The sequence below is a fragment of the Vogesella amnigena genome (assembly GCF_042648905.1).
Classification (GTDB): domain Bacteria; phylum Pseudomonadota; class Gammaproteobacteria; order Burkholderiales; family Chromobacteriaceae; genus Vogesella; species Vogesella amnigena.
Genome location: NZ_JBHRYH010000042.1, coordinates 1 through 53,423 on the forward strand (window position 1 = coordinate 1; position 53,423 = coordinate 53,423).

Below are 53,423 nucleotides of genomic sequence, written 5' to 3' on the forward strand. Positions count from 1 at the left end.
ACCGATGATCTGTTCTTCTGTGAAACGTTTCTTCATGTCCAATCTCCGTGTCATGGTGGATTGGACTCTAAAGTCACGTGCTACTCAATACCGGGGGGACGTCGGCGGGATAGCAATGGGAACGCCAACGATCGGATCCTGGAATTCTTGCCCAAAGGGACAGGCCTGCCCGTGCTCAGTCAGGAAGAGCTGGATGCCATCTCGCACGGGCTGAACACACCTCCACGTGCAGTGTTGAAATTCAAGATGCAGATTGAGGAGTTTGCCGAACCTCTGGATGCCGTTATTGACTCGCGACAGGCCGAGAAGCATTAACCCTGTTGCACTTGGATATTGTGGCTGCCGTTAAAGGTCGCCAAAACCTAAAGACGGATTGTTTATGTAATAATATTCTATTATTTCGCAAAACGCTTCTGGCTGATTTTTGTTGAGTTTTTTCTTTATTCGCTCGAATTTTTCATGTTGTTCTGTTGGAATTTTTACATTCACGCCTACCAGTTTTACTCCCTGATCTAGCATGGCTTGCTGTTTTTTTGATTTTGAACGCTGTTGAGTATAGGATTTTTTTATTGAGTTTATTAGTTCGATTCTATCTCTGTGATCCTTAATAATTAAATCAAATTCATTGCGAATGGCGATAAAGTTATTGCACTCAGGTAAATTATTTTCTGTTTTATTGTCACGTTGTAGTTTTTTTATTGTGAATTTCTTTTTTAGTGCAAAATCTTCTTTGTACCAATTAAATAGCTCGTCCGGAATGGTGTTTTTGTTCCAGGCTGTTTCTATGTTTTCTAATAATGCTAATTTGTGCTCGTGATACATGGGCAGTGAATCAAAGATGGCAAACAAGATATCTTGTTGTCGTGCGTTTGGTGGGGTTTGTATTTCTTTGTTTTCATGAAGTTTAATTAATTTCTTTTTGATAAATTGATATTTTCTGTTATCTGGTCGATGAAAAATGTGCATTGCATTGAAATCTATCATGCCATTGATTAGGTTATCTAGAGTGCCTCGATCTAGTTTAGCTGCTTTAATTTTTATGGATTGCTTGTCAAATTTGTTATAGTCAATCCCGTCTAATAAATTCCTTCTATTCAATATCATCCACAGTAAATACAAAAATCTATTTTGTGAGAGTTGAAACTCAAGTTTTGCATCAAATCCATTTGGATGTCGCATAGTTTTCCAATGCATTTATGACGTTGGAGATATTATTTTCAAGAAAAATGACATTTGAATTTCCTTAGTCAATGTTTCCTTAGGAAATTTCTAAGTTTTGACTTAATTAATACGTTACTCCATTTCGTGTTCAATGGACAGTGCTGCCTTAAGGATAGTGTCTTCGCTATCCCATTCTTTGGCAGAGTGGCTACAACTCTGGCTGAGCTACGATGACATTCATGATAAGCGTTTGTGGAAGTGGGGGTGCTGACTACGAGATGTGATTTTGGAAGTTTTTACTGTGTAGCCCCATGGTTTGGACTAACTGCAGCATGGTGCAATCATGAAAATCATTCGACTCAAGAACGTAATGGAAACCACAGGCTTGGCACGCTCAACGATCTACAAATACATTTCGCTAGATTTGTTTCCAAAGCCGGTTTCTCTGGGGGGGGCGTAGTGTTGGCTGGTTGGATGCAGAAGTGCAGGCCTGGATTGTCAGTAAGGTATGTGAGCGTGATGGTGTGAGTGAATAATGTAGAGAAGCCATGGCCAATGATGACCATGGCTTTTTATCAGAGTTATACATTGCAATGTTTATTGATGGTGCATGCAGAAATTGACTGTGTACATGGCGTAGACCCGCAGGCTGCAGTTTCGGTATATAGTAGTATTAAGGTTTATTAAGGTTTTGTTAGTTATGGTAATTTATTAACTAACAGAAATAGATTAAATATCAAGAACGAAGATAGAGAAACACGGATAGAGAGAAAGTGGATAGGCACAGCACCGTAAGAGTGCTGGGCATGTTGTCACTAGGAGATAAGAGAGGGCCGCAGAGCCCTCTTAGTATTTTGTACAGGATAAACATGGCAGGGGTTTATCCCCATGCCAATGTTCAAGTAGCAATAGTAAAAAATTACAGCACTGATTGACTTTATGTGTCTCACTAAAAGGTCAATCATGAAACGTCATCCACTTAACTCAAGCCTGCATCTTTACAGAGGTCACGTTTACAACGACAAGCCTATCTTGCATGACAAGGGACCGTTCGTTGAAGAATATCTTGAATCTCTTGAATGGGTAATCGAAGCGGCTCTCAGTGACAATCCTCGCGTCTTTGGTTTTCGCGTAGAACTTCGATTTCCAGATCGTATCAACTTGGATAGCAAAGTGTATACGAGTAAAGCTATCACTCGATTTATCGAGTCACTAAAAGCCAAGCTTGCCCATAACCGGCAGCAAGCGATGCGCACGCGTCGCTACGCACATGACACAGCGGTGCGTTACGTGTGGGCCTGTGAGCAGAACGACTCAGTAAATCCACACTGGCATGTGGCGATCCTGCTCAACTGGGATGCCTACAGGTCATTGGGGCGCTTTGAGCTTGGGCGCGACAACATGTACAACCGCCTGGTATCGGCCTGGGCAAGTGCATTGAAGATGACGGAGCATGAAGCGGTAGGGTTGGTTCACATACCGAACAATCCTGCATACGAGCTGCATCGTGATGATCAGGCATCTATCGATGCCTTCTTCCTGCGCGCTAGCTACCTATGCAAGGCGGATACGAAGCAGTACGGCAATGGTCGACACGGCTTCGGGAGTAGTCGTCGATAGCCAGGAGCTAAGTAGAGGGCCACGGGTACGCCCGTGGTCTTTTTTTGGAGTGTGGTGATAACAGAGGGCAAGGGGGCCTGTCTCAATCAAGATTGTTGGTATCAGGAGGGCATGGAAATGGAGCTGGTCGGGGCTCGTGCCGGGGAGGGGAAGTCAAGGAGCGGGGCGTATTGCCAATTGATCCGCCAGATGGGACAAGAGGATGCACTACTTCAAGTGATTGTTGCCCCCGGTACTCGAGAAATGTCGCCGTTCAGTACTTAGTGCTCATATCTGCTCACGGGGAGTGGGAAAGACCAGCATGGCTGCTTTCTCATCGGGAAGGGACGGCTCCCGAATCTTCGCCGCCTGATGACAGCTTCAAGCTGAATGACAGCTGACGGATCAGTGCGCGGCCCTACAGATTTGGGTGTGCCAGTGGCAATTGAATAGCTGGTCATTGGCATGCCCACCCAAAGTGCAGCGAGCTTCTAGTAAATCTCAGTACGGCCATGTCTATAATCAATCGTGTTACGCCATCGACATGATGAGGACTGACATGACCGCCAATCAGCACTCTACCGATGAAACAATCAGGAAAACGCTGCACTCCGTACGCACCCTGCTTGGCATGGAAGTCGCGTTCATCTCCGAGTTCAAGGACGCTCGTCGGATCTTCCGTTACGTCGACAGTGCTGAGGGCAGCGTCCCCAGCGTATGCGTGGGCCATTCAGATCCGCTGGAGGAAAGCTACTGCCAGCGGGTGGTCGATGGTCGCCTGCCAGAGCTGATTCGGGACGCCCAGCAAGTCCCTGAGGCTTTGACCTTGCCAGCAACGACAGTAGTGCCGGTTGGCGCCCATCTAAGTGTTCCCATCCGATTCAGTGATGGGCATATCTATGGCACGTTTTGCTGCTTCTGTACGTCTCCCGACGCTACCCTGAACGACCGCGACATCCGGACCATACGGCTGTTTGCCGAAGTCACCGGCAAGTTGATGGAACAGCAGATTGAGGAAAGCAGTATCCATCAGGCCATCGTGGACCGTCTTCAAGACGTGCTGGACGCAGAGCGCTTTACCATTGTCTACCAGCCAATCATCCATGTTGCCCAGCACCGAATTGTCGGGTACGAGGCACTAACGCGTTTCTCGGCCGAGCCGATACGCTCGCCCGACCTATGGTTTAACGAAGCCGCCGAAGTTGGCCTTCAGGAGTCGTTGGAGTTGGCCGTAATCCGGAAAGCGCTCCAGGGGTTAATCCATTTCCCGGACGGTACCTGCCTGTCGCTCAATGTCTCCCCCTCGACCCTCCTAAAGGGTTCCCTGGATGCAGTGTTGGCAAGTTTTCCCTTGGAACGTTTGATGCTGGAAGTCACAGAGCATGTTTCCGTCGACGATTATTCCTCGATTTCCGCTGCCCTCAAGCCACTGCGGGAGCGTGGCCTGAAGCTGGCGGTAGATGATGCCGGCGCGGGCTATGCTAGCTTTCGCCATATCCTCAAGTTACAGCCGGATGTAATCAAACTTGATGTCAGTTTGATCCGGAAAATCGACAGTGATACCGGGTGCAGGGCTTTGGCAGCGGCACTCATTCGGTTCGCTGAAGAAACGGGCAGTAAGATTGTTGCCGAAGGGGTCGAAACAGTGGCGGAGCTGCACGCCTTACGCGAATTGAAGGTCGCCAAGGTGCAGGGCTACCTGCTCGGATGCCCGGCCTTGATCGATGCCCTGCCATCCAGACCTGCATGGGGTGCGTAGAGATCCTGCTAGGAGATGGCTATTGGAAAACCGCAGAAGACTGACTGGATGTGAGCTGGGCTTGTCTGAAACTCTGTGCAAGCCGGCTATTTCCTATCCGTCAGTACAACGGCTGCTAAGGCCGAACTGCCGCCGACCAAGCTAGTGCATCGTCAGTTGGTCGGCCAAAGCTGGCGTTCAGCTAGATCGGATGGAGAGGCCGGTATCGGGCTGTCAGCTGCCCTGGTGCCAGGTTAGCCTCGGATGTCCGCTTTCCATTGCTGTCTAGGGCAGCTCCCGATCCAAAGTGGAACTAGTCAGCATTGAAAAGCAGACTGTCAGGAACGTGGAAATGTGCGGCCTGCGCGGCTTTCGTGCAGAACCGCTCGACTGCAGAACTATGTGGCCGAGCGCCATGAATACCCGACGTCCCCCCGCTTTCAGTAGCAGGGGGGCGTCGTACCGCTAACACTTTGACATGGCTTTGTAATGGTCTGGATATCCAGCTTTTTCGAAGATCAATCTCAACCCATCTTTGAATGTCTTGTAGTCAAATTCTTTCATGTCAATAATGTTTTGCCCAAGGGAGTGGGACTCCCTATTTATGTATCGGCAAAATGCTTGGAATTTTGCATCTTGAAGTTCAGGCATTTGAAAGACATTGCTTAGGTCTTTCTTACGTACGAAATTGAAAAAATACTCGATGATGTTTCGCATGCAATTCGCGATAAGCGCTGGAGGTTGGTTGTTGTCGTTGATGACCGACCAATATGCTTGGTAGTCATTCTGTATCTCCTCGTACTTCATTTCTTGAATTTCGCTGCCAGAGGGGCGCTTTATTAACCTGAAAAGTTTTTGAGTTTCCTTTCTACGGTCGTGATTGGTTTCGGTCAGCTCGTAAAAAAAATATAGGCTGTGAGTCAATACAATCACTTGGCAGAATCGATCATCTTTAAAGAACAGCATACGAATCAATCTCCCCACGTTAAAGACGAAAACGTGTGACAAACTAGAAATTGGATCATCAATCACTACGATGCGCTGAGTGTGGGTGTCGTCAATACTTGATTTGCCTTTGCAAAGCTCGCAAAAATACAAAAAACTGATTATCATCTTCTCGCCTTCACTGAGAGAGTGAAAAGCGTCATTATTCGCTCCTGTACGCACTACCCGATAGAGACTGTCTGAGTGTTTTTTTACAATGAAATCGGCTATGCCTAAATCTACAAGGCCTGCATTGATTGAATCTACCGCTTCGTCAATGTTCACCGTTTGCTTCTGTATCTCTGCTATCTGTTCCTTAATTCTTGCAAGATCGGCGTCTGTTTTGTCTATTTCAGCATTCAAGGCCTTAAGCTTCTGATTTGCAGCTTGCTGATCTTTTTCAAACCGAGATACTGTTTGGTCGTATTGCCACCGCATCAGCAGCCAAAACTCTTCTTTTAGATTCTCCAGTGATTCTTCGCGGTTTTGCAATTTTTGATTGTATTCATTTGTTATCTTGTTGATGGCTGCAATTTCTGAATTAAAATCTTCTGCCAAACTGGATGTGTCGGCCAAAGTTACAATAACCTTTGGACTTTTAATTTTTTCACCTATTTTTCCGGAATTGGATTGCATGGTCGTGACGAGTAAATGGTACTTACTCAAAAGTGAGCTCTTATGCTCTTGTGCGAATGGGTGATCTGTAAATGCAGCAACCCCAGGCAAAGACTCAATAGCAAATTGGTACTTCTCCTGCATTGTAGTTAACGCATCCAGTTGCACCTGATAGTTTTCATCGAAATACGATCTAACGCTTTCAACGAATTTTTGGGTGATAGTCGCCTCTTGGCAGAATGGGCATTGTGTCCCAGTCTCACCAACACCATTAGTTAGGAATTCAATACCTTGTTTGACCCAATCTGCATTTCCTATCTGCTCAATCAGTGCCGCAACCTCACTGTCAGCATTGCCAAGTATAGACGTGCTGAAAAGTTTATCAGACTCGATATCATGCGCTTCGAATTTAATATCCGACAATAGATCCTGAGAGTTTGCCTCATCACCTTTGAGTGCATCCACATCATTTCGTATTGCTTGTATGTTTCTTGTCGGCTCGAGGGCTGGTTTTGTAATATTTATCAAATGCTCAAACAGTGTTTCTTTTTTCCCCATTAGACCTTTTAGACAGTACTCAAGGACTCGATCTCCACCTGTGTATGTTTTTTTGATACTCCAGACTTCTTCTGTAGCTTGCTGTTTCTGAGTGATTAATGTCTGGTTTGTTTGTTCTTTTTCGTTGTATTTGCACTGAAGCGTCTGCTCTAGTTGCGTTTGCTTTTTCGTTTCTACTGCAATTCTTTGTTCAGCTTCTGTGTTGTTTTTTGAGAGGCTGAAAATTCCTTTTAAGTTGTCAGTGACAAAAAAATTATCTCTTATGAATTTTTGGTTGTAGACTAAAACTGGTGTAGCTTGGGTTAGTGTCTTACTGCAAGAGCTGAATTCTGGATCATCAGGTGAGTAAAGAAAATTAGATATTGTTGATTTTCCCGCGCCGTTTAGGCCGTAGATCAAATTGATCTTTTTGTCGGTAACAAGGCTCGTCGTGTGCTTGTAGCTGGCGACTTTATCCATGCGTATTTCGGTGATCACTTATCTCAACTCCTTACGCTAAGGCGTATAACTTAAAGTAGATGGCATTAATTCTGTTTAAGCTGCAGTGGCACCATATTTTTTGTGGTGGCATCAACCTGTAAGGTTCACCAATAGAGACATCTAGTAGTCACTAAAAATGGTTGCGTGAATAGATGGCGGCTATATTTGGCAAGTGCAATGACATATGGATTGTACCGGCCGTACTCTCGACTGCCACCCTATGAGCATCTCTTGCCTACGGCTGCTTTGAAGTAATTTACCCGACTTCCACTCTTGGCCGATTGCCCCATTTCAATGGAAATTCCACAAAGCCGACGTTCAGATTGTTACGATAATACCGAACGGCAGCTTTATTGGTGAACACCACAATGAGCACTTCCAGCCACTTGCGGTCGCTCGTGATTGACTCTTTATGCCGGATTCAATGCGTCGCACGGCGCAAGAGCTTCGCGCAGCCTGTCCTTCATTGAATTGTTTATATCGATGAACCACTCGGGTTTGAGTTCCGAAGCTGCCGACATCGCTTTGGCCCATTCCGGCATCACGTGCGAGTTCTGAACCGCGGTGCGAATTTCCGCAATAGCGGCTTGCGGATCAACGGTCGCTTGGAAGACTCCTGCGTTGTTCAATGTGTCAAAGATCACGCCACCGATCACCGATTCACACTTCGTGATGATGTTCAATACGTATTTGTCGAAGGCGTGGAACGTCTTGATATTTGCTGGGTTCGTCGCATTGTTTTGGAAGCTTGGTTCCGCGACGGGCATCAGGAAATCACCGTTCACGTGTGCGGCGGATGTAATGTCGTATCCGCGATGGATGATGGCGTTCCTCAGGTACTTAATGTATTCATAGTTCGACTTGCCATCCTGAAACCCAGGGAAGACGAACCGCGCATACAACTCAGTCTCGAAGGATTTTGGCGGCAGCGGCGTCGGTTCGCGCATTAGCTCAGTTGCCGACAACAGGTTCTGGAAATAGGTGCCGTACTGCACGCGCATATCTGTGAGCGCGATCTCGGTGAGTGGCGTGCGAAACGACAAGGCTGCACGCAGCGCGGTCTTCCGTGCCGTCATGTACCAAGTCAATGCGTGAAGCATATCGCGGGTTTCGGGGCTGAGAGTTGTCATTCGCATTCCAGACGGATGTTCATGCTCGTGCATCTTAGTTGTCAGTTGCTAATCCGTATACACACTCAGCATAGTCGATCGGCATGTAAATCATTCGCGCGCGCCAATCGTCCCGGCCATTGACTGCAATGGGGCGAAAGTGAGCGTTCCCCAAGTCAGAAAGCCGCCCTTCGGCTACGGTGCAAGGAAAATGCCCGGTATGTTGCCCTGAACAGACACTCAGAGCTGATGGGGAGGAAGACAGCTTTGGCCGACCAACTGACGATGCGTCAGCTTGGTCGGCAGCAGTTCGGCCAAAGCGGTCGGTGAGTCCTTCAAAGAAACATGGCGGTTCTGCTTACAGACCAGCCATTGCCATTTTTCTTAGACTAGGGCTGCCTGCAACAGTCGTGGCGATTCACTTATTACAACAGCACAAGATTTTCAAAAATATTATTCCCTCAATTTTCATAGATATGATGAACCTCAAGATAGATGTGCTCCGTGCATTGAATTATTACATATGCATGTTCAAGCCAAGCTTAAACGACTCGCTTGAGCTCGGATTAAATTATTAACCTTGCTGATTATACCTATTTCTAGGTATCTTAATTTTTATGCTCCGATCTCAGCTTGGCTGTTTACGCAAAAATTAGCCACACGTTTCTTGCTTCAGATACGTTTGCTTGTGAGCAGTATCCACCTCAACTGCCACAATCAGTGCCCGTCCAGTTTCAAGAAAATCTTTTATTAATCGAGCAAGACTGTCGCTTTGATTTGAACTAGTACCGATCCAGCCACGATTAACCATTGACGCAAATTCAGTATTTGTCAGATATCGTGGTGAATTTTTAAAGGTGATAAGTCTCCCGCCTTGCTTGCCTTTTGGGCCGCTTTCTCCCAGTAAAAACTTCATGTAATCGTTAGTAATGTACATTCCAGCAATGAGCTTTTCCGTCGCAGCCTGCAAACCTTTGTTTGGAACTAGCTTGTACAGAAATCCGTCATGATTAATTCTAAACCCACCATGGCTTGATGTCTTTGTATTTATTTTTATTTTATCATGAAAATCATCTATACGAGCTACCTCCTTATAAAGCTGTTCATCAGGTCTATAATAAAACCCTTCAGTATCATTTTTTTCTTTCATGAGTTTATACTGAACTAAAACAAAAGAATGAAAGCTTTTGTTGTAATAAATTAGATCAACACCTAGCGTGCGCTCTAAGGGGTTTTTATTGGCGTAGACAACTTCTAGGAATCGACTCCCTTGTTCGAAAACTGAAACTCCCATGCAATGCAACGAGGGTTTTTCATTCTCCCAGTTAAATAGATCATGTTGAATCGCAGACTCTTCTTGGATATAACGATCAGGAATGCCCGATAAAAATGAAATTGAACTATCATTAGGAATGTTTAAATCAGCATCCATGGTATGGTCATCGTAATTGCTTACGTTATCAAGTTTTGGCGCCCATGACTTGAGAACATCCTTTCTAAGCTCGTTATGGCCGCTAAAAATATCAAGAGCAGCACCCAAAGCTTCACGTTCCTGAGCGAGGATCTCAGCAGACTCGCCCCTTAGCCTATATTTTGAAACGACGGTTAAAGATATTAGCCTCTCGATTTCATTGGCCATATTTGGCCGGATTTTCATTAAAGCTTGGATAGTCTCCGACCAAGTTTTTTCTGGCAACCTTCCCCCTCTGCCACTTGAACTCTTCATGAAGTGTAATTTTGTATTTTGAGACAGTAAACCCTCAACTTCATGAAGAGGAACGGAGGACAAGTCAACCAAATCGGAGAACTCAACTCGTGACTTTCCAGTCACCACTCGACTGCCTTTTGTGGCGAGCGCTATAAAGTCAATTGTGTGCCCTGTAAAGGAGAGCAGCACGACTTGAATCTGGTTAATTGCCCAATCATGCACGCTTAATGCATCAGAAAATCGATTATTTATTCGCTCTTCACGCAGCAAATAACTTCTATTATTTTCATCAAAGTGAATAATTAGCCCTGCTGTTTTCATCATTTCTATCCTTCTCGATAACCACTAACCGTCAAGTTAACCGGCACTGCGCGGCTTTATCGTGAAGTGTCCAGTGGTCGAAGCTGTCTTTCATTGGTGTTACTCATAGTGGTTGCCTTACAAATAATTCCAGACATACTCAGCCCGGGCATGAATGCCTTTTGCTGCTAAAAAAGGGGAGCGTCGTTTACTTATTAAAATGGTGCTCAACCTCACCCCCTTTGGTCGCTGCACTGCAATTTATTCGCAAGGTTGCGCAGGTCGACCATCGCTGGCTTACACCTTTTTGCAGGGTTCGGCTCCCTCTCTATCCATTGTGGTCTGTCGGGGGGGGGGGGGGGCAGCCAATAGCCAATACGCACGACTTGCATAGGACCGCGTTTTACTAGAAAATAGAAACATCGCTCGTCATTCGACGACAACTGGGCAACTCCTATACCTTCCCAACCAATGGAAGGTGACGGTCGAGGACCTACCCCCTGGGGCAACCTAGGGGGTGGATAGGTCTTCAAGTGGCAACATCACGCTTTGCCTTTTCGAGCTTGTACGCTCTAGCATCTGCCTCTCGCAGCGGTCGAATTCTTTCAATTGCTTCACACGCATACGGATAGTTTGTTGCTTTGAAGCTTCCATTCTTGCCTTCAATATTTTCCCGAATCTTTGCAGTGATTACTGTATTCAACAGCAGTAACAGTTCCCGATCTTCGGATTGCAGTGCCAATCTACCGTAATAATCAAGCAAGCGCATACATTGATCACATCCCGGTGATTTTATATCCCACTGAGTGATGAGATTGATGCCTTCTAAGAAAAACTGGCGGCCCGCCGTTTTTGATGCATCGGCTTGCTGACTTAAAAAGAAGACTTGTTGCTGCTTTGACTGATGAAAAGTGAAGTAAAGAACAACTGCAAGTGATATTGAGCCGGAAAAAGCGGAAGTATGACCTCCAAAAAAATCTCCCAACTGCCCTAACTCAGAAAGATTGTGATCCGCTGAAAAGCTAATCACGAGATTTTGACACCCAGCAACTATCAGACTTACGATCGGAATGACAGCTAAAATTCCGACCACCATAAGTAGCGCGACCATCCAACGGGGCGTTTCTTTGAGAAAATTGTAATGCATGATCTCTTTTTGCTAATATTTTAAATAAGGATGATGAAGAATAAATGGCCTAGACTTTTTTTCCCTTACCTAACACCCATTTAACACGAATGCCGGTTTGTGTTTCATCTTCTCGTGCAATTATCCCTTGATCTCGGAGTCTGCTGAAAATACTGGTGATTTGCTCTGCCGAATCCAATGCCAAGAGATCAAGTGCCTGTCTATTTGTGATTTTCCTATGCTGCTTGATGAAGTTAGTAATAATGGTGGCAAATTCACCCTTTGGTTCTCTATGCAGGGTAACACTCAGACTTACACCGTCTTCAATAAATGAAGGATCGATAAAACCAGCTTTGCGCATGCGTTCAACAACTGTATTTATCCCTTCACCCAAGTCTTTATTCGGGGCGTTTGGATATTTCGAAAGTAGCCTAACAAGCTTTGGGTTTCTAGAAAATCGTGCATCAAGGATATTTTTAGTTGTCACGAAGCCAGGGAGTCGACCTGGGCTACGAAATTCAACGCGATTTCTATAAACACTAATCAAGACATTGTCAGAAACAGCATAGTCTCGATGAAGAACTGAATTTACGAGCACCTCATAGAGCGCCTCGTCAGGATAAGTAGGAGCCGAAAGGCCTTCCATCGACCAGCAGATACATCGACTGATAACCTCTTTGAGCGTAATGAAAGCAAGTTCAATTTGTTGTTTCAGTGGCCCTTCTATGGTATGCCGATCATCGGTGAGGTGGTCCCGCTCTATTTCCTCATGGGAAGAGTCGTAACGCACAATCTTGACTGCACACTGTCGTGGTACCACAGCACTAGGGTTCTCAGAGAATAACAGTGCAGAAGCGATGGTCGGCGCATAGCTTTTCGCATCAATTAGTCGCTCTTGCAATGAAAAAGCCAATGGATCTTTATTGGTGACGCTAAGTGAGGAAAGAAAATTTCTTAGAGGAAGCCCGTCGATTATGGGGTCTGGTGCAACGGTTGTGAGGAGGGTGTCTTCTTCGGAAATAATTCCCTTTGCACGCATTAATTCCTGCACTTTTGCGGCGGGGAGTTTTATATTAGATGCACCTCTACGGATAAGCACATCACCGGATGCTGTCTCATGGACTTTTAGGCTTTTTCTAATAACAATTTCTAGCACATAGTCACGTGTCAATGTGCCATCGCGAAAGAGAAATCGGTGACTGAAATCAATGCCAGGATTGAGCCCCGACAGGGACTGAATGAATCCGTTGTATTCTTCGATGGACTTTTTTCCAACCCAACGCTTTAGTGGGACTTCCTCTTTTGCGATGTCTTCAATACCAATAACCAGAGTTCCTCCTTCAGCATTTGCGAATCCCACTGCAGCGTCTTGAACTTGGCTAGGCTTCATTCTGGCTGATTTTCGATCGAAATAGTCGTTCTCCTGTTGTTGGCAGAGGTCGAGAACTTCCTCATCTCCGATCATCACGATCATGCTCATGTATTTCAGCCTTTCATCTCGTACTCCCCTCCAAGCATTACTCGGCATAGGGATTTGGTTGACAGTCGTTGGCTGTTATCGTAGCACAAATGGCATTTGTCATATAAATTCTGCTTATGACATGTCTTTCGACCTGAACTATGGGTTCCAGCACTGGTCACCAGTCTTGCATACGTCGCTTTTCATGCTCCACTCGTAATCGTCAGCGTCATTGCAGGTCAGCTGTTTTGCCAATAAGGGGGACTGTGCTGCGACTCCGTAATGGCTGTTTTATTCGCGATAACGGTCATACGTCTCTCCGTATGCGAATAGCAACTATGGCCGAATTCCTGTCGGTTCACACGAGAGATTCCAGAAAATTACAGCTACATATCACCTCATCGATACAAGCCGAAGTCTGTGATGACGTTCGGCAATCTCGATCTGCCCCGGCTCTGTTCGGGGCATTGTTCATGGAGAAGGGGATATGTCACATCTGATTGAAACCATGGCCTTTGTCGGTGCCACGCCCTGGCATGGGCTGGGCAATCAACTGACCGAGCAACAACCGCTGGACGTGTGGCAACACGAAGCGGGGATGAACTGGACCATTGAGCAGAGCGATGTGCTGTTCAATGTCGCCAGCGACGGGATGCATATCCGGCTGCATAGTGACGCCAAGGTGCTGTATCGCTCCGATACGCTGGCACCCCTCTCGGTGGTCTCGCCACGTTACAAGGTAGTGCAGCCACACGAGGTACTACATTTCTATAACGACCTGGTGCATGCCGGGGGCTTCGAGCTGGAGACGGCCGGCGTATTGAAGGGCGGGCGCAAGCTGTGGGCGCTGGCCCGCACCGGCCAGGAAACCCTGCTCAAGGGTGGCGACCGGGTCAAAGCCTATTTGCTGTTGGCCACCAGCTGCGATGGCACGCTGTGTACCACCGCGCAGTTCACCTCCATCCGTGTGGTATGCAATAACACGCTGCAGCTGGCAGTCGGCGATAGTCGTGGCGCGGTAAAGGTGCCGCATTCGACAGTGTTCGATCCACGGGCAGTGAAAGAGTCGCTGGGTATTGGGCTCTCGGCATGGGATCGCTTCATTGGCGATATCAAGCTGCTCAGTCGCCGGCCGGTGTCGCCGGAAGAGGCACGCCGTTACTTTGCCGAGGTGCTGGAAGAGCCGCTGCAGGAAGAGGGCGACGATGCGGTCACCTCCCGCGCCATGCAGCAGTTGTCAGTGCTGTATGCCGGCGGCGGCATGGGCTCGCTGCTGTCCAGTAGCCGTAACACCGCTTGGGGGCTGGTCAATGCTGTCACCGAGTATGTCGATCATCGGCGTCGTGCCCGTAGCCAGGACTACCGTCTGGATTCCGCCTGGTTTGGCCAAGGCGCGCAGCTGAAAGACAAGGCGCTGCAGCAGGCAATGCTGTTGCTGGCGTGAAGCGCTGTCGGCTTCCGCTATCTGATTTTACTTTCCCACTATGCAAGGCCCGGCCGGGGTTACCCGCCGGGCCTTATGCCGTTCTGGAGGTGTGTGATGCGAGAACGTTACGGCCAGGCGCTGCGCTTGGCATCCACTTTGGAGCTGTCCCGTCAGCAATGGCTGGCAATTCGTGGTCTGGGCATTGGTTCATCCGATGCGGCATCCGCTGTTGGGCTGTCACCGTACAAGAGCGCGCTGACGCTGTGGCTGGAGAAAACCGGTCGCCGCGAGCCGGAAGACCTGTCCGGCAAACAGGCGGTGCTGTGGGGGACGGTGCTGGAACCGGTGCTGGCCAATGTCTACGCCGAACAAACCGGGCGCCGGGTACGCCGCGTCAACGCGGTACTGCAGCATGCCGAGCACCGACACATGCTGGCCAACCTCGATCGCGAAGTGCGCTGCCCGGAATTGGGGCAAGGCATTCTGGAGATCAAGACCGCCAGCTATCACAGTGCGCCGCAGTGGGAAGAGGGTATTCCTGTCGCCTACCAGTGCCAGGTGTTGCACCAATTGGCCGTCACCGGCTTGCAATGGGCCGACGTGGCGGTGCTGATCGGTGGCCAGGACTTCCGTATTTACCGGGTGGAGCGCGACGACGACAAGATCGCCGACCTGATCGCCCGCGAACGCGACTTCTGGGCACTGGTGCGTTTCGACCAACCGCCACCACCGGATGGCTCCGAGGATGCCGGCCAGGCCCTCAACTGGTTGTTCCCGCGCGATAACGGCACCACCCTCGACCTGTCCGATTCCACCGAAGCCAATGGCCTGTTTCACACCCTGTTGGCGCTGCGGCAGCAGCGCGAAGCGCTAGAGCAGCAGGAAGCCCACACCCGGCAACAGCTGCAGACCGTACTCGGCGATGCCACCGGGGCGGTGTTCGCAGCAGGCCGTATCAGCTGGAAGAAACCCAAGGACCGCGAGCAGCCGGATCTGGAACGGCTGACGGCCGACTATCCCGGCTTGCTGCAGCAGTACCGCAAAGCCGTCAGTGGCAGTCGCCGCTTTGTCATTCACACCGAAAGGAAGTCAGCATGATCAAGGGACTCGCCATCACCCCGCCCGTAATAGGGCGCATCAGCATTGGCAAACTGATCCAGAAGGACAACAAGTGGCTGCCGGAGAAAGACGACAGCTTTACCCTCACCACCCAGGTACAGAACCGCGAAGGCTGGTTGCTACACCCCCTGCATCAGCCACTGGCGGATCAAGCTAGCAACGGCAAGATCCGCGCCATTCCGGTACGGCTGCTGTTCAACAGCAGTGAACTCAACCTGCGTGCCGAGTACAGTGCTTTCGACCGCCAGAGCGGGCGACCGCTGTGTGTCGGCAATGGCGAAACCGCCCGCCGGGCCACTAAGGAAGGCCTGGAAGACGTCAGCTGCCCCGGTCCCGACCGCTGCCCGTTTGGCCAGAGTACTGGCTGCAAGCTGTATGGTCGGCTCAACGTCCAGGTGGACGGGCAGCAGGATGCGCTGGGGACGTTCATCTTTCGCACCACCGGCTACAACTCGGTGCGCACGTTGGCGGCACGGCTCAAATACTTCGAGGCAGTCAGTGGCGGCCTGACCCACTACCTGCCGTTGCTGCTACGGCTGCGCGCCAAAACCACCACCCAGTCGTACCGTACCCCGGTGTATTTCGTCGATCTGACGCTGCGCGACGGTGACGACCTGAGCAAGGTGGTGGCGCAAGCTAGGGCCGACGCCGAACAGGCGTTGGAAGCCGGCATTGATACCGCACAACTGGAAACCGCCGCCAAAGCGCTACTCGGCAATGGCCAGTTTGAGGATACGGTAGAGGAGGTGCCGCAATTGCTGGAAGAGTTCTATCCGGAAACGGAGGCAGAAGGCGAAGGCAGCAAACCGCCAACCCCGACTAGAACGACCCGGCTGACGCGGCAGCTGGGCAAGGCCAGCCAGCCACAGGGGGAACGGTGACTGGCCGACTGGACAGGTTGGCCGCAGACCAGAACGGCATCATCTACAACAGTAAGGAATGCGCGGTGTCTCTCTCCTCCACGCAGTGCATTCTTGCTTACTTGCCTGTCTGTACGTCTCGCCCTCACTGTTCCCCTGCGGTGAGGGCATTTTCTTCGGGCGTCAGTCTGGCCTCTCCAAGCGCTGTACCAGCCTTTCCACCACGTCGATCACCAGCACCCGATCGGCATCACCCAGTGCGCCCAGCAAGCGGCTCAGGTGCTGTGCCTGATCCTGTAGCCGCGGGCTGACTTCATTCAGCAGTTCCGTCACTTCGCAGTCGAAGATGGCCGCCAGTTGCACCAGTCGGGCTACGGTCGGCATCACCGTGCCGCGCTCCATGCGCGATACCGCCTCGTTGCCGATGCCCAGTTGCTCGGCCACCTGTTCCTGTGTCAGTTCCCGCGCCAGGCGCAGGCGAGCAATCGCCTTGCCGATCACCTTGGCCAGGGCTTTCTCATCGATCTGTGGCATTACATTCTCCATGTCAACTTAAATGGTGGATGCTCAACCGATTGACATGAAGTGCTTTTAAAGTTGAAACTCATCGAAATTGGTTGTTGTTGATTGGATGAGGACCACGACGGCTACCTGATTTGGCCGTCAATTTTGTGATGCGGGTTTTGCGGCACGCTGCCGCACGACCCATTGAGATAAGGGAGAGCAGTATGAAGAAAGTCGTAATCATGACCGTCTTGGGCCTGGTGCTGGCAGAGACGGCGCAGGCCGCCCCCGGCGTTGGTGCGTGTCTGGCACCGAAGAGCAAGGTGGGCAGTGATGGCCGGTTGCAGTTCCCGAAACCGGTGTACCTGTATGCCACGCCGGATCGCCAGGCGAACAAGCAACTGCTGAAGGTGTTCTCGCCGGTCAGCGTTACCGCGGTGGCGAAAGGGGGCTGGGTGCAGCTGGCGACGGTACCCGATTACAGCCAGGCGGACCCGAATGCCGGCGCCGGCAAGGTCATTGGCTGGGCGCTGACGAGCGACTTCTCCGCCCAGTCGCCACGCAACTGCGCCTGATGCGTTAGCCGCGTGCGATGACGGTCTCGTCGCCGATTCATGTCCTGTTGCCAGGTAGGCGTCGTGAGCCTGTAGTCCTTTCTCGCGGCCAGTAACAACCGGCGGGGCCTGATCGCTCCGCCTTTCATTGTCAGAGGGTTTCATATGCAAGCACGCACTCTTAAGCAGCTGCTGATTTGCTTCACCATCTTCCTGCTGCTCACCGTGATGGCGGTGTTCTCGTCATCGATCTATCTCGGCTTCTTTGGCTATGTCGCCATGCTGATCGTCGGTACCACGACCACCACCATTGGCGTGGTGGTTGGCGATGCCATTCGCCGCTTTGCCATGCCTGACCTGGTGTTGGCCGCCGATGGGGTGGATCTGCTGCGCAAGAAAGTGTTCTGGCTGGTTGGCCCACAAGCCATCGGCTGGTTCGTCGGCTACATCGCCTTCAAGGGCGTGATGGGCAAACTAGGCTTTTACCTCTAAGCCGCTGGGTGGCGTGCATCCAGCAGGGAGCAATACCATGACCAAAACCATGCTGTGGGGGCTGCTGGCTGTGCTGCTAGCTGCCTGCTCAGGGGGTAACGAGTACAGCAGCGAGGCCAAGAATGGCTTCCTGCGCAGCTGCATCGCCCGGAACTCCCCTGTGTTCTGTGAGTGCGGTCTGGGGCAACTGCAGAAGGAATACACCGAACAGGAGTTCGTTGCACAGGAGGAAGCGGCAAAAGCGAATCAACGCTTCTCTGATCGCATGCAGCAGAGCTTTATCCGTATCCGGCAGCAGTGCCCGCAAACCTGACGCCCCACATTCCACCTCACACGCCACCTGTACCCCAGGTGGCGTTTTTTATGCCGGTACGCCGGCGAAAGGAATCCTATGCCATCCGTGAACCAACACGATGTGCCAGCACAACTGCCGGAAGACATCACCGCGCTGCTGGCCAGTGCCGGCATTCGCCTGACCCTGGATGAACTGCAGCAGCTGCGTGACCGCCTGCATGCGGTGGTCAACTATCACGCGACCATCGGCGTCATGGGCAAAACCGGGGCTGGCAAGTCCAGCCTGTGTAATGCGCTGTTTGGCCGAGAGGTGGCCGAAGTCAGCGCAGTGGAGGCCTGTACCCGCAGCCCACAGGAAATCGACTGGTCGATCCAGCACGGCAAAGGTCTGTCTCTGATCGACATGCCCGGCGTCGGCGAGAGCGGCAGTCGCCACGATGAATACAGCGCGCTGTATCGCCGGCTGTTGCCGGAGCTGGATCTGGTGCTGTGGGTGATCAAGGGTGATGACCGGGCACTGAGCATCGACGAACAGTTCTACCAGCAGGTACTGCTGCCGGAACTGTGGGATCGCGCCATTCCGGTGGTACTGGTGGTCAGCCAGGTCGACAAGATCGAACCGTGCCGTGAATGGGACTGGGTGAAGAACCATCCAGGCCCCTGTCAGCGGCAGAACATTGAGGCCAAGGTGGCGCAGGTGTGCCGGGTGTTCAAACTGCCATCCAGCCAGGTCTGTGCCATCGCAGCGGAGGAGGGCTATGGCCTGGTGGCGCTGGTAGAGAAAATCGTCACCATCCTGCCGGCCGAAAAAAAGTGGAGCTTTACCCGTGAAGCCCGCCAGGAGACGGTGTCGGAATGTGCCTGGCGCTCGGCCAGTCAGGGGCTGTGGGACACGCTGACCTCGGCAGTGATGGCCATTGCCCGTGACAGCTGGGCGTTCGTCAGCAGCAAACTGTCCGCCTTGGCGGGCAGGCTGTTTAGCTGGTGGTAGGGCATAAAACATCCCGGTGGTGGTCGGGATGTTTTTTTTGTACCGGGTTGGTGTTTCAGGGGCATCGAATACGTTTGCAGACCAACTCGGTGGCGACCCGTGAGGCCGATGCCTTCGCTTTCCATTTAATATCGGCAGGACAACACAGATAAACTCCAGGCGACAGTTTCGCAGGGTGTGCCTAGTGAAATGTGTGCCGCGCTGGTATGGCGGGAACGATTCCCGTAATATCGGCGCATTAAACTGCCACCTAACTCATTACTGACTCAGCTGAGAGAAAGGTTGGCAATGATGTTGACCATACCAATGAATAAAGGGGGTTATATGGATCTGCAATCACTATCCATGTCGGAGCTGTACGCACTGCGTGACCAAGTGGAAGCCGAGGTAGTACGTAAACAATCGGCCGAAAAAACCGAAGCCCTGAAAAAAGTGCAGGCGCTGATGGCGCAATATGGTCTGAGTGCTGACGACCTGGCTAAAAAGGCCACTACTGTACGTAAGCCGGTAGAAGCCAAATACCAGAACCCGGCAGATCCGTCGCAGACCTGGACCGGTCGTGGCCGCAAGCCGCTGTGGGTACAGGCCTACCTGGATAACGGTGGTGCGCTGGAACAACTGGCTGTGGCCTAATCACCCCGGCACAACATAAAAGCCCTGCAATATTGCAGGGCTTTTTGTTTGGCAGTTGATTAATACCCGACTGACGGAGGATGCCTAGGACAGGCTCGGGAAATAGTGAATGCCCGTGCGTTGCACCAGCTCTGCATAGCTGAGACGTTCAGGCTTTCGCACATTGATATTGGCCGTCCAGTACACCCACGATTTATTCGTGCCCGGATCGAATACCAGCTTGTATAGGGCATCAGGTATCCGCACTTTCCCGGCATAATGGGGCGTAACTTGCGGGTCGTAATACGGCCCGGTAATCACGAACACTTCTCCGCCCGTGCGTAGTACATATTTGCGTGTCGCAGCTTCCACCGCGCGCGCCCAAACGCCACGATTATTCTCCGGCGCCTGCGGCACCATATTGGCCAGACTGAAGCTCTGCGCCATGGCCTCTGGCGTGGTGCGCTGTGCCGCAGCCGCCATATGACCCCGGTCATAACCACTCCCGCGATAGTCTTCCAGGCGCCCTCGCTCAGCACTGGGCAGCCGAGCTTCCTCATAAAAACGGTCGGTCCGCTTCTCATCGGAGGCATCGCTCAAGCTATGTGCTGACAGCTTCTCTGCGGCAAATACCGGACTATGGGTGCTGCTGCTGTGCAGTACGGCGAAGTCATCAAAGCACAACTCTCGCACACCGTCTGCCTGCAGCGGCGCAGGGATTTGTGGTGGTTGCTGCTGGTAGAACAAGCTGGCGCAGTCACGGAAACGGGTGGCAACCGTACCGGATGCCGACGCGGAGGGGGCGGCACTGGCAACGGGGCTGTAATGCTCAATGACGGCGTAGCCAAGGGCAATGACCAAGGGGAGGGTGGAGAGAAGCTTCTTCATGCTGGGTGGGAAAAGGGCAGAGGGGGGCGAATTGTACCGTGTGAATCGGAACCGTCTGCCCTTTCTGGTCAAGTTGCTGGGCGGAGGGCATGCCTTTGTATTAGGCTGCAAGCGTCGCCTCACTCACTGTTGCGGAGTCCCGATGAAAATCACCGTATCCACCGTCGTTGCCGCTCCTGTCGCCGAGGTCTGGCGCGCCTATACCTCCCCGGATGACATCAAAGTCTGGAATACGGCCTCTCCGGATTGGCATACCACTGCCGCGAGTGTTGATCTGCGGGTAGGAGGAAAGTTCACATCACGCATGGAAGCGAAGGATGGCTCTTTCGGGTTTGACTTCGCGGGGGAATACACCCAGGTCGTGCCGGAGACATTGCTTGCCTATCGCTTTGGCGACCGCGAAGCCGTGGTTGAGTTTGTGCCGGGGCCAGACAATGTCACGGTCACGGTCACATTTGACAGTGAAGAAAGCCATTCCGAAGCGCAACAGCGTACGGGTTGGCAAGCGATCCTGGACAACTTTGCCCGCTACGTTGCAGGGGGGGAAGCGCATCGCCCTTAATGTTGCATTGCAATTGTCATCCACAGAAAAAGTGGATAACCCTGTGGATGCTGTGACGTAGGCATGGACTGGTGGGGCGTGATGGGTAGTGCTTAATTCTTAAGCGGTTTTGGTGTCGGGCAGAAACTCGGTCAGAGCGGTCAGTCACAGCCAGACTCTCGATGTCCGCTTCTGTATTGATCGCAGCCGTTAAAGTATCCAAAGAAGCAGGGGCGTATATGGACTCCTCCCGGCTTGCTAGCATTTCACAGTTCAGGTCGTTGAATCGACTGCTCACGTACATCCGGCCTTGAGTTGGGCGTTATCGCCCGGGCCATGATGGACTATTCGCACGTTAGCTCCCAATCGATTCATCGTGCTGTTTGCACTTCGCCCCACCAGGGTTCTGCTAACGCCGGTTCGACCGGTCGGCCATCACTGTGACTTGCTTGGCAATCGTGAAGGTTGGCTTACTCGTTGATCATCCCTTTGCCGGGGCCAGGAAGCACTGGTAGCGTTTAGGCTGTTTTACACCCTTCCAGCCCGTAGGCCGGGTCGTAATCTGCTTTGCGACTGAGGAGCGCCCAAACCAGCCGAGCGGTCTTGTTGGCTAGCGCGACTGCTGCGACATTTTTGTTACGTCGGTTGCACAGATTTTGAATCCAGAGACTCAATCGGTCGGATCGCCCCACCGCAGTTCGCACAACTGCGCGGGCACCGTGAATCAGCAAGGTGCGCAGGTAGGCATCGCCACGCTTGCTGATACCCAGCAGCCTGTCCTTGCCACCGCTGCTGTGCTGAGCCGGCGTCAATCCCAACCAGGCGGCCAGATCGCGTCCTCTCTTGAACTGACCAGCGTTCTGTCCGATGGCCGCCACCAGCGCCGTGGCGGTGATTGGGCCGACACCGCGCAGTTGCTGCAGCTTTCTTGCCAGCGCATTTGTGCTGCCCTGGTGCTGCATGTCCTGATCCAGCCGATCGATCTGTTCATCCAGATACACCAGGTCAGCGCGTAGACCGTCCAGCAGGGTACGGAAGTACACACTCAGTCCGTTTTCGGCATCCTCGAGGATTTCCGGCAGCGCTTTGCGCAGCGCCGGTACGTGCTGTGCCACGACGATGCCGTACTCGCCCAGCAAGCCGCGAATCTGGTTCACCTTGGCGGTACGCTGCCGGATCAACTCGCTACGAATGCGGTGCAACGCCTGCAAGTCCTGCTGTTCTACCGTCTTTACCGGCACGAAGCGCATACTGGGCCGGCCGACTGCTTCACAGATGGCCTCGGCGTCGTTGGCGTCATTCTTGTTACCCTTGACGTAGGGTTTCACGAACTGCGGCGCGATGAGCTTCACTGTATGCCCCATCGCTTGCAGCTTGCGTGCCCAGTGATGGGCGCTGGCGCAGGCCTCCATGCTGATCAGGCAAGGCTCGCGATTGGTAAAGAATTCCAGTAGCTGACGGCGGCGCAACTGACGGCAACAAACCGGCTTTTCCTGAGCATCTACACCATGAACCTGAAATACGGTTTTGGCCAAATCGATGCCGATGCGCATAATCTTCATGGTGGACTCCTCGTTTCTGTTGACTGGTTTGTTGACACTTCCAGTCTGGCACGTTGATGCCGTATCAGGAGGGAGGAGTCCATCCCATTGATTCAGTATGACGGACTCAGGCTGTGGGCGGTAGCAGACCGTGCTCCTGCAGGCAGGCCCTGAGGATGTCAATGAACACCTTGACCTTGCGCGTGCTGCGGCGGTGCGGCAGGTACAGCAGGTACACCCTTGGGCCGAAGGCGCTTTGTAGTTGCCAGTCGCCTGCCATCAGCTCCACCAGCTCGCCGCGCTGCAAATAGGGCGCTGCGCTCCAGCCCGGTACGAACTGCAAACCCCGACCATCCAGCAGGCAGGCCAACAGGAAGTCGTAATTGTCGCTTTCCAGCAGAGCCGGCGGCTGGCGCAGGCGGATGTTTTCGCCGCGATAGCTGATCCACCAGAAGCTGCGACTTGCCAGCGGGTGGCGCAGCAGCAGCCAGTCGTGCTGCGCAAAGTTCTCTGGGGTCACCTCGCCGCCACGGCGTGCTAGGTAGGCCGGGCTGGCGCACAGCAGCAGGCGGTTTTCCAGCAAGGGCTGCACGATCAGGCCGGGGTGTTCGCCGGGGTCGTCGCGCAGCGCCAGGTCGTAGCCGCCATCCAGCAGGTCGTCGAAGTTGTCCGACAGGTCCACCTCCAGCCGCACTTGCGGGTAGGCCTGCATGAAGCGGCTACAGGCGCGGGCAAGGAAGGCCGGGCCGAAGGAGGGTGGCGCGGTGATGCGCAGGCTGCCGCGCAGCGCGTGCTGCAATTGCTCGATTTCCTCGCTGGCCAGCTGCAGCTGCATCAGCGCCTGGCGCGCACTGTCCAGGTAGATGCGGCCAGCCTCGGTCAGCGCCATGCGCCGCGTGGTGCGTTCGAACAGGCGTGCCCCGAGTTGTGTTTCCAGCTGCGCCACGGCCTTGGTTACCGCCGATGGCGTCTTGCCCAGCTGTTCGGCCGCCAGGCTGAAGCTGCCGTGCTCGGCGGCGACCACGAACATGGCCAGCGCACTCATCTTGTCCATATTTGTTCCCAATTGGCACAAATGTTGTGTCAGAAGCGCGAATGATCTTGTGCCGCGCGCTGATTACCATGCCTGAACCTTGTCGTTGCCTCAAGCATTTGTCGTCCCGGAGGCGGCACCAGCTGCATGACATATTTGTGCTTGTCTGGAAATGATGCCGGCGGCCGCGACGCAGTATTCATCACCCTACGGAGACCTCCCGGTGAAAGTTCACACCTTCACAACCAACACCCCGGATGCCTATTTTCGCGGCCACCAGATTGGCAGCCGCTGGCAACAGCAGATCCAGCGCACGGTCGCGCTGTATCTGGATTTCTTCCCGCGGCTGGGTATTGCCGCCGAGCAGGTGCGCAGCGTGGGAGAGGCCAGCCTGGCCGCGCTGGAGCAATGGGCGCCGGAGCTGGCCGAAGAGATCAAGGGCACGGCGGCCGGCTCCGGGCTGCCGCTGTGGCAGCTGGCCAGCCTGAATGCACGCACCGAGGTACTGGCCGCCGCGCCGGCCTCCACCGAGGGCGAGTGCTCCACCACCGTGCATGCCCCGGTCGGCGCCGCCGCGCCGCTGACCCTGCAGACCTGGGACTGGCACGACAGCCTGGTGCCCGACGGGCTGATCATGCAACTGAGTACCCATCGCGGCATGACGGTGAAGCTGTTCACCGAGTTCGGCATGCTGGGCAAGATCGGCGTCAACAGCGCCGGCCTGGGGCTGCATTTCAACATCCTGCATCACGATAGCGACCACGCCGGCGGCGGTGTGCCGGTGCATGCGGTGGCGCGGCGCCTGCTGGAAGAGGCCGGCAGCGTGGAGGAGGCCATCGCCCTGGCGCGCAGCGCCCGGGTGAGCGCCTCCACCGTGCTCACCGTGTTCAGCCGCCACGATGCGGCGCCGGCGCGCGCGGTCAGCATCGAGCTGAGCCCGGAGCGCACCGGCCTGGTGTATCCGGATCGCCATGGCTGGATCCTGCACACCAATCACTTTCTCGAGAATGTACTGAGCCAGGGCGAGCGCACCCCGGACGTATCCACCACCTATGCGCGCTACGCGCATCTGCAGACGGTGAAGCGCGCCATGGTGCAGGCCGATGTTGCCGGCCGTGCCGCCGCCATGTGCGGCAGCGCCGGCCAGGCGGCGCCGATCTGCTTCCACCCGGACATGTCGATGCCGGACACCGAGCGCTGGGAAACCCTGCTCACCATCGGCATCGACACCGAGCACAGCCGGCTGGAGTACGCCGAGGGCAACCCGGCAACGTTGGCTGCAGACGGCTACCGGCTGTTCTGAGCAACCGCCGCAGCACTAGACACACGGCCGCCTGTCAGGAGCGGCCGGCGACAAGATCCCCTCCCGTCATGGTGGCGGGCAGGTGGCATAGCAGCACACAACAGGAGAGAGAAGATGGCAGCAGACAAAGAGGGAGCAGTGGCCGGGCGTGGCGCCTGGCGCACTTTCTGTATTTCCGGCATGGGTACAGCGCTGGAATTTTACGATTTCGTTATCTACGGCTACGCGGCGGCACTGGTATTTCCGCAGCTGTTCTTTCCGGACATGGACCGGCTTACCGCCACGCTGATCGCCTTTGCCGCATTCGGCACCGGCTTTTTCGCGCGACCGGTGGGTGGTGTGGTGTTCGGCCATTTTGGGGACAAGTACGGCCGACAGAAAGTGTTGGTGACCACGCTGCTGCTGATGGGGGCAAGTACCTTCCTGATTGGTTGCCTACCCACCTACGGCAGCATCGGCATTGCCGCGCCGGCCTTGCTGGTGCTGCTACGCCTGGTACAGGGCTTCGCCGCCGGCGGTGAATGGGGCGGGGCGGCGCTGTTCGGCATTGAGCAGGCGCCAGAAGGCCGCCGCGGGCTGTGGGGCAGCTTCACCAGCATGGGTATTGGCATTGGTTTCCTGCTGGGTGCCGGGGTATTCGCCATTCTCAGCGAAGCCACCAATAACCAGCTGGCCGAGTTCGCCTGGCGCATTCCGTTCTGGCTGGGCGGTCTGCTGGTGCTGGTCGGCCTGTATGCTCGACTGCGTAATCTTGGCCAGCATGGTGATGACCATTCCCGGCCGGAGAAACTGCCGCTGCTAGAAGTATTCCGCCACCACCCGCGCGCCCTGCTGCTGAGCACCGGTGTGGCATTCGGCTATATCACCATCGCCTACATCGGCAGCACCTTCTTGCTGTCCTACGCCACCCAGCTGGGTTACAACGATGCCCAAGCGCTGGTGTTCGACCTGATCAACTCCGCCACCATCATTCTGTCGGCGCCCCTGTTCGGCTACCTGTCTGACAAGTACGGGCGCAAGCCGGTGATGATCTTCGGGGCAGTGGCGATGGCGGCGTGGTTCTTTGCCTTCTTCCCGCTGGTGCATCTCAAGCACTGGCCGCTATCGCTGTTCACCTACGGCATGGTGGGCCTGCTGATGGGGGCGACCCAGGGGCCGATTCCCGCCTTTCTCGGTGAGCAGTTCCCGAAGGCGGTACGCTACTCCGGCATCTCCGCCAGCTACCAGATCGGTGCGGCGCTGGGCGGCGGCACGGCTTCCAGCATCGCTACTGCCATCCTGATCTACACCGACAAGAACCCGCTGGGCGTGGCGCTGTACGGCGCGCTGGCGCTGGCGCTGCTGGCCCTCTGCAGCCTGGGACTGCGCGAAACCTCGCGCCTGAGCTTGGCGCAGGTCGATACGCCGGCCGGCAGCAGCGACCGCCAGGCACGCGCCGCCACCGTATAAGCACCGCCGCCGGGGTTGGCCGCAACTCCGGCGCCACATAGGAGAGGAAGATGAAGCACTACGCACGCAAACTGCTGGCTGGCGCGGCCATCGCGCTGCTGGGCCTGCCGGTGCTGGCCGCCAAGCCGGGCACCGGGCTCAATGTGTTCAACTGGGGCGATTTCATCGCCCGGGACACGGTGGCCAATTTTGAAAAATTGTTCACTACACGCGTCGCCTACGACACCTATGACAGCGACGACATTCTGCAGGTCAAGCTACTAGCTGGCCGTTCCGGCTACGACATCGTGGTGCCCAGCTCCGGCTCTCTGGCCAAGCAGATTGAGATCGGCCTGTACCAGAAGCTGGACAAGAAGCAGATTCCCAACCTGGCCAATCTTGACCCGGTGCTGATGAAAATGCTGGAAAGCGCCGACCCTGGCGGGCTGTACGGTGTGCCCTGGGCTTATGCCGCTACCGGCATCGGCTACAACGTGGCGGCGGCGCGCAAGGCGTTCGGCAACGACATCCCCAGGGGCTGGAACCTGATCTTCGATGCGGCCAACCTGGCCAGGATGAAAGCATGCGGTATCACGCTGCTGGACAGCCCGGGCAGCGTGTTCCCGGCGGTGCTGCAGTACCTGGGACGCGACCCGAACAGCAGCTCGCCGGCCGACTACGAGGCGGCGCTGAAAGTGCTGCAGCAGGTACGCCCCTATGTGCGGCAGTTCAGCTCCTCCGGTTATATCAACGACCTGGCCAACGGCAGCAGCTGCCTGGCGCTGGGCTGGTCCGGCGACGTCGGCATTGCCGGCCGCCGCGCCAAGGAAGCCGGGCGGGGATACGAGATCCGCTACCTGAACCCGCAGGAGGGCGGCTTCATGTGGTTCGACGTGATGGTGATTCCCCGTGATGCGCCGCACCCGGAAATGGCGCACAAGTGGATCAACTACATCCTCGACCCCAAGGTCAGCGCCAGGATCACCAGCGAGGTGTACTACCCCACCGCTAACCGTCTGGCGCGCCAGTACCTGCCGGTATCCATCGTCAACGATCCCACGGTGTTCCCACCGTCGCAGGAATTGAAAAAGATGGTGGTGATGAAGCTGGTGCCGCCCGCCATCCAGCGGCTGCAAAGCCGGCTGTGGCAGAAGCTGAAGACCGGACACTGAGCGCAAGCGGCCTGCCTGCGGCCAACCCTGTGCTGGCCGCAGGCACCAACAGGAAACCATGATGGAATTTGCCGATACCCTCTACCTTGATGGCTGCGTCTATACCGCCGATGCCGCCCGCAGCTATGCCCAGGCACTGGCGGTGCGCGACGGCAAGGTGCTGGCCACCGGCAGCAGCGATGCCATGCGGCGTTATTGCGGGCCGGCCACCCGGCTGGTGGACCTGGCCGGGCGCCTGCTGCTGCCGGCCTTCATTGATGCCCATGTCCACCCGATGCAGGGGCAGCAGATACTGGGCGATTTCGACCTGTCGGGACTGGACGAGCCGGCGGCCATCGCCGCGCGCATCCGCGACTGCGCCGCCGCCACCGCGCCCGGCGACTGGGTCTACCTGGGGGGCGCCAACCTGGCGGCCTTCGGCGATTATCCCAGTCGCCAGGTGCTTGATGCCATTCTGCCCGACCGGGCGCTGCTGCTGGCCGGCTACGACGTACACAGCGGCTGCCTGAACAGCGCCGGCCTGCTGCGCGCCGGGCTGAGCGGCGCCAGCCAGGATCCGCCGGGCGGCATCATCGAGCGCAATGCCGCCGGCGAGCCGAACGGCGTGCTGCACGAGGAGGCGCTGTACCAAGTGTTTCGTCTGGTGCCGCAGCTGAGCCCGGCCGGCTACCCGGCGGCGCTGGCCAAGGCGCAGCGCATGGCGCACGGTTACGGCATTGCCGGCTGGTTTGATGCCTGGCTGGACGAGCCGATGATCCAGGCCTACTGGCAGGCGCAGCAGCAGGGCGAGCTGAAGGTGTACATGAGCGCCGGCATGGTGGCGCAGCCGGGGCAGCCTGCCGGCGAGCAGATCGAGCGCTTCCTGGGCTGGCAGCGCCGCTACCAGCGCGACAACCTGCGGCTGCACACGGTGAAGATCTTCATCGACGGCGTGCCGGAATCGAAAACCGCCGCGCTGCTGGCGCCGTACCAGGGCAGCGAAGAACTGGGCATGACGCTGTGGACGCAGGAGCAGCTGGATTACATTGCGCTGCTGGCCGACCGTGCCGGCTTCGACCTGCACTTCCACACCCTGGGCGACCGCGCGGTGCGCATGGCGCTGGATGCGCTGCAGCACGCGCAGCGCCACAACCCTGTACGCGAGCGCCGCGCCCAGCTGGCGCATGTGCAGCTGATCGACCCGGCGGACTACGGCCGCTTCCACCAGCTGGGCGCCATTGCCAGCGTGCAGTGCCTGTGGACCGCCGGCACGCCGGCGCAGCTGCAGCAGTTCGGCGAGCTGTTCGGCGCCGAGCGGCTGGCGCGCAACTACCCGTTCCGCAGCCTGCGCAACGCCGGCGCCATGCTGGCCGGTGGCTCGGACTGGTCGGTAAGCAGCATGAACCCGCTGCAGATCATCGAAACTGGCGTTACCCACCTGCCGCCGGGCGCCAGCGACGGCGAGCCGTGGAACCCGCACGAGCGGCTGGATGTGCAGACTCTGCTGGAAGCTCACACCGTCAACGCCGCCTGGGCGCTGCGCTTTGACGACTGCGCCGGCTCGTTGCAGCCGGGTAAGGATGCTAGTTTCAGTATTCTGGATCGCAACCCGCTGTGCTACCCGGTAAACCGCTTCAGCCAAGCGCGAGTGGTGTTGACCTATTTTCGCGGCGAGGAGGTTTACCGCTGTGCCGACGGGGCGCCAGCCGGGACGGCCGGCTGCCGCGTGACTGAATAATTCGTGTCTGTGTACTCCCGTTCACCCCGGCCTGGCCGGGGTTTTTTTGGCTATGTTCCAAGCACGAGTTAGCCGCCTCTCCCTAGAACTACCTGCAAGCAATGCACTGGCTGAATCTGCCGACGGTGACGACCTAACATTCGCTATTGAACTGCCCCAGAATTTGTGGCTTTTCCGGCTGGCTACTGGACAGCTCAAACCGGAGCCGACAATAAGTCAGTTCACATATTGCTCCAATAGCCCCATCAACCAACTCTGTTTTTGTTGCCGTCGTCAGTACAAGCCAGCCATGCATTTTGTCACAATGTTACAGTCCGATAATTATCGAGTGAGTTAGTAGTTACCGACCTGCTCGCGGGTGGCGCAGACGTCGCCGGACTTTCATCCTACCGTAGCCTGGATCACTCCAGAGCAGCGATAACCGTTGTCTATCAGTATGCCATCCAGAAAACCTGCCTTGCGACCTGTTCGTGCCCTGCGGTATGTGTTCATTCAGGGGCTGGATCACACGCGGCCCCCGGTCAAACAGCCTTCTCATGACACGGTATTGCGTTGGGTCGAACTACTGTGGCGTATCGCGAGCAGCAAGGCCCCCGTTGACAAGGCTGCATACTTGGCAAAGCTGACACCGCCCCCGATTATCACACCGGATGGCCGGCAAACCTTCGAAACTCGTCACTTTTCGCAGCTTATGGTGCTGCTGGCGCAGGAGTTGCCGTTTCCGGCCATAGGTGTGCGCATGGGGGCCATGAGCAAGCTGACCGACTTGGGCACCTTCGGCTATGCATTGCACAGCAGCAGGAGCCTGCGCGAGCTGTTTGCCACCGCGCGCCGCTATCAGCACTTGGCTGGCTATACCGGCTTGCACGTGCAGTACACGGCGGACAAGCTGTTGTTGCAGTTCCCCGCGCAGACGGCCATCGAGCATCGCTGCCTGATTGAAGATTGGATGTTCTCGCTGTGGGCTGGCATTGCCGACCTGCTGCCTTTCATCGACGAGATGCGCCATGCCGAGCTGAGCTTCGTGCACCCGGAGCCGGCCTATGCCGACGAGATGTACCGCTGTTTTCCGGGCAATATCTACTTTGCGGCCAACCATAACTTGCTCACCATTCCGCTGGCCTGGGTGGATGTGCCATTGCTGTCCCACGACGCTGACACGCAGGCGGCAGTGATCCTGGCCTGCGAAAAACAGCTGGCCGCCTGTCGGCGCGATGCACCGGCGCGTGAGCGGCTACTGCACTGGCTGCAAGGCGCCATTGCCGGCGACTCGCCCACGCTGCAGCAGGCTGCACAGGCACTGCACCTAGCCCCCAGTACGTTGCAGGCACATTTGCGCGATGAGCAAACCAGCTTTTCCGCATTGCTGGAGCAGGTGCGCATGGCGTATGCCTGCGAGGAGCTGCGGCAGGGCCTTCTCAGTATCGAGCAGATTGCCGCCCAGCTAGGCTATGCCGAACGAGTGAGCTTCTTTCGCGCTTTCAAACGCTACACCGGCAAGACCCCACGTCAGTTCGCGCGTGAGGCCGGTGCACCGCTGGCGGGTTGAGCCGTCGCCTAGACACAGCCTGGGGCTACACAATCCAGGCGCTCGGATACTTAGGACATGACTGCTGTTTCATATAGTGGAGCCACTCGCCGCCGCCTCTGGCGCGGCAGGACAACCACTAGAAAGACGAGGAGAACATGTCCCAACACCGCTGCATCCACACTAGCCTGCACCCGCTGGCCCTAGCCGTATTCGGCCTGACTGCATGGCAGACCGTCGCCGCAGAGCCGGCCGCCGACACGGTATTTCGGAATGGCTATGTCTACACCGTGGACCGCCACGATTCGGTCCGCCAGGCCGTTGCAGTCAAGGATGGTCGCATCGTATTTGTAGGCTCGAACCAGGAACTGGCCCGCTATATTGGCCCACAAACCCGACAGATCGACCTGCAAGGCCGTATGCTCATGCCCGGCCTGGTGGATGGCCACGTCCACCCGCTTACCGGCGGCGAGGGAATGACCAAGTGTAGCCTGGATTACAAGCCGTTCACGGTGGCGCAGATGCAGGAGAAGATCCGTGGCTGCCTGGCTGACAAGGCAAGAGAGCCCGACAGTGCTTGGCTGGAGGTGGTCAACTGGGACCGACAGGCCACGGTGAAGCTGGACCGCGACCCGGTGAAGGCCGATCTGGATGCATTAAGCCAGCAGCGCCCGATTATCGTTACCTCGATCGACAACCACTCTCGCCTCAACAACAGCAAGGCGCTACAGGTGTCCGGCATCAAGGTGGACACGCCCAACCCGACCGGTGGGGTCATCGGCCACACCACCAATGGCGAGCTGAGCGGCATGCTGGAAGACGGGGCAGTACTGCTCAGTGACAGCAGCAAGCCGCAGCCCAGCAGCAGCGAACAGCTGCATTTTGCCCGGCTGGCGCTGGATAAGTTCAGCCAGGCGGGGGTAACCACGTTCCTATCCGCGCTGAGCGACGAGGCGGAGGTGAAGGTGTTCTCCGAACTGAGGCAGCAGGGAGCCTTGAGCGCGCGGGCACAGTTCGCCATCAAGGTTACACCGGAAGAGGCCGCCCGGCCGGCCGCCGCAGTGGCCGGCGTCAAGGCCATGGCCGACAAATACAATACTGACGTCGGTATCCAGCCGGGCATCCGGGTCAGCAATATCAAGCTATGGATGGACGGCGTGCTACAGGCGCCGGCACAGACCGCGCGCCTGCTGGCCCCCTACCGCGTGGCGCCGGCCAAGGACCGGCATGCAGAATGGTTGCCGGGAAAGCATCTGGGTGAGGGCTACTTCAGCCAGCAGCAGGTGAACGACGTGGTGCTGCAGGCGGCGCAGCAGGGGTTGGACGTACATATGCACGCCATCGGAGACGCCACCGTGCGCCAAGCGCTGAATGCCGTGGCCAACACCCGCAACCAGCCGGGGCTACGGGGCTTCCGCCCTGCCATCGCACACGCTGAGTTGGTGGACCCGGCGGACTACCACCGTTTCCGACAGCTGAACACCACGGCGGTGATGTCGTTCCAGTGGGCACAGCGCGCGCCATACTCGGTGGAGGCAGTGGAAAAGCAGCTGGGCAAAACGCGTTATGCACACATGGAGCCGGAAGGCAGCCTGCGGCAGGCCAATACCCGCATTGCTTACGGCAGCGACTGGCCGGTGGATCCGATGGCCTATTTCTACAACCTGCGCGTGGGGGTGACGCGCAGTGGTGACCCGCAACATCCGGCAGGCTTTGGTCAGGAATATCGCGGCCGTCTTAACCTCGATCCGCTGCTGTCGCGGGCAGATGTGGTACGGGCCATCACCATGAATGCCGCCTATGCGCTGCGCATGGAGCAGCAGGTTGGTTCGATCGAGCCGGGCAAGTACGCCGACCTGATCGTGCTGGACAAGAACTTCATGCGGGCGCCGCTGGCGCAACTCGCCCATACCCGCGTGCTGCTGACCATGGTGGGCGGCAAGGCGGTGTGGAGTGCACCGGACTTCCAGTAAGCGCTCGGCAACATTTATTCGCGTGGTAGTAACCGGTTTGGTCGGTTGGCATTATTAGCCGTGCGGCCAAGTCACTACCTACAGTAAGGATGCAGGAGGCCTCAGGGTTCCTGCATCTTTTACCACGCTCCCGTAGCAGTACTAGGAGCAATCATTAACGAGCGCATCCGGAAATCTGCGTAAACCAGCCGCTACTTAGCAAGCAGTTGAAGGACTCCTTTGGCCGATCAGCAGGCATTTCGGCCTGGCCAGAGAATTCCTTGCTACGAACTCTTGCGGGAAGGTAACGGGGCAGGGGATGCGGCCATCAATTCTGCTGGATAGTTCGTCAGCCAGCCCCTTGCTTGTTCTGGATTTTTGCAGTTAAGCCAAGCCTCGTATTGCTCGCGAGGGATGATAACCAGGCTGCGCTTCTCGTCATCTGGCCTGTGCATCCGCTGCATCAGTGGGTGGTGATCCGCATTAATGGTGATCTGCGTGAAGCTGTAACTCGTGGATCCATCCTGCTCCTGCCAGCCTCGCCACATTCCGGCAACGGCAAAAGGCTCTTCGGACGCAAGCCCAATACGGGTTCGCACGGCCTTTCCCGTTTCGTAGCAGGGTTCATAGAACGCCTGCATCGGGATTAGACACAGCTGCGACTGCTGCCAGGCTCTTTTGTAGGTTGGCAGTTGGCCGATGGTTTCCGCCCTAGCATTCATCGTGGTGAGATGTTTGCCTGCTGGCAGGTGTCTCTTCGGCACAAAACCATAACTTGCCATGAAGGCAAACGGGCCGTCGCCCGTATCGATGATGGCGGGGGCCAGATAGTCCTGCCACGTCTCTGTTTTCCACTCGAATTCAGGCGCTGACACCTTGAAGTGGTCTTCGAGTTGTTGCTGCGTGGGTGGGGTGAAGTTGATACACATGCGGCCAGTATAAGTTGCCCTGGGATTCTTGGTGTTGCGTGTGAATTCGTACATAATCAAATGCAACTGCAGGAGCTCATCATGATTACCGCTTTTTTTCGTCCCGATGCCAGTCCGCCCAGGCTGGCGATTCCCGTGTTTACCTCGCGTGTTCCGGCAGGGTTTCCATCGCCAGCCGATGACTATCTTGAGTCCGTACTGGATTTGAATGCCTTGCTGATTGCCGATCCTCCTGCGACTTTCATGGTGCGGGTGACTGGGGACTCCATGGTCGGTGCAGGTATTGCTAGCGGCGACATCCTGGTGGTGGATCGTGGCCTGACACCGGCTCATGGCGACATCGTGCTGGCGATTGTGGACGGAGACTTTACCGTGAAGCGGCTGCACAAGCGGGGCTCCCGGGTTGCGCTGATCCCCGAGAACGCAGCCTATAACGCTATCGAGTTGCATGATGGCCAGGAGCTACAGATCTGGGGGGTAGTGACTGGCTGTGTGAAGCAGTTCAAGCAGGCGAACCGCTAATGCCACTATTTGCCCTGGTGGATGGCAACAGCTTCTATGCCAGCTGCGAGCGGGCCTTCCGACCTGACCTGATTGGTCGTCCGATTGTCGTCCTCAGCAATAACGATGGCTGTGTTGTTGCACGGTCTGCCGAAGCCAAGGCACTGGGCATCAGGGGCTTCGTGCCGTACTTCGAGATTCGGGAGGTGTGTGAACGCCATGGTGTCGCGGTGTTCTCCAGCAACTATGCGCTGTACGGCGATATGTCCCGGCGCATGATGCAGGTGATTGGTGGTTGGGGTATCGAGCAGGAGGTCTACAGTGTCGATGAGTCCTTCATCACGCTTGATGGCATCCCGAACCTCAAAGACTATGCGACACGGATCCGGGCGGATGTGCTGCAGCGGGTGGGCATTCCGACGTGTGTCGGCATTGGCTCCACCAAAACCCTCGCCAAGCTCGCCAACCATGTCGGCAAGAAATTTCCCAAGGCTGAAGGGGTATTCAGTTGGGACTGGCTGACCCCTGAGTGGCAAGACAAACTTATGGCCCGTATCGAGGTCGGTGATGTCTGGGGAATAGGGCGACGTATCGCAGAAAAGCTGGGGATAATGGGGATCCATACCGCCCTTGATCTACAGCGGACCGATCCCCGCGAGATTAAGCGGCGCTTCAACGTCGTGGTGGAGCGTACCGTCGCAGAGCTCAACGGTATCAGCTGCCTGGCGTTGGAGGACGTGGCGCCAAACAAGCAGCAGATTATTGCCAGCCGCAGCTTTGCGGAGTTGGTAGGGGACGTCGATACGCTGGCTAGTGCCATCAGCCACCACGCTTGCCGCGCTGCAGAGAAACTACGGCAGCAACACAGCGAGGCCCGCATGGTGGGAGTCAGTATCCGTACTAATCCATTCCGGGAGCGGGATACACAGTACACCGGCTGGGTCGTAGTCCCGCTGATTCACCCCTCAGCAGACAGTGCCGTCATTGCCCGCGCAGCCCTGGCCGGGCTGCGTGCTATCTACCGCGAGGGATATGGCTACAAGAAGGCCGGAGTGATCCTCACGGAGATCGGGCCACAGGGGCTGGAGCAGCGTGACTTGTTTGCCCCGTTACCTGACCCGCGACGGGCCAAGGTGATGGCAGTAATGGATCGGGTCAATGCCGAATACGGCAGGGGAGCACTCAGGCTTGCTAGTGAGGGTCTACAGCGAGGCTGGGCAATGCGGCAGGAGCAGCGGTCACCGCGCTGGACGACCCACTGGGATGAAATTCCTTTGATTCGGTAGCTGATTTCGCTACTTACATCGTGTGGGCTCGGGGGATAGAAAGTCAGCCCAAGCCTGCATCTTGGATCTCCGCTCTTCAAGCCGGTTCGGTGATAGGCGGGCTCGACTTGATTTTCGATGGCGTGTGCAAGGGGTCGTTCAGCCAGATCCTTGCGGTAGCATTCTCGCGGGCGCAGTCATGAAAGTTAGAGCGGAAACCTTGTGTGCTTGCCGGTCGCGCCTCTAAGCCGCTTGGCGAAGTGTCGCGACGAAAAAAGGCAGTCAAGAACATAACCGATGAGGCTTTCTTGCTTGGGGCGGAGAAAAACGATTGCGACAAGTTGTCCTAGTGGACTGCCTGTTTGCTGAGTAGAGCCCGATGCTGGGTGCTTGTGTCTTCCTTGCAACGTAATAAAAATGCCCTGCGCTGGCAGGGCATCGAAATAAATTGGGGGTATCAGTGGGGGTATCGATCTAGATTACCCCACTGGTTCCTTAAGGTTGCAACTTGTTAAGTTGCTGATTTATTTAAGAATTTACGCCTGCGGCAACTTCCTTGTACTCCTGGATCTGGTCAAAGTTCATGTAGCGGTAAACTTCGGCGCCTTTCTCGTTGATGATGCCGATGTTGGCCTGGTACTCCTCAACGGTCGGGATCTTGCCCAGCTTGGAGCAGATGGCTGCCAGTTCGGCGGAGCCCAGGAACACATTGGTGTTCTTGCCCAGACGGTTCGGGAAGTTACGGGTCGACGTGGACATCACAGTAGCGCCTTCGCGTACCTGTGCCTGGTTACCCATGCACAGCGAGCAGCCCGGCATTTCGGTGCGGGCGCCGGCCATGCCGAACACGCCGTAGTGGCCTTCGTTGGTCAGCTGTTCGGCATCCATCTTGGTCGGCGGGGCCAGCCACAGTTTCACCGGCAGGTCGCGTTTGCCCTCCAGCAGCTTGGAAGCGGCACGGAAGTGACCGATGTTGGTCATGCAGGAACCGATGAACACTTCGTCGATCTTGGTGCCGGCGACTTCGGACATGAACTTCACATCGTCCGGATCGTTCGGGCAGGCCACGATCGGCTCTTTTACGTCGGCCAGATCGATTTCGATCACGGCGGCGTATTCGGCATCGGCATCCGGCTGCAGCAGTTCGCCGTTGGCGATCCACTCTTCCATCTTCTTGATGCGGCGCTCCAGGGTGCGGGCATCGGCGTAGCCTTCGGCGATCATGACCTTCATCAGGGTGATGTTGGAATTCATGTATTCGACGATAGGGGCCTTGTTCAGGCGCACGGTACAACCGGCGGCGGAACGCTCGGCGGAGGCGTCGGACAGTTCGAATGCCTGTTCTACCTTCAGATCCGGCAGGCCTTCGATTTCCAGTACGCGGCCGGAGAAGATGTTCTTCTTGCCAGCCTTGGCCACGGTCAGCAGACCTTGCTTGATGGCGTACAGCGGAATGGCGTTCACCAGGTCACGCAGGGTTACGCCCGGCTGCAGTTCGCCCTTGAAGCGCACCAGTACCGATTCCGGCATGTCCAGCGGCATCACGCCGGTAGCGGCGGCAAAGGCAACCAAGCCGGAGCCGGCCGGGAAGGAGATGCCGATCGGGAAGCGGGTGTGGGAGTCACCACCGGTACCCACGGTATCCGGCAGCAGCAGGCGGTTCAGCCAGCTGTGGATCACGCCGTCGCCCGGGCGCAGTGCCACGCCGCCACGGGTGGAGATGAAGGCCGGCAGTTCCTTGTGCATCTTCACGTCCACCGGCTTCGGGTAAGCGGCGGTGTGGCAGAAGGACTGCATTACCAGGTCGGCGGAGAAGCCCAGGCAAGCCAGGTCTTTCAGTTCGTCGCGGGTCATCGGGCCGGTGGTGTCCTGGGAGCCGACGGTGGTCATGCGCGGTTCGCAGTAGGTGCCCGGACGCACGCCGTGGCCTTCCGGCAGGCCACAGGCGCGGCCAACCATCTTCTGTGCCAGCGAGAAGCCCTTGCCGGAATCTACCGGAGCCTTCGGCAGACGGAACACTGTGGAGGCGGGCAGGCCCAGCGCTTCACGTGCCTTGGCGGTGAGGCCACGGCCGATGATCAGGTTGATACGGCCGCCGGCGCGCACTTCGTCCAGCAGCACGTCGGATTTCAGGCTGAATTTTTCTACCAGCTGGCCGTCTTTTTCGATCTTGCCTTCGTACGGGTATACGTCGATCACATCGCCCATTTCCAGCTTGGAAACGTCAACTTCGATCGGCAGCGAGCCGGAGTCTTCCTGGGTGTTGAAGAAGATCGGTGCGATCTTGCCGCCCAGGGTCACGCCGCCAAAGCGCTTGTTCGGTACGAACGGAATATCCTGGCCGGTAGCCCATACCACGGAGTTGGTGGCGGATTTACGCGAGGAACCGGTGCCAACCACGTCGCCGACGTAGGCAACCAGGTGGCCTTTTTTCTTCAGGTCTTCGATGAACTGCATCGGGCCGCGCTTGCCGTCTTCTTCCGGCTTGAAGGCTGCATCCGGACGGGTGTTCTTCAGCATGGCCAGGTAGTGCAGCGGGATGTCCGGGCGGCTCCAGGCGTCCGGTGCCGGCGACAGATCGTCGGTGTTGGTTTCGCCCGGTACCTTGAACACGGTCACGGTGATTTTCTGTGCCACTTCCGGGCGGCTGGTGAACCACTCGGCATCGGCCCAGCTCTGCAGCACGGCCTTGGCGTTGGCATTGCCCTTGTCGGCCAGCTCTTTCACGTCGTTGAAGAAGTCGAATACCAGCAGGGTCTTCTTCAGGCCTTCGGCGGCCACGGTGCCGACTTCGGCATCGCCCAGCAGGTCGATCATCGGCTTGACGTTGTAGCCGCCCAGCATGGTGCCCAGCAGTTCGGTAGCCTTGGCGCGGCTGAGCAGCGGCGACTTCACGTCACCTTCGGCCACGGCGGCCAGGAAGGAAGCCTTTACCTTGGCAGCGTCATCCACGCCTGGCGGTACACGGTGGGTGATCAGCTCAACCAGGGTCTCCTCTTCGCCAGCCGGCGGATTCTTCAGGAGTTCAACCAGTTCTTCTACCTGTTTGGCGTTCAGCGGCAGCGGCGGAATGCCCTGTGCGGCGCGTTCGGCGGCGTGTTGGCGGTAAGCTTCTAGCATGGCTCGGGACCTTTGTGCTTGGGTTGTTTGCAACAAGTCTGTCGGCAGCGGGTGTCGGCTGCGACAGCCACCCGGGGAACGGTTGTTCTACCCGGCTGTGACTACACAAAGATTACGCTGATGTATCTATGAGCACAAACGAGTAATCGAAACACTGGCTGTGAGTTAAAATCACATCATGAGCACATATCCCCCCCTGAATGCGCTGCGTATTTTCGAGGCAGCAGCAAGGCTGGAAAGCTTTTCGGCTGCGGCCAACGAGTTGCACGTTACCCACGGTGCTGTGAGCAAGCAGATCAAGCAGCTGGAAGAGTGGTTGAACGTGCCCTTGTTCGAACGCGCGGGCGGCCGCGTCAAGCTTACCGAGACCGGCTGGCGTTATCTGGTGCAGGTGCAGGACGGCCTGGACCTGATCGCCAATGCGACTTCGCAGCTGTTGCAACCCGACCGGCAGCGGCGGCTGGTGATCAATTCCACGCCCACGCTGGCCATGTTCTGGCTGCTGCCACGGCTGGCGGATTTTCGCCGCCTGTTTCCGGATATCGACCTGCATCTGGTGACCTCCGATCGCGATATCAGCCGGCTGGAGTCGCCGTTCGATATTGCCATCCGCCGTGGTCCTGGCGACTGGCCTGGCCATATTGCCAAGCCGTTCCTGAAGGAGTGGGAGCTGCCGCTGTGCAGCCCGGCGCTGCTGGCGGCACACCCGATACACACGGCTGCCGATCTGGCCAGGCATGCGCTGCTGTATGCCGATACCCGCCCCACGGCGTGGCAGCGCTGGTTCACCCTGGCCGGGGTGCCTGACCTGAAACCGGCCAGCCGCCTGCACTTCGAGCGTTTTTCGCTGGCGCTGCAGGCTGCCATCGAAGGTCTGGGGGTGGTGCTGGGGCCGCTGCCGATGGCGCAGCGTGCGCTGGAAGCGGGCCAGCTGGTGGCACCGTTGGCCGCGCCGGTGGTGCCGGTGCGCGATTATTGCTGGGTGGCGCCGCGCGCCGCGCTGGATGATGGTGCCATCAATGCCTTCTGCCAATGGCTGGAGCAACAGGCGGCGGTGGTGTAAAAGCCGCAGTTTCAAGTTACTGCTTTTTAATAAGCCGCAATTTATTGATGGGATGCTGTCGTGGCGCAGCGGCGATTGGCTATGCTGTGAAGCAGGAACCCGCTTTCGGAAAGTCTCGCATGTTCAATCTGCAGCATCTGTCGGTGTGTCTGGTGGAGCCTTCGCGCCCGCAGAGCACAATTATTCATGGCTACCTGCAACAGCTTGGTATCGAAAAAGTCGATGTTGTCGGCGACGGTCAGGAGGCGCTGGCGCGCATGCGCGCGGTGCCGCGGCCGGATATCGTGATCAGTGCCATGTACCTGCCAGACCTTACCGGCACTGACCTGGTGCTGGCGATGCGCAGCGATGACGACCTGCGCGAGATGCCCTTCGTGCTAATTTCCAGCGAAACCCGCCCGCAGCAGCTGGAAGCCATTCGCCAGGCGGGTGCCATGGCCATTCTGCCCAAACCGTTCAACCTGTCGCAGCTGGACCGGGCGCTGTGTTCGTCGCTGGATTACCTGAATGCCGCCGACCTGCGCGCCAGCCTGGAAGACTTTGACCTGGACGCGCGTCAGGTGCTGCTGGTGGATGACAGTGCCACTTCCCGCCACTACCTGCGCTCGGTGCTGGAGCGCATGGGCTTCGAACACATCAGCGAGGCTGGCAACGGTGCCGAGGCGGTGCCGCTGCTGGATGCGCAGCCCTTTGACTTGATCCTTACCGACTACAACATGCCGGAAATGGATGGCAAGGCGCTGATCGAGTACATCCGCAGCCACCCGGTAAACATGTCCACGCCGGTGCTGATGATCTCCGGCGAGCAGGATTTTGCCCGCCTCGCAGCGGTGGAGGAGGCTGGGGTGTCGGCCATCTGCGACAAGCCGTTCGAGATCGACACCCTGCGCCAGCTGATCAGGCAGTTTCTGTAGTACACCTCGAAAAACTCCCGCTTTCGTCGCGATACTGCGTTGCTCGCGAAAAATGTCTCCTTACATATCAAACATATGCTGCGTCGACATTTTTCGTTCGCGCCTTGTCTCGCTTAGAAATCAGGTTTTTTCGAGGCGCCCTGTAGTCGCTGCGCGCGGCGCTACCCACACCAGCTTTTCCGCCTGCGCCTGTTTGCCGGCCTGGCTGCGCCAGTAGCCGGCGCGCACGCTTTGCGGCCAACTGGCCGGCAGGCCGGGCATGCTTGCCAGCAGTAGTTCCTGGTTGCCACTTTTCAGCAATTCCGCGCGTTGTTTCTGCCGGCTTTTGGCGTCGCCTTGCAGGGCGAGTTGCTGGGCGGCGGATAGCGGTAGCATCCAGCTGTCGGTCAGTTGCAGTCGTGGCTGGGTGAGCATGGCCAGCATGCCGAACGCTGTCTGCAGCCAGGGGCGCCAGCTGGCTAGTGCGGGAGTGTCCGGCACCTGTACCGAGTCGGGGTAGTGGATGCCAAGGGTCAGCGCGGCTTCCAGCCGATGCTGCCAGGGCTGCTGGCTTGGGGCGAAATCCGGTTGCAGCAGCAGCATGTCCAGTCGGCGCTGGCTGGCATCATGACTGACGAAGGCGGCGCTGTAGGCGCCATCGTGTTGCAGGGACAGCATGAAGGTACCGCCGGGCAGGCTGGGGGCGGCTGGCATGGTGGCCGGGGCACGGGTATGGCCCAGTGCCTGTTGCAGATTGCTGTCCAGCGCATAGATGCGCCGCCCGTCGCGACAGAACTGACCGTACGCCTCGGCCAGCACGAATTCGGTTTCCCGCTGGGTATCGTTGAGCGGATGCAGGCGCGCGGCTTGCTCAAGCTCCTGCTGCACGATGGCGGCAGCGGCATCGCAACCCTGCTGCGGGTTGGCTGCCTGCAGGAAGGCCTGCGCAATGCGCTTGGCCCAGGGGCGGGTGGCTTGGTAGCGAAGGTTGTGAAAGTCCATGGCGATGGTGGGTGGCGAACGTAAAGGGGCGCGATTGTAGCGCATCGCGTTGCTGCTCGGAATTGTCATTGATATGGCATGAAATTGTGAGTAATCTAGCTGCACGTCGAGATTTAGCTATCTCTGCGCGGATGTGATCAGCGGTACCACCGTGCCGTTATCAGTCCTTCCCTTGTTGCAATACCTTAACGGGCTGGCCATATGGCCGGCCCGCTTTTTTTGCGTTGCCGCATTTTGCGCTAGCATGCAGGGCATTGATCGAGGGCGTTGGCCGCAAGGGGGAGAGATGCGGGTCGGATTCATTGGCTTGGGCCTGATGGGGGGGGCGATGTGCCGGCGCCTGCTGGCGCACGGGGTGGCACTAACGGTATGGAACCGCACGCCTGGCAAGACCGAGGCATTGCAGCAGCTTGGTGCGCAGCGCGCTGCCAGCGTGGCGGCACTGGTGCAGGCTAGCGACGTGCTGATGCTGTGCGTGTCGGATACCGCCGCCGTGCGCGAGCTGGTTTTTGCTGGCGATGGCATTGCCATGCACGGCCGTCCAGGACAGCTGTTGCTGGATTTTTCCAGTATCGCTCCGGCGGCTACGCGCGAAATGGCGGCGGCACTGCAGCAGCAATGCGGCATGCGCTGGGTGGATGCGCCGGTGTCCGGTGGTGTGCGCGGCGCCGAGAGCGGACAGCTGGTGATCATGGCAGGCGGCGAGGTGGCGGATGTCGATACGCTGCGTCCGCTGCTGGCGCCGTTGTCGCAGCGGGTAACGCATATGGGGCCGGTAGGGGCCGGGCAGGTGACCAAGGTGTGCAATCAGCTGATCGTCGCCAGCAATGCCATGCTGATTGCCGAGACGGTGCGGCTGGCCGAGCAGGCTGGCGTGGATGCCGCGCTGCTGGCGCCGGCACTGGCCGGCGGCTTTGCCGATTCGCTGCCGCTGCAGATTCTGGCACCGCGCATGGCAGCGCGGCAGTTCGAGCCGCTGCAGTGGAAAGTCGGCACCTTGTTGAAGGATCTTGGCAATGCGTTGACGCTGGGGCAGGAGACCGGCAGCCCGTTGCCGCTGGCAGGCCTTGCTCAGCAGCTGATGCAGCAGCATGCCGCGCTGGACGGCAATGCACAGCGTGATCTCGCCAGCGTCATCGAACACTACAGCGGGAGCGGGCAATGAGGTTTGCGGCCAACCTGAGCATGCTGTTTACCGAGCTGCCACTGCCGCAGCGCTTTGCCGCGACCGCACAGGCCGGCTTTGCCGCGGTGGAGATCCAGTTTCCGTACGACGTAGCGGCGGCAGAACTGGCGGCGGCGGCCACCGCTGCCGGAGTGGAAGTCATCCTGATCAATGTGCCTGCCGGTGACCTGATGCAGGGCGGAGCGGGGTTGGCCGCACAGCCGCGGCTGCAGGCGGAGTTTGCCGCCGCGCTGCCGCAGGCGCTGGCCTATGCCCAGGCACTGGGTGTGCGCATGGTGAATGTGCTGCCCGGCAGGCTGGCGGAGGGTGTCAGCCGTCAGCAGGCACTGGCCACGCTGGCGGCCAACCTCGATGCTGCGGCGGACTTTTTCCGGCCGCATGGCATCCGTGTAGTGTGCGAGGCAATCAATGATATCGATATGCCAGGCTTTCTGCTACGCACCGCCGACGAGCTGGCCGTGCTGCTGGCGACTTGCAATAGTCGTGACATTGGCATGCAGATCGATCTGTATCACATGGCGCGCATGCAGCAGGACATTCCGGCGCTGCTGTCGAAACATCTTCCCGCCATTGCCCATGTGCAGTTTGCCGATGCGCCGGGGCGGGGCGAGCCGGGTAGTGGTGAACTGGCGCTGCGCCAGTATCTGCAGCAGTTGGATGCGTTGGGTTATCGCGGTTGGTGCGCCGCGGAATACCGGCCGACACGACCGACCGTGGAAACGCTGGCCTGGCTGACCACTGATGCTTGGTGATTTTTTGCATACACTTTGGCGTGGCATTGCAAAATCAGTGGCTTGCCGCTGTTGTCGTTGAATATTTCTTGCAATGGCAAAATATTTTCGTTATAGTGCGCCCTCTTCGAAATTAGCCGGCGGATTCTACCCGCGCCGTCGGCCTCTGATATTTCATCGCCTCTGACGCCTTTTGGCCTGTTGCCGCCATGTCCTTGCTTTCAGGACCGCTGTTTGCCGCTTGTCAGGTTGGTTCGATGACCTGTTACCCCTCAAGCGGGCTTACACCCGGCTTATCCAGCCGGACTGAAAGGATTGATATGCATTTCTCCGATCTCGGACTTCCCGTTGTTGTTGCCAAAGCCCTGGAACAAGCCGGTTACGATACCCCGACTCCGGTACAGGCCGAAGCCGTACCGGCAGCTATCGCCGGTCGCGATCTGCTGGTTTCCGCACAAACCGGTAGCGGCAAGACCGCAGCCTTCCTGCTGCCGGCACTGACCCGCATCAGCGAGCGTTCCAAAGGCCCGGGTAACGGCCCGCGCGTACTGGTGCTGACCCCGACCCGCGAACTGGCACAGCAGGTGGAAAAGAACGCCATGGTTTACGGTGAAGGCATGCGCTTCCTGCGCACCGTTACCCTGGTAGGCGGCGCTTCCTTCGGTTTCCAGACCCGCGCACTGTCGCGCCCGGTTGACATCATCGTGGCTACCCCGGGTCGCCTGATGGACCACATGCGCTCCGGCCGCATCGACTTCTCGCGCCTGGAAATGCTGGTGCTGGACGAAGCCGACCGCATGCTGGACATGGGCTTCATCGAAGACATCGAGACCATCGTTGCCGCCACCCCGGCCGAGCGTCAGACCCTGTTGTTCTCCGCTACCCTGGACGGCATCGTCGGCAAGATGGCCGAGCGCATGACCCGCGATCCGCAGCGTATCGAGATCGAGCGCAAGGATGACAGCGGCAGCATCGAAGAACATCTGCTGTACGCCGATGACAACAACCACAAGAACCGTCTGCTGGACGCCATCCTGAAGGAGTCCAACTTCGACCAGGCCGTGGTGTTCACCGCTACCAAGATCGGTTCCGAAGAAATCGCCGACAAGCTGTGCGACATGGGCTACTCCGCAGCCTGCCTGCATGGTGACATGCCGCAAAGCTGGCGTAACCGCACCCTGAACGACCTGCGTCGTGGCCGCATCAAGATCCTGGTGGCTACCGACGTGGCCGCTCGCGGCATCGACGTACCGGGCATCGGCCTGGTAGTGAACTACGATCTGCCGAAGCAGGCGGAAGACTACGTGCACCGTATCGGCCGTACCGGTCGTGCCGGCCGCAGCGGCGTGGCGATCACCATCGCCGAATCGCGCGAATTCCACCGCGTACGTCGTATCGAGCAATACCTGAAGCGCCAGCTGGCTGAAGCCGTGATCCAGGGCATGGAGCCGACCCGTCGTCCGCCGAAAGGCCGTCGTCCGCAAGGCGCCGGTGCTCGTGACGGCCAGCGTCGTGGTGGCTACGGCGACCGCAAGCCGGGTTCCGGCTACGCAGGCAACCGTGGTGGCAGCAGCTACGGCGATCGCCGCGGCAGCAGCGGTCCGCGTCAGGGTGGCCATGGCGGCGAACGCCGTGCCCCGCGCGCAGAATAAGCGTTAGCGAGCCATTCAAAAAAACCGCCCTGCCAGTAAAGGCAGGGCGGTTTTTCTATGCAGCAGCCCCAGGCTTGCGCTCAGGGTTGGCCGCAAGCGGGCATCAGCATTCCACGATATTCACCGGCACCTCAATCACATTGATCGCCAGGCCGCCACGCGCGGTTTCCTTGTACTTGCTGTTCATGTCGCGGCCGGTGTCGCGCATGGTCTTGATGACCCGGTCCAGCGACACAAAGTGCTGGCCATCGCCGCGCAGTGCCATGCGCACCGCGTTGATGGCCTTTACCGCCGCCATGGCGTTGCGCTCGATGCACGGCACCTGCACCAGGCCGCCCACCGGGTCGCAGGTCAGGCCCAGGTTATGCTCCATGCCGATCTCGGCGGCGTTTTCCACCTGCTCCGGCGTCGCGCCCATTACCTCGGCAAGGCCGCCGGCTGCCATCGAGCAGGCCGAACCGACTTCGCCCTGGCAACCGACTTCGGCACCGGAGATGGAGGCATTGAGTTTGAACAGGATGCCGATCGCGCCAGCGGTGAGCAGGAAGCGCACCACGCCATCCTCGTTGGCACCCGGCACAAAACGCGCGTAGTAGTGCAGCACGGCAGGGATGATGCCGGCAGCACCGTTGGTGGGCGCAGTGACAACTCGTCCGCCGCCGGCGTTTTCCTCGTTCACCGCCAGTGCGTACAGGTTTACCCAGTCCATTACCGTCAGCGGGTCGCGCAGGCTGGCTTCCGGGGCATTGGTGAGCTTGCGGTACAGGTCGGCAGCACGGCGTTTCACCTTCATGCCGCCAGGAAGAATGCCTTCCTGTGCGCAGCCGCGCTGTACGCAGTTCTGCATTACCTGCCAGATACGCAGCAGACCGGCACGCACTTCTTCCTCGCTACGCCAGGCCAGCTCGTTTTCCAGCATGATCTGGCTGATGCTCTTGCCTTCACGCTGACACAGCGCCAGCAGTTCGGCGCCGCTGCTGAACGGGTGGCGTAGCTCCTCGCTGCCCGGTGGGGTGAAGCCGGCATCGATTGCCGCCTCATCCACCACGAAGCCACCTCCCACCGAGTAGTAGGCGCGCTTGTCCAGCACTTCACCTTGATCGTTACGCGCCTCAAAGGTCATGCCGTTCGGGTGAAAGGGCAGTGTCTTGCGCTTGTGCAGCACCAGATGTTCACCCTCGGCAAAGGCGATTTCGTGGCTGCCAAGCAGCCGCAGCCGCTTGCTGTCACGAATCGCCGCCACCATGCCCGGCACCGCATCGGTATCCACTTCGTCCGGCAGCTCGCCCTGTAGCCCAAGCAGCACGGCAATGTCGGAGCCGTGGCCCTTGCCGGTGGCGCCCAGCGAGCCGAACAGCTCGCAGCGCACGCTGGCCACTGCCGGCAGCAGACCGTCTTTTTCCAGACGGGCGACAAACTGCCGCGCGGCACGCATCGGGCCGACGGTATGCGAGCTGGACGGGCCGATGCCGATCTTGAACAGATCAAACACGCTGAGGGCCATGATCAGCTCCCGCTGGTTTCACGGTATACCGGGAAGGCGGCACACAGCTCTGCAGCCTGGCGTTTTACACGCGCGCTCACTTCCGGGTTCTCGATGTCGTCGAGAATGTCACACACCCAGTGCGCCACCTGGCGCGCTTCGGTTTCCTTGAAGCCACGGCTGGTGATCGCCGGGGTGCCGATACGGATGCCGCTGGTCACGAACGGGCTTTGCGGATCGTTCGGCACCGCGTTCTTGTTCACGGTGATGTGGGCGGCGCCCAGCGCGGCGTCGGCCGCCTTGCCGGTAAGGCCCTTGTCGATCAGGCTCAGCAGGAACAGGTGGTCGTCGGTTTTGCCGGAGACGATGCTGTAGCCACGGTCCTGGAACACCTGCACCATGGCGCGGGCGTTGGCCAGCACCTGCTTCTGGTAATCAACGAATTCCGGCTGCAGCGCCTCCTGGAATGCCACCGCCTTGGCGGCAATCACGTGCATCAGCGGGCCGCCCTGGATGCCGGGGAATACCACCGAATTCAGCTTCTTCTCCAGCTCCGGGTTGGCCGCAGCGAGGATCAGGCCGCCACGCGGGCCGCGCAGGGTCTTGTGGGTGGTGGTGGTCACCACGTGGGCGTGCGGAATCGGGTTCGGGTACAGGCCGGCGGCTACCAGGCCAGCTACGTGGGCCATGTCCACGAACAGGTAGGCACCGATGCTGTCGGCGATTTCGCGCATGCGCTTCCAGTCCACGATCAGCGAGTAGGCGGAGAAGCCGGCCACGATCATCTTCGGCTGGTACTCATTGGCCATGCGCTGTACTTCGTCGTAATCGATCTCGCCGGTTTCCGGATTCAGGCCGTACTGCACCGCGTGGTAGATCTTGCCGGAGAAGTTGACCTTGGCGCCGTGGGTGAGGTGGCCGCCGTGGGCCAGGCTCATGCCGAGCACGGTGTCGTGCGGCTCCAGCAGCGCCATGTACACGGCGGCATTGGCCTGGCTGCCGGAGTGCGGCTGCACGTTGGCGTAGTCGGCGCCGAACAGCGCTTTGGCACGGTCGATGGCCAGTTGCTCCACCACGTCCACGTGTTCGCAGCCGCCGTAGTAGCGCTTGCCGGGGTAGCCCTCGGCGTACTTGTTGGTGAGCTGGCTGCCCTGGGCCTGCATCACGCGCGGACTGGTGTAGTTTTCGGAGGCAATCAGCTCGATGTGGTCCTGCTGGCGTTGGTCTTCGGCCTGCATGGCGGCCCACAGGGCGTCGTCGAAGCCGGCAATCTGCATATCACGGGTAAACATGGCGCTCTCCAGACAAAGGCTGCGGCCAACCTTGGCCGCAAGCCCGGTAAATGGGGGTGGGTGGTCGCTAGCGACCTTGCTTGCCCCCTCTGTCCGTGTGCCTGAGAGATTGGGTGCGCGTGTACGCACCGTGCTGCCTTCGGCGAGGCGCCATGCGGGCGCCTGCTCTCCAGAGAGCCTGGGCAGACAGTCCTTTTGCCTGAGAGTTTTCGGGGCGATTCCCCTTCGGCGCCGCCGCTGGTTTTGCAACCGGGCGATCTCTCCTGTCTGCCTGATGTGGCTGCGACCCAATCTAGAGAGCGGGTTGTCGGGCGTCAATGCCGCCGGTGGAGCGCCTGGCCATGGCGATGGCAGGGCGCCTGGCGGTGGGGATTGCGCCGGGAGGAAAATAGGTGGATTTGCGTCGCGGTCAAAATGAAAGCGGTCGCTTATGGCAATGCCGTCAGGGGCGGCCTTCGCATGTCGCTGTAAAAATAAATTGCTGATTTATATGGGAATTGATGTGTTTTTGCCACAGTCGGCCTGCGGTCAGCGCGTCTCGGCGTCGCGGTCCTGGTTCAGTGCATCTGTCAGCGGTTGGCAACCATGCGGAAAGTTTGTCTGCAATTCGCAGTCGCAGGTGAAGGGTTGCGGCCGCATGATGGCGTAGCCCTGGGCATAATCGATGCCCAGCAGGCCAACGGCCTGCATCAGCTGCGGCGTTTCGACGAACTCGGCGATGGTGCGCTTGCCCATCACGTGGCCGATGTGGTTGATGGCTGCCACCATGGCGTGATCGATGGGGTCGTCCAGCATGTCCTTGACGAAGCTGCCGTCGATCTTCAGGTAGTCCACCGGCAGGTGTTTCAGGTAGCTGAACGATGACATGCCGGAGCCGAAATCATCCAGCGAGAAACGGCAGCCCAGCTGCTGCAGCTCGGCAATAAAGCGCGTGGCATCGCTGAGATTGGCGATGGCGCTGGTTTCGGTGATCTCGAAACAGATGCTGTGCGGTGCAATGGCATGCTGGCGGAACTGCTCGCGCACGAAATCGAGAAAAGCATCGTCGCCGATGCTGTTGCCGGACAGGTTGATGGCGCAGGTGGCAATGGGGGCCCCCTTACGGCAATGCTGTCTGGCAGCCAGGGTGGCAAATGCCTGCTGCACCACCCAGCGGTCGATCAGCAGCATCAGGCCGTAACGCTCCGCCGCCGGGATGAAGCTGATCGGCGGTACCAGGCGGCCGAATTCATCGTGCAGCCGCAGCAGCAACTCGATATGGACGCCGCTGGACGCCTCTTCGTGCAGCGGCGCGATCTGCTGCATGTATAGACGGAAGCGGTTTTCCTCCAGTGCCAGGTGGATGCGCTGCACCCAGGCCATCTCGCCGTACTTCATCGATAGTTCCGAGTCGTCCGGATGGTAGACCTGCACCCGGTTGCGCCCCTTTTCCTTGGCCATGTAGCAGGCGACATCCGCAGCGCGCAGGGCTTCGGCCAGGGTGCTGAGTGGCCGGCTAAGATGCACCAGCCCGATGCTGATACTGGTATTGAACGGCCGGCCCTGCCAGACAAAGTGCAGATCCTGCACGGTTTGCCGCAACGCCTCGGCAATCTGGCCGGCATGAATGGCAGGGCAGTGCTCCAGCAGGATGCCGAATTCGTCGCCGCCCAGCCGGGCCAGGGTGTCCCCGTCACGCAACTGTTTTTGCAGCAGGGTGCAGATCTGGCGCAGCAGCTCGTCGCCGGCTGCGTGTCCACTGGTGTCATTCACCAGCTTGAACTGGTCCAGGTCGAGAAACATCAGCGCATGTTCTACCGGCTTGCTGCTGCTGGCCTGCCGCTCGATGGCGAGCTCCAGGCGCTGCTCGAATTCGCGGCGGTTTACCAGGCCGGTGAGCGCATCGTGACTGGCCTGCCAGGACAGGTTGGCAACGTACTGGCGCTCGCGGGTCATGTCGTGCAGCACCAGTACCGCACCACTGACACGGCCATGGCTGAAGATCGGCGCGGCAACCAGGGAAATGGCAATGGCACTGCCGTCCAGGCGCACCATCAGCTGGGCATGCTGGCTGCTGCCGCTGGTTTTTCCGCTCAGTATCTCTTCCAGCAGCTGGCCGTCTTGTTGCTGGTTCTGCTCGTCCAGCATGCGGATTATGGAGTTCAGCGGCAGTCCGCGTGCCTGTTCGTCCAGCCAGGTGGTGAGCTGCTCGGCTGCCGGGTTCATGTAGGAGATGAAGCCGGCTTCATCAATGGTGATGACGGCATCGCCAATCGAGGCCAGGGTAACCTGAGCGCGTTCCTTTTCTTCGTTCAGGGCTTGTTCGAATGCGGTGCGCTGTCGCAATAGCTTGCTGGTACGCCGGGTTGCCAGCATGACCAGCAGTGCACTGGCCAGTACGTTGACGGTGAGCAGCAGCTGCTGGATGAAGCGGGAGGCGGCCCCCAGCGAATCGGAGAAGGCCTTTTCCAGCGGGGTGAGCTGTTCGTTGATGTGGCGGATCTGCGCCGCCCAGCTGCGTATTTCCTCAGGGCTGGGGCGGTGGTGGCTGAAGGTGGCATGCATGCTGGCCGCAAGCTCGGTGAGCTGCAGCAGGTGATGGTCGCCGGCGGTCCAGTGCTGGATGGCGGTTTTCAGGTAGCTGACGTGGCGGAAATTGCGGTACAGCCAGATCATGCCGGGGACGTCGTCCGGGTGGTTGCCGCCCTGTATGAAACTGCTGCCGGCGCGCGCGAGATCAGGCTCGGCGGCATCCAGCGCCTGTCGGCCGTCACGGTCCGCCAGCGGAATGGCGATGGCTTGCTGGTAACGCTGAAACAGCAGCGGGTCGCCGCTGTCGGCATAAAGCTTCAGATAGTGAATGGCATCTTTCTGCCCCTTCGACCACAGGCTCTCGCCGCTGACATAGGCGCGCACATTCGACAGCATGTACAGGCTGATGCCGCTGACGGCAGCCTGCAGTATGGCCACCAGCACAAAAGGCCAGACGGTGCGCAGCAAGCGAGCGTGATGGCTGCTGGGTGGTGGTCGCATGAGTCTAGGTCGCCTTTCTTGTTGCGTGCCCCCTGTATGGGCATTTCAGGTCAGGTCGAGGTGTGGCGAGACGGCGATAGGCGGCAAAACGAGTTTGAATGAATTCTTATCAATATATAGCTGCAAGCACGCAAACTGCATAGTATTTGCCGGCGGGCAGCAGGAGATGGCACCGATTGCGGTGGGGCTGGCGCGGGATGGCGGCAGCAAAACGGGGCCGGCGCGTAACAGGTGATGCTGTCGTGCGCCGGCCCCGTTGGGGGTGTGGCAGCGGGTTTACTGCCAGCAGATCAGGGTGTGGTTCTTCTTGCCGCGCTTGAGCAGGCTGTACTGGCCAAACAGGCGCTCACCATCGGCAATCTGGTGTTCCAGGCTGTCTGCCTTGTAGCCGTTGATGCTCACCGCGCCGCTCTGGATGAAGGTGCGGGCCTCAGACTTGGACTTGGCCAGGCCGCCTGCCACCAGGGTGTCGATCAGGCCGGCATTGTCGCGTGGCAGCTGGACACTGGGCATGCCATCCTGCGCCAGCTGTGCCAGGTCGGATTCCGTCAGGTCGGCAACACTGCCGCTGAACAGGCTGGCGCTGATCCGTTGCGCGGCCTCCACTGCGGCCTGGCCATGCACCAGCGCGGTTACCTGTTCCGCCAGGATGCGCTGTGCCTGCGGCTTGCCGCCGCTGCTCTTGTCCTGCTCCTCGATGGCGGCGATCTCGTCCAGCGACAGGAAGGTAAAGTAGCGCAGGAACTTGTACACGTCGGCATCGGCGGTGTTCATCCAGAACTGGTAGAACGCGTATGGCGATGTCTTCTTGGCATCCAGCCAGATAGTGCCGGACTCGGTCTTGCCGAACTTGGTGCCGTCGGACTTGGTGACCAATGGCATGGTCAGACCAAATACCTGCTCCTGGTTGAGTCGACGAGTCAGGTCAGTACCCGCGGTAATATTGCCCCACTGGTCGGAGCCGCCGATCTGCAGTTTGCAGCCAAGACGTTTGTTGAGTTCGGCAAAGTCATAGCCCTGCAGCAGGCTGTAGCTGAATTCGGTGTAGCTGATGCCCTGATCTTCACGACTGATGCGCTGCTGCACTGCTTCTTTCTTGATCATCTGGTTGATCGAGAAATGCTTGCCGATGTCGCGCAGGAACTCCAGCGCGCCCATGCCGCCAAACCAGTCGTAGTTGTTGGCCATGATGGCGGCGTTGGCGCCTTCGAACGACAGAAACGGCGATACCTGGTCGCGGATCTTGTCTACCCAGCCGGCAATCACATCCGGGGTGTTCAGCTTGCGTTCGGTGGCCTTGAAGCTGGGGTCGCCGATCATGCCGGTGGCGCCGCCAACCAGCGCAACGGGGCTATGTCCTGCCTGTTGGAAACGGCGGAGCATAAGAATGGGTACAAGGCTGCCGATATGCAGGCTGTCTGCGGTCGGATCGAAGCCGCAATACAGAGTCACGCTCTCCTTGGTCAGCAGTTCGTCGAGGGCTGCCGCATCGGTTTGCTGTGCGATCAGGCCACGTGCTTGCAGATCCTGGATAAGGGCGGACTGGAACATCTTGGGAATTCTCCTTGGTGTGAAACGGCGCCAGCCTTGAAGCGGCAACGAGCGGCTATTCTAGCCGATTTTGCTGCACCGCAGTCTGTGCCGTGGCCAGCGGCGGTGCGTGCCGGCCGCAGCCGCTAACGGTAAAATGCAGCAGCAAAGTAAAGGAGTGTGGCAATGCGGGACCGGGTGAAAGTATGGGATGCGCCGACCAGGCTGTTTCACTGGCTACTGGTGGCCTTGTTCGGGGCAATGTGGTGGAGCGGCGAGCAGGGGCAGCTGATGCTACATACCCGCTTGGGTATCGGGCTGCTGGTACTGCTGCTGTTTCGCCTGCTGTGGGGGCTGTGGGGTAGCGAGACGTCGCGGTTTGCTAGCTTTGTGCGGGGCCCGGCGGCTATTGCTGCATACCTGCGCGGCGAGCAACAGGCGCATGCCGGCCACAACCCGCTGGGGGCGCTGATGGTGCTGGCTATGTTGGCCGCATTGCTGTTGCAGCTGTGCCTGGGCTTGTTTGCGGTGGATACCGACAGCTATTTGTATGATGGGCCGCTGGCCAGGTTGCTGGATGGCGAGCTGGCGGAACTGATCAGCGACTGGCACGGCGCCTGGTTCAACGTGCTGCTGCTGCTGGTGGTGGTGCATGTGCTTGCCATTGTGGCCTACCGTTTCCTGCGCGGGGAAAACCTGGTGCTGCCGATGCTGACTGGCAACAAGCCACGGGTTACCGGCATGCGGGTGCCAGTGTTGCGCTCTCCCTGGCTGGCACTGCTGCTGCTGATGCTGGCGGGGGGGCTGGTGCTAGGTGGCCTGGCTCTGGTGTAGACGCGTGTGCCAGCAAAAAGCCCGGCGCATTGGCCTAATGCCGTTCACTTAAGCAAGTGGACGGCATTTTTCATGGTGCGAATCTTGCTCATATCCCGGCCAAGTTAACTCTGACACTCTGGCTCCAATGGTTGGCAA

43 protein-coding genes, 1 pseudogene and 1 riboswitch are annotated in these 53,423 nt (G+C 57.8%); of the genes and pseudogenes, 27 read left to right on the forward strand and 17 right to left on the reverse strand.

Annotation, left to right across the window (positions count from 1 at the left end; translation table 11 throughout):
* Window positions 1-315: pseudogene (locus ACFOKJ_RS13445) on the forward strand (hypothetical protein); the annotation flags it as partial.
* 30 nt (window positions 316-345) lie between these two features.
* Here the strand turns inward: ACFOKJ_RS13445 and ACFOKJ_RS13450 are convergent.
* Window positions 346-1,179: a hypothetical protein gene (locus tag ACFOKJ_RS13450; RefSeq protein ID WP_390280443.1), complete on the reverse strand. Its 834-nt coding sequence runs from the start codon at window positions 1,177-1,179 to the stop codon at window positions 346-348.
* 352 nt (window positions 1,180-1,531) lie between these two features.
* Between ACFOKJ_RS13450 and ACFOKJ_RS13455 the strand changes: the two genes are divergently transcribed.
* The 3 genes from ACFOKJ_RS13455 to ACFOKJ_RS13465 all read left to right on the forward strand — a co-directional run bounded on the left by ACFOKJ_RS13455 (window position 1,532) and on the right by ACFOKJ_RS13465 (window position 4,519).
* A complete protein-coding gene (locus ACFOKJ_RS13455; protein WP_390280523.1) occupies window positions 1,532-1,621 on the forward strand; it encodes an AlpA family phage regulatory protein in 90 nt (29 codons plus the stop codon).
* A 503-nt stretch (window positions 1,622-2,124) separates the two neighbouring features.
* A complete protein-coding gene (locus ACFOKJ_RS13460; protein WP_390280445.1) occupies window positions 2,125-2,781 on the forward strand; it encodes an inovirus Gp2 family protein in 657 nt (218 codons plus the stop codon).
* Window positions 2,782-3,319: 538 nt separating this feature from the next.
* Window positions 3,320-4,519 (forward strand): sensor domain-containing phosphodiesterase, encoded by a 1,200-nt coding sequence (locus ACFOKJ_RS13465; RefSeq protein WP_390280447.1) that lies wholly within the window; start codon window positions 3,320-3,322, stop codon window positions 4,517-4,519.
* A gap of 444 nt (window positions 4,520-4,963) precedes the next feature.
* Here the strand turns inward: ACFOKJ_RS13465 and ACFOKJ_RS13470 are convergent, their stop codons facing one another.
* From ACFOKJ_RS13470 to ACFOKJ_RS13490, 5 genes are all read right to left on the reverse strand, one after another.
* Window positions 4,964-7,114 (reverse strand): AAA family ATPase, encoded by a 2,151-nt coding sequence (locus ACFOKJ_RS13470; RefSeq protein WP_174876052.1) that lies wholly within the window; start codon window positions 7,112-7,114, stop codon window positions 4,964-4,966.
* A gap of 431 nt (window positions 7,115-7,545) precedes the next feature.
* Window positions 7,546-8,265 carry a hypothetical protein gene (locus ACFOKJ_RS13475; RefSeq protein ID WP_217450863.1) on the reverse strand — a complete coding sequence of 240 codons (720 nt, stop codon included), beginning with the start codon at window positions 8,263-8,265 and terminating at the stop codon, window positions 7,546-7,548.
* A 631-nt stretch (window positions 8,266-8,896) separates the two neighbouring features.
* Window positions 8,897-10,276: a hypothetical protein gene (locus ACFOKJ_RS13480; RefSeq protein ID WP_390280450.1), complete on the reverse strand. Its 1,380-nt coding sequence runs from the start codon at window positions 10,274-10,276 to the stop codon at window positions 8,897-8,899.
* A 505-nt stretch (window positions 10,277-10,781) separates the two neighbouring features.
* The gene (locus tag ACFOKJ_RS13485) at window positions 10,782-11,399 is read right to left on the reverse strand and encodes a hypothetical protein (RefSeq protein WP_390280452.1); all 618 of its coding nucleotides are present in this window, start codon (window positions 11,397-11,399) and stop codon (window positions 10,782-10,784) included.
* A gap of 49 nt (window positions 11,400-11,448) precedes the next feature.
* Window positions 11,449-12,858 (reverse strand): ATP-binding protein, encoded by a 1,410-nt coding sequence (locus tag ACFOKJ_RS13490; protein WP_390280454.1) that lies wholly within the window; start codon window positions 12,856-12,858, stop codon window positions 11,449-11,451.
* Window positions 12,859-13,324: 466 nt separating this feature from the next.
* On the opposite strand from ACFOKJ_RS13490, the gene ACFOKJ_RS13495 reads away from it, so the two are divergent.
* The 3 genes from ACFOKJ_RS13495 to ACFOKJ_RS13505 all read left to right on the forward strand — a co-directional run bounded on the left by ACFOKJ_RS13495 (window position 13,325) and on the right by ACFOKJ_RS13505 (window position 16,263).
* Window positions 13,325-14,281: a DUF932 domain-containing protein gene (locus ACFOKJ_RS13495; RefSeq protein ID WP_390280456.1), complete on the forward strand. Its 957-nt coding sequence runs from the start codon at window positions 13,325-13,327 to the stop codon at window positions 14,279-14,281.
* A gap of 96 nt (window positions 14,282-14,377) precedes the next feature.
* Window positions 14,378-15,361 carry a YqaJ viral recombinase family nuclease gene (locus ACFOKJ_RS13500; protein WP_390280458.1) on the forward strand — a complete coding sequence of 328 codons (984 nt, stop codon included), beginning with the start codon at window positions 14,378-14,380 and terminating at the stop codon, window positions 15,359-15,361.
* A complete protein-coding gene (locus ACFOKJ_RS13505; protein WP_390280461.1) occupies window positions 15,358-16,263 on the forward strand; it encodes a recombination directionality factor in 906 nt (301 codons plus the stop codon). The genes ACFOKJ_RS13500 and ACFOKJ_RS13505 overlap by 4 nt, the downstream gene beginning before the upstream one ends.
* A 162-nt stretch (window positions 16,264-16,425) precedes the next feature.
* On the opposite strand, the gene ACFOKJ_RS13510 is transcribed toward ACFOKJ_RS13505, so the two are convergent.
* Complete coding sequence (locus ACFOKJ_RS13510; RefSeq protein ID WP_390280463.1) at window positions 16,426-16,776, reverse strand: helix-turn-helix domain-containing protein; 351 nt, start codon at window positions 16,774-16,776, stop codon at window positions 16,426-16,428.
* Window positions 16,777-16,970: 194 nt separating this feature from the next.
* Between ACFOKJ_RS13510 and ACFOKJ_RS13515 the strand changes: the two genes are divergently transcribed.
* The 5 genes from ACFOKJ_RS13515 (at window position 16,971) to ACFOKJ_RS13535 (ending at window position 19,710) form a co-directional block, all read left to right on the forward strand.
* Window positions 16,971-17,321 carry a hypothetical protein gene (locus ACFOKJ_RS13515; RefSeq protein ID WP_390280465.1) on the forward strand — a complete coding sequence of 117 codons (351 nt, stop codon included), beginning with the start codon at window positions 16,971-16,973 and terminating at the stop codon, window positions 17,319-17,321.
* Between the two features lie 144 nt (window positions 17,322-17,465).
* Window positions 17,466-17,792 (forward strand): hypothetical protein, encoded by a 327-nt coding sequence (locus tag ACFOKJ_RS13520; protein WP_390280467.1) that lies wholly within the window; start codon window positions 17,466-17,468, stop codon window positions 17,790-17,792.
* A 37-nt stretch (window positions 17,793-17,829) separates the two neighbouring features.
* Complete coding sequence (locus ACFOKJ_RS13525) at window positions 17,830-18,105, forward strand: hypothetical protein (protein ID WP_390280469.1); 276 nt, start codon at window positions 17,830-17,832, stop codon at window positions 18,103-18,105.
* A gap of 87 nt (window positions 18,106-18,192) precedes the next feature.
* Complete coding sequence (locus ACFOKJ_RS13530; RefSeq protein WP_390280471.1) at window positions 18,193-19,077, forward strand: GTPase family protein; 885 nt, start codon at window positions 18,193-18,195, stop codon at window positions 19,075-19,077.
* 324 nt (window positions 19,078-19,401) lie between these two features.
* The gene (locus tag ACFOKJ_RS13535; RefSeq protein WP_390280473.1) at window positions 19,402-19,710 is read left to right on the forward strand and encodes an H-NS histone family protein; all 309 of its coding nucleotides are present in this window, start codon (window positions 19,402-19,404) and stop codon (window positions 19,708-19,710) included.
* An 84-nt stretch (window positions 19,711-19,794) separates the two neighbouring features.
* On the opposite strand, the gene ACFOKJ_RS13540 is transcribed toward ACFOKJ_RS13535, so the two are convergent.
* The gene (locus ACFOKJ_RS13540; RefSeq protein ID WP_390280475.1) at window positions 19,795-20,577 is read right to left on the reverse strand and encodes a DNA/RNA non-specific endonuclease; all 783 of its coding nucleotides are present in this window, start codon (window positions 20,575-20,577) and stop codon (window positions 19,795-19,797) included.
* Window positions 20,578-20,719: 142 nt separating this feature from the next.
* On the opposite strand from ACFOKJ_RS13540, the gene ACFOKJ_RS13545 reads away from it, so the two are divergent.
* A complete protein-coding gene (locus ACFOKJ_RS13545) occupies window positions 20,720-21,139 on the forward strand; it encodes an SRPBCC family protein (RefSeq protein WP_390280477.1) in 420 nt (139 codons plus the stop codon).
* 497 nt (window positions 21,140-21,636) lie between these two features.
* Here ACFOKJ_RS13545 and ACFOKJ_RS13550 read toward each other — a convergent pair whose 3' ends face one another.
* Together ACFOKJ_RS13550 and ACFOKJ_RS13555 are read right to left on the reverse strand one after the other, a co-directional pair.
* Window positions 21,637-22,680, reverse strand: coding sequence for an IS110 family transposase (locus tag ACFOKJ_RS13550; RefSeq protein ID WP_390280479.1), 1,044 nt, complete (start codon window positions 22,678-22,680; stop codon window positions 21,637-21,639).
* A gap of 106 nt (window positions 22,681-22,786) precedes the next feature.
* Entirely contained in the window at window positions 22,787-23,713 is a 927-nt protein-coding gene (locus ACFOKJ_RS13555) for a LysR family transcriptional regulator (RefSeq protein ID WP_390280481.1), read from the reverse strand.
* A 202-nt stretch (window positions 23,714-23,915) separates the two neighbouring features.
* Between ACFOKJ_RS13555 and ACFOKJ_RS13560 the strand changes: the two genes are divergently transcribed.
* The 6 genes from ACFOKJ_RS13560 (at window position 23,916) to ACFOKJ_RS13585 (ending at window position 32,813) form a co-directional block, all read left to right on the forward strand.
* The gene (locus ACFOKJ_RS13560) at window positions 23,916-24,995 is read left to right on the forward strand and encodes a C45 family autoproteolytic acyltransferase/hydolase (RefSeq protein WP_390280483.1); all 1,080 of its coding nucleotides are present in this window, start codon (window positions 23,916-23,918) and stop codon (window positions 24,993-24,995) included.
* 114 nt (window positions 24,996-25,109) lie between these two features.
* A complete protein-coding gene (locus tag ACFOKJ_RS13565) occupies window positions 25,110-26,444 on the forward strand; it encodes an MFS transporter (protein WP_390280485.1) in 1,335 nt (444 codons plus the stop codon).
* A gap of 50 nt (window positions 26,445-26,494) precedes the next feature.
* Entirely contained in the window at window positions 26,495-27,595 is a 1,101-nt protein-coding gene (locus ACFOKJ_RS13570) for a polyamine ABC transporter substrate-binding protein (RefSeq protein WP_390280487.1), read from the forward strand.
* A gap of 58 nt (window positions 27,596-27,653) precedes the next feature.
* Window positions 27,654-29,312, forward strand: a complete 1,659-nt coding sequence (locus ACFOKJ_RS13575; protein ID WP_390280489.1) for an amidohydrolase — start codon at window positions 27,654-27,656, stop codon at window positions 29,310-29,312.
* Between the two features lie 436 nt (window positions 29,313-29,748).
* A complete protein-coding gene (locus ACFOKJ_RS13580) occupies window positions 29,749-30,861 on the forward strand; it encodes a helix-turn-helix domain-containing protein (RefSeq protein WP_390280525.1) in 1,113 nt (370 codons plus the stop codon).
* Window positions 30,862-30,998: 137 nt separating this feature from the next.
* Window positions 30,999-32,813: an amidohydrolase gene (locus ACFOKJ_RS13585; RefSeq protein ID WP_390280491.1), complete on the forward strand. Its 1,815-nt coding sequence runs from the start codon at window positions 30,999-31,001 to the stop codon at window positions 32,811-32,813.
* Window positions 32,814-33,076: 263 nt separating this feature from the next.
* Here ACFOKJ_RS13585 and ACFOKJ_RS13590 read toward each other — a convergent pair whose 3' ends face one another.
* Window positions 33,077-33,775: an SOS response-associated peptidase gene (locus ACFOKJ_RS13590; protein ID WP_390280493.1), complete on the reverse strand. Its 699-nt coding sequence runs from the start codon at window positions 33,773-33,775 to the stop codon at window positions 33,077-33,079.
* Between the two features lie 27 nt (window positions 33,776-33,802).
* Between ACFOKJ_RS13590 and ACFOKJ_RS13595 the strand changes: the two genes are divergently transcribed.
* Window positions 33,803-34,243, forward strand: coding sequence for a LexA family protein (locus tag ACFOKJ_RS13595; RefSeq protein ID WP_390280495.1), 441 nt, complete (start codon window positions 33,803-33,805; stop codon window positions 34,241-34,243).
* The gene (locus ACFOKJ_RS13600) at window positions 34,243-35,508 is read left to right on the forward strand and encodes a Y-family DNA polymerase (protein WP_390280497.1); all 1,266 of its coding nucleotides are present in this window, start codon (window positions 34,243-34,245) and stop codon (window positions 35,506-35,508) included. The genes ACFOKJ_RS13595 and ACFOKJ_RS13600 overlap by 1 nt, the downstream gene beginning before the upstream one ends.
* 507 nt (window positions 35,509-36,015) lie before the next feature.
* On the opposite strand, the gene acnB is transcribed toward ACFOKJ_RS13600, so the two are convergent.
* The gene (gene acnB / locus ACFOKJ_RS13605) at window positions 36,016-38,607 is read right to left on the reverse strand and encodes a bifunctional aconitate hydratase 2/2-methylisocitrate dehydratase (protein WP_390280499.1); all 2,592 of its coding nucleotides are present in this window, start codon (window positions 38,605-38,607) and stop codon (window positions 36,016-36,018) included.
* 178 nt (window positions 38,608-38,785) lie between these two features.
* On the opposite strand from acnB, the gene gcvA reads away from it, so the two are divergent.
* Window positions 38,786-39,670, forward strand: a complete 885-nt coding sequence (gene gcvA, locus ACFOKJ_RS13610; RefSeq protein WP_390280500.1) for a transcriptional regulator GcvA — start codon at window positions 38,786-38,788, stop codon at window positions 39,668-39,670.
* A gap of 119 nt (window positions 39,671-39,789) precedes the next feature.
* The gene (locus ACFOKJ_RS13615) at window positions 39,790-40,584 is read left to right on the forward strand and encodes a response regulator (protein ID WP_390280502.1); all 795 of its coding nucleotides are present in this window, start codon (window positions 39,790-39,792) and stop codon (window positions 40,582-40,584) included.
* Between the two features lie 120 nt (window positions 40,585-40,704).
* On the opposite strand, the gene ACFOKJ_RS13620 is transcribed toward ACFOKJ_RS13615, so the two are convergent.
* Window positions 40,705-41,610 carry a hypothetical protein gene (locus ACFOKJ_RS13620; protein WP_390280504.1) on the reverse strand — a complete coding sequence of 302 codons (906 nt, stop codon included), beginning with the start codon at window positions 41,608-41,610 and terminating at the stop codon, window positions 40,705-40,707.
* Between the two features lie 241 nt (window positions 41,611-41,851).
* On the opposite strand from ACFOKJ_RS13620, the gene ACFOKJ_RS13625 reads away from it, so the two are divergent.
* The 3 genes from ACFOKJ_RS13625 (at window position 41,852) to ACFOKJ_RS13635 (ending at window position 45,134) form a co-directional block, all read left to right on the forward strand.
* Window positions 41,852-42,730: an NAD(P)-dependent oxidoreductase gene (locus tag ACFOKJ_RS13625; RefSeq protein WP_390280506.1), complete on the forward strand. Its 879-nt coding sequence runs from the start codon at window positions 41,852-41,854 to the stop codon at window positions 42,728-42,730.
* Entirely contained in the window at window positions 42,727-43,503 is a 777-nt protein-coding gene (locus ACFOKJ_RS13630; RefSeq protein ID WP_390280508.1) for a hydroxypyruvate isomerase family protein, read from the forward strand. The genes ACFOKJ_RS13625 and ACFOKJ_RS13630 overlap by 4 nt, the downstream gene beginning before the upstream one ends.
* A gap of 299 nt (window positions 43,504-43,802) precedes the next feature.
* Window positions 43,803-45,134 (forward strand): DEAD/DEAH box helicase, encoded by a 1,332-nt coding sequence (locus tag ACFOKJ_RS13635; RefSeq protein ID WP_390280510.1) that lies wholly within the window; start codon window positions 43,803-43,805, stop codon window positions 45,132-45,134.
* Between the two features lie 103 nt (window positions 45,135-45,237).
* On the opposite strand, the gene ACFOKJ_RS13640 is transcribed toward ACFOKJ_RS13635, so the two are convergent.
* The 4 genes from ACFOKJ_RS13640 to tyrS form a co-directional block, all read right to left on the reverse strand.
* Entirely contained in the window at window positions 45,238-46,638 is a 1,401-nt protein-coding gene (locus tag ACFOKJ_RS13640; RefSeq protein WP_390280512.1) for an L-serine ammonia-lyase, read from the reverse strand.
* Between the two features lie 2 nt (window positions 46,639-46,640).
* Window positions 46,641-47,909 carry a serine hydroxymethyltransferase gene (gene glyA, locus ACFOKJ_RS13645; RefSeq protein ID WP_390280514.1) on the reverse strand — a complete coding sequence of 423 codons (1,269 nt, stop codon included), beginning with the start codon at window positions 47,907-47,909 and terminating at the stop codon, window positions 46,641-46,643.
* 177 nt (window positions 47,910-48,086) lie between these two features.
* Window positions 48,087-48,185, reverse strand: a riboswitch (glycine riboswitch).
* A 252-nt stretch (window positions 48,186-48,437) separates the two neighbouring features.
* Window positions 48,438-50,921, reverse strand: a complete 2,484-nt coding sequence (locus ACFOKJ_RS13650; RefSeq protein ID WP_390280517.1) for an EAL domain-containing protein — start codon at window positions 50,919-50,921, stop codon at window positions 48,438-48,440.
* Between the two features lie 276 nt (window positions 50,922-51,197).
* Window positions 51,198-52,472, reverse strand: coding sequence for a tyrosine--tRNA ligase (gene tyrS, locus ACFOKJ_RS13655; protein ID WP_390280519.1), 1,275 nt, complete (start codon window positions 52,470-52,472; stop codon window positions 51,198-51,200).
* Window positions 52,473-52,637: 165 nt separating this feature from the next.
* Here tyrS and ACFOKJ_RS13660 point away from each other — a divergent pair, with 165 nt between their 5' ends.
* Entirely contained in the window at window positions 52,638-53,285 is a 648-nt protein-coding gene (locus ACFOKJ_RS13660) for a cytochrome b/b6 domain-containing protein (protein WP_390280521.1), read from the forward strand.
* The last annotated feature ends 138 nt before the right edge of the window (window positions 53,286-53,423 follow it).

Excerpts from the sequence above, each read along its gene's own strand:
- ACFOKJ_RS13450 (WP_390280443.1), bottom strand. The coding sequence starts at position 1,179 with ATGCGACATCCAAATGGATTTGATGCAAAACTTGAGTTTCAACTCTCA.
- ACFOKJ_RS13455 (WP_390280523.1), top strand. The coding sequence starts at position 1,532 with ATGGAAACCACAGGCTTGGCACGCTCAACGATCTACAAATACATTTCG.
- ACFOKJ_RS13460 (WP_390280445.1), top strand. The coding sequence starts at position 2,125 with ATGAAACGTCATCCACTTAACTCAAGCCTGCATCTTTACAGAGGTCAC.
- ACFOKJ_RS13465 (WP_390280447.1), top strand. The coding sequence starts at position 3,320 with ATGACCGCCAATCAGCACTCTACCGATGAAACAATCAGGAAAACGCTG.
- ACFOKJ_RS13470 (WP_174876052.1), bottom strand. The coding sequence starts at position 7,114 with ATGGATAAAGTCGCCAGCTACAAGCACACGACGAGCCTTGTTACCGAC.
- ACFOKJ_RS13475 (WP_217450863.1), bottom strand. The coding sequence starts at position 8,265 with ATGACAACTCTCAGCCCCGAAACCCGCGATATGCTTCACGCATTGACT.
- ACFOKJ_RS13480 (WP_390280450.1), bottom strand. The coding sequence starts at position 10,276 with ATGATGAAAACAGCAGGGCTAATTATTCACTTTGATGAAAATAATAGA.
- ACFOKJ_RS13485 (WP_390280452.1), bottom strand. The coding sequence starts at position 11,399 with ATGCATTACAATTTTCTCAAAGAAACGCCCCGTTGGATGGTCGCGCTA.
- ACFOKJ_RS13490 (WP_390280454.1), bottom strand. The coding sequence starts at position 12,858 with ATGAGCATGATCGTGATGATCGGAGATGAGGAAGTTCTCGACCTCTGC.
- ACFOKJ_RS13495 (WP_390280456.1), top strand. The coding sequence starts at position 13,325 with ATGTCACATCTGATTGAAACCATGGCCTTTGTCGGTGCCACGCCCTGG.
- ACFOKJ_RS13500 (WP_390280458.1), top strand. The coding sequence starts at position 14,378 with ATGCGAGAACGTTACGGCCAGGCGCTGCGCTTGGCATCCACTTTGGAG.
- ACFOKJ_RS13505 (WP_390280461.1), top strand. The coding sequence starts at position 15,358 with ATGATCAAGGGACTCGCCATCACCCCGCCCGTAATAGGGCGCATCAGC.
- ACFOKJ_RS13510 (WP_390280463.1), bottom strand. The coding sequence starts at position 16,776 with ATGCCACAGATCGATGAGAAAGCCCTGGCCAAGGTGATCGGCAAGGCG.
- ACFOKJ_RS13515 (WP_390280465.1), top strand. The coding sequence starts at position 16,971 with ATGAAGAAAGTCGTAATCATGACCGTCTTGGGCCTGGTGCTGGCAGAG.
- ACFOKJ_RS13520 (WP_390280467.1), top strand. The coding sequence starts at position 17,466 with ATGCAAGCACGCACTCTTAAGCAGCTGCTGATTTGCTTCACCATCTTC.
- ACFOKJ_RS13525 (WP_390280469.1), top strand. The coding sequence starts at position 17,830 with ATGACCAAAACCATGCTGTGGGGGCTGCTGGCTGTGCTGCTAGCTGCC.
- ACFOKJ_RS13535 (WP_390280473.1), top strand. The coding sequence starts at position 19,402 with ATGGATCTGCAATCACTATCCATGTCGGAGCTGTACGCACTGCGTGAC.
- ACFOKJ_RS13540 (WP_390280475.1), bottom strand. The coding sequence starts at position 20,577 with ATGAAGAAGCTTCTCTCCACCCTCCCCTTGGTCATTGCCCTTGGCTAC.
- ACFOKJ_RS13545 (WP_390280477.1), top strand. The coding sequence starts at position 20,720 with ATGAAAATCACCGTATCCACCGTCGTTGCCGCTCCTGTCGCCGAGGTC.
- ACFOKJ_RS13550 (WP_390280479.1), bottom strand. The coding sequence starts at position 22,680 with ATGAAGATTATGCGCATCGGCATCGATTTGGCCAAAACCGTATTTCAG.
- ACFOKJ_RS13555 (WP_390280481.1), bottom strand. The coding sequence starts at position 23,713 with ATGGACAAGATGAGTGCGCTGGCCATGTTCGTGGTCGCCGCCGAGCAC.
- ACFOKJ_RS13565 (WP_390280485.1), top strand. The coding sequence starts at position 25,110 with ATGGCAGCAGACAAAGAGGGAGCAGTGGCCGGGCGTGGCGCCTGGCGC.
- ACFOKJ_RS13570 (WP_390280487.1), top strand. The coding sequence starts at position 26,495 with ATGAAGCACTACGCACGCAAACTGCTGGCTGGCGCGGCCATCGCGCTG.
- ACFOKJ_RS13575 (WP_390280489.1), top strand. The coding sequence starts at position 27,654 with ATGATGGAATTTGCCGATACCCTCTACCTTGATGGCTGCGTCTATACC.
- ACFOKJ_RS13580 (WP_390280525.1), top strand. The coding sequence starts at position 29,749 with ATGCCATCCAGAAAACCTGCCTTGCGACCTGTTCGTGCCCTGCGGTAT.
- ACFOKJ_RS13585 (WP_390280491.1), top strand. The coding sequence starts at position 30,999 with ATGTCCCAACACCGCTGCATCCACACTAGCCTGCACCCGCTGGCCCTA.
- ACFOKJ_RS13590 (WP_390280493.1), bottom strand. The coding sequence starts at position 33,775 with ATGTACGAATTCACACGCAACACCAAGAATCCCAGGGCAACTTATACT.
- ACFOKJ_RS13595 (WP_390280495.1), top strand. The coding sequence starts at position 33,803 with ATGATTACCGCTTTTTTTCGTCCCGATGCCAGTCCGCCCAGGCTGGCG.
- ACFOKJ_RS13600 (WP_390280497.1), top strand. The coding sequence starts at position 34,243 with ATGCCACTATTTGCCCTGGTGGATGGCAACAGCTTCTATGCCAGCTGC.
- acnB (WP_390280499.1), bottom strand. The coding sequence starts at position 38,607 with ATGCTAGAAGCTTACCGCCAACACGCCGCCGAACGCGCCGCACAGGGC.
- gcvA (WP_390280500.1), top strand. The coding sequence starts at position 38,786 with ATGAGCACATATCCCCCCCTGAATGCGCTGCGTATTTTCGAGGCAGCA.
- ACFOKJ_RS13615 (WP_390280502.1), top strand. The coding sequence starts at position 39,790 with ATGTTCAATCTGCAGCATCTGTCGGTGTGTCTGGTGGAGCCTTCGCGC.
- ACFOKJ_RS13620 (WP_390280504.1), bottom strand. The coding sequence starts at position 41,610 with ATGCGCTACAATCGCGCCCCTTTACGTTCGCCACCCACCATCGCCATG.
- ACFOKJ_RS13625 (WP_390280506.1), top strand. The coding sequence starts at position 41,852 with ATGCGGGTCGGATTCATTGGCTTGGGCCTGATGGGGGGGGCGATGTGC.
- ACFOKJ_RS13630 (WP_390280508.1), top strand. The coding sequence starts at position 42,727 with ATGAGGTTTGCGGCCAACCTGAGCATGCTGTTTACCGAGCTGCCACTG.
- ACFOKJ_RS13635 (WP_390280510.1), top strand. The coding sequence starts at position 43,803 with ATGCATTTCTCCGATCTCGGACTTCCCGTTGTTGTTGCCAAAGCCCTG.
- ACFOKJ_RS13640 (WP_390280512.1), bottom strand. The coding sequence starts at position 46,638 with ATGGCCCTCAGCGTGTTTGATCTGTTCAAGATCGGCATCGGCCCGTCC.
- glyA (WP_390280514.1), bottom strand. The coding sequence starts at position 47,909 with ATGTTTACCCGTGATATGCAGATTGCCGGCTTCGACGACGCCCTGTGG.
- ACFOKJ_RS13650 (WP_390280517.1), bottom strand. The coding sequence starts at position 50,921 with ATGCGACCACCACCCAGCAGCCATCACGCTCGCTTGCTGCGCACCGTC.
- tyrS (WP_390280519.1), bottom strand. The coding sequence starts at position 52,472 with ATGTTCCAGTCCGCCCTTATCCAGGATCTGCAAGCACGTGGCCTGATC.
- ACFOKJ_RS13660 (WP_390280521.1), top strand. The coding sequence starts at position 52,638 with ATGCGGGACCGGGTGAAAGTATGGGATGCGCCGACCAGGCTGTTTCAC.